51 protein-coding genes and 4 tRNA genes (1 of these 55 only partly in view) are annotated in these 54,309 nt (G+C 40.3%); 20 read left to right on the top strand and 35 right to left on the bottom strand.

Going from position 1 to position 54,309, the window contains the following annotated elements; translation table 11 throughout:
* Nucleotides 1-290: 290 nt before the first annotated feature.
* The 3 genes from ACOB82_RS03140 to yaaA all read right to left on the bottom strand — a co-directional run bounded on the left by ACOB82_RS03140 (nucleotide 291) and on the right by yaaA (nucleotide 3,511).
* Complete coding sequence (locus ACOB82_RS03140) at nucleotides 291-2,078, bottom strand: TIGR03545 family protein (RefSeq protein ID WP_448211482.1); 1,788 nt, start codon at nucleotides 2,076-2,078, stop codon at nucleotides 291-293.
* 1 nt (nucleotide 2,079) lies between these two features.
* Nucleotides 2,080-2,598, bottom strand: coding sequence for a TIGR03546 family protein (locus ACOB82_RS03135; protein ID WP_448211481.1), 519 nt, complete (start codon nucleotides 2,596-2,598; stop codon nucleotides 2,080-2,082).
* A gap of 136 nt (nucleotides 2,599-2,734) precedes the next feature.
* Nucleotides 2,735-3,511: a peroxide stress protein YaaA gene (gene yaaA / locus ACOB82_RS03130; protein ID WP_448211480.1), complete on the bottom strand. Its 777-nt coding sequence runs from the start codon at nucleotides 3,509-3,511 to the stop codon at nucleotides 2,735-2,737.
* Between the two features lie 286 nt (nucleotides 3,512-3,797).
* Here yaaA and tal point away from each other — a divergent pair, with 286 nt between their 5' ends.
* The 3 genes from tal (at nucleotide 3,798) to ACOB82_RS03115 (ending at nucleotide 6,167) form a co-directional block, all read left to right on the top strand.
* The gene (gene tal, locus ACOB82_RS03125) at nucleotides 3,798-4,748 is read left to right on the top strand and encodes a transaldolase (RefSeq protein WP_448211479.1); all 951 of its coding nucleotides are present in this window, start codon (nucleotides 3,798-3,800) and stop codon (nucleotides 4,746-4,748) included.
* Between the two features lie 518 nt (nucleotides 4,749-5,266).
* Entirely contained in the window at nucleotides 5,267-5,440 is a 174-nt protein-coding gene (locus tag ACOB82_RS03120) for a DUF3545 family protein (RefSeq protein ID WP_448211478.1), read from the top strand.
* A 148-nt stretch (nucleotides 5,441-5,588) separates the two neighbouring features.
* Nucleotides 5,589-6,167 (top strand): DUF6942 family protein, encoded by a 579-nt coding sequence (locus ACOB82_RS03115; RefSeq protein WP_448211477.1) that lies wholly within the window; start codon nucleotides 5,589-5,591, stop codon nucleotides 6,165-6,167.
* A gap of 30 nt (nucleotides 6,168-6,197) precedes the next feature.
* On the opposite strand, the gene ACOB82_RS03110 is transcribed toward ACOB82_RS03115, so the two are convergent.
* On the bottom strand, nucleotides 6,198-7,205 hold the full coding sequence (locus tag ACOB82_RS03110) for an ABC transporter permease (RefSeq protein ID WP_448211476.1): 1,008 nt from the start codon (nucleotides 7,203-7,205) through the stop codon (nucleotides 6,198-6,200).
* A gap of 2 nt (nucleotides 7,206-7,207) precedes the next feature.
* On the bottom strand, nucleotides 7,208-8,101 hold the full coding sequence (locus ACOB82_RS03105; RefSeq protein WP_448211475.1) for an ABC transporter ATP-binding protein: 894 nt from the start codon (nucleotides 8,099-8,101) through the stop codon (nucleotides 7,208-7,210).
* Between the two features lie 243 nt (nucleotides 8,102-8,344).
* On the opposite strand from ACOB82_RS03105, the gene ACOB82_RS03100 reads away from it, so the two are divergent.
* Complete coding sequence (locus ACOB82_RS03100) at nucleotides 8,345-8,527, top strand: hypothetical protein (protein ID WP_448211474.1); 183 nt, start codon at nucleotides 8,345-8,347, stop codon at nucleotides 8,525-8,527.
* A gap of 74 nt (nucleotides 8,528-8,601) precedes the next feature.
* Here ACOB82_RS03100 and ACOB82_RS03095 read toward each other — a convergent pair whose 3' ends face one another.
* Nucleotides 8,602-10,785, bottom strand: a complete 2,184-nt coding sequence (locus ACOB82_RS03095; RefSeq protein ID WP_448211473.1) for a GNAT family N-acetyltransferase — start codon at nucleotides 10,783-10,785, stop codon at nucleotides 8,602-8,604.
* 150 nt (nucleotides 10,786-10,935) lie between these two features.
* Between ACOB82_RS03095 and napE the strand changes: the two genes are divergently transcribed.
* From napE to pdxH, 9 genes are all read left to right on the top strand, one after another.
* Nucleotides 10,936-11,103 carry a periplasmic nitrate reductase, NapE protein gene (gene napE / locus ACOB82_RS03090; protein ID WP_448211472.1) on the top strand — a complete coding sequence of 56 codons (168 nt, stop codon included), beginning with the start codon at nucleotides 10,936-10,938 and terminating at the stop codon, nucleotides 11,101-11,103.
* A gap of 8 nt (nucleotides 11,104-11,111) precedes the next feature.
* A complete protein-coding gene (gene napF, locus ACOB82_RS03085) occupies nucleotides 11,112-11,639 on the top strand; it encodes a ferredoxin-type protein NapF (protein ID WP_448211471.1) in 528 nt (175 codons plus the stop codon).
* Complete coding sequence (locus ACOB82_RS03080; protein ID WP_448211470.1) at nucleotides 11,632-11,946, top strand: chaperone NapD; 315 nt, start codon at nucleotides 11,632-11,634, stop codon at nucleotides 11,944-11,946. Before napF ends, ACOB82_RS03080 begins: the two co-directional genes overlap by 8 nt.
* Entirely contained in the window at nucleotides 11,936-14,437 is a 2,502-nt protein-coding gene (gene napA, locus ACOB82_RS03075; protein ID WP_448211469.1) for a nitrate reductase catalytic subunit NapA, read from the top strand. The genes ACOB82_RS03080 and napA overlap by 11 nt, the downstream gene beginning before the upstream one ends.
* 10 nt (nucleotides 14,438-14,447) lie before the next feature.
* Nucleotides 14,448-14,909 (top strand): nitrate reductase cytochrome c-type subunit, encoded by a 462-nt coding sequence (locus tag ACOB82_RS03070; protein WP_448211468.1) that lies wholly within the window; start codon nucleotides 14,448-14,450, stop codon nucleotides 14,907-14,909.
* A 9-nt stretch (nucleotides 14,910-14,918) separates the two neighbouring features.
* Nucleotides 14,919-15,509 (top strand): cytochrome c3 family protein, encoded by a 591-nt coding sequence (locus ACOB82_RS03065; RefSeq protein ID WP_448211467.1) that lies wholly within the window; start codon nucleotides 14,919-14,921, stop codon nucleotides 15,507-15,509.
* 113 nt (nucleotides 15,510-15,622) lie between these two features.
* Nucleotides 15,623-15,802, top strand: a complete 180-nt coding sequence (locus tag ACOB82_RS03060; protein ID WP_448211466.1) for a PA3496 family putative envelope integrity protein — start codon at nucleotides 15,623-15,625, stop codon at nucleotides 15,800-15,802.
* 204 nt (nucleotides 15,803-16,006) lie between these two features.
* Nucleotides 16,007-17,221 carry an amidohydrolase gene (locus ACOB82_RS03055; protein WP_448211488.1) on the top strand — a complete coding sequence of 405 codons (1,215 nt, stop codon included), beginning with the start codon at nucleotides 16,007-16,009 and terminating at the stop codon, nucleotides 17,219-17,221.
* Between the two features lie 101 nt (nucleotides 17,222-17,322).
* Nucleotides 17,323-17,976, top strand: a complete 654-nt coding sequence (gene pdxH / locus ACOB82_RS03050; RefSeq protein WP_448211465.1) for a pyridoxamine 5'-phosphate oxidase — start codon at nucleotides 17,323-17,325, stop codon at nucleotides 17,974-17,976.
* 107 nt (nucleotides 17,977-18,083) lie between these two features.
* Here the strand turns inward: pdxH and ACOB82_RS03045 are convergent, their stop codons facing one another.
* From ACOB82_RS03045 to ACOB82_RS02965, 17 genes are all read right to left on the bottom strand, one after another.
* Nucleotides 18,084-19,217 carry a sodium ion-translocating decarboxylase subunit beta gene (locus tag ACOB82_RS03045; RefSeq protein WP_448211464.1) on the bottom strand — a complete coding sequence of 378 codons (1,134 nt, stop codon included), beginning with the start codon at nucleotides 19,215-19,217 and terminating at the stop codon, nucleotides 18,084-18,086.
* A gap of 8 nt (nucleotides 19,218-19,225) precedes the next feature.
* Nucleotides 19,226-20,995, bottom strand: coding sequence for a sodium-extruding oxaloacetate decarboxylase subunit alpha (gene oadA, locus ACOB82_RS03040; protein WP_448211463.1), 1,770 nt, complete (start codon nucleotides 20,993-20,995; stop codon nucleotides 19,226-19,228).
* A 17-nt stretch (nucleotides 20,996-21,012) separates the two neighbouring features.
* Nucleotides 21,013-21,276 carry an OadG family transporter subunit gene (locus tag ACOB82_RS03035; RefSeq protein ID WP_448211462.1) on the bottom strand — a complete coding sequence of 88 codons (264 nt, stop codon included), beginning with the start codon at nucleotides 21,274-21,276 and terminating at the stop codon, nucleotides 21,013-21,015.
* 852 nt (nucleotides 21,277-22,128) lie between these two features.
* Nucleotides 22,129-22,205 (bottom strand) — tRNA-Arg (locus ACOB82_RS03030).
* Between the two features lie 124 nt (nucleotides 22,206-22,329).
* Nucleotides 22,330-22,406, bottom strand: a tRNA-Arg gene (locus ACOB82_RS03025).
* 264 nt (nucleotides 22,407-22,670) lie between these two features.
* A tRNA-Arg gene (locus ACOB82_RS03020) sits at nucleotides 22,671-22,747 on the bottom strand.
* A gap of 50 nt (nucleotides 22,748-22,797) precedes the next feature.
* Nucleotides 22,798-22,890 (bottom strand) — tRNA-Ser (locus tag ACOB82_RS03015).
* A gap of 233 nt (nucleotides 22,891-23,123) precedes the next feature.
* Nucleotides 23,124-25,856, bottom strand: coding sequence for a M16 family metallopeptidase (locus ACOB82_RS03010; protein WP_448211461.1), 2,733 nt, complete (start codon nucleotides 25,854-25,856; stop codon nucleotides 23,124-23,126).
* Nucleotides 25,857-26,023: 167 nt separating this feature from the next.
* Nucleotides 26,024-26,221: a carbon storage regulator CsrA gene (gene csrA, locus ACOB82_RS03005; RefSeq protein WP_115999145.1), complete on the bottom strand. Its 198-nt coding sequence runs from the start codon at nucleotides 26,219-26,221 to the stop codon at nucleotides 26,024-26,026.
* A gap of 135 nt (nucleotides 26,222-26,356) precedes the next feature.
* Nucleotides 26,357-27,583: an aspartate kinase gene (locus ACOB82_RS03000; RefSeq protein ID WP_448211460.1), complete on the bottom strand. Its 1,227-nt coding sequence runs from the start codon at nucleotides 27,581-27,583 to the stop codon at nucleotides 26,357-26,359.
* A gap of 7 nt (nucleotides 27,584-27,590) precedes the next feature.
* Nucleotides 27,591-30,215, bottom strand: coding sequence for an alanine--tRNA ligase (gene alaS / locus ACOB82_RS02995; protein WP_448211459.1), 2,625 nt, complete (start codon nucleotides 30,213-30,215; stop codon nucleotides 27,591-27,593).
* A gap of 21 nt (nucleotides 30,216-30,236) precedes the next feature.
* A complete protein-coding gene (locus ACOB82_RS02990; RefSeq protein WP_448211458.1) occupies nucleotides 30,237-30,674 on the bottom strand; it encodes a regulatory protein RecX in 438 nt (145 codons plus the stop codon).
* A 165-nt stretch (nucleotides 30,675-30,839) separates the two neighbouring features.
* Complete coding sequence (locus ACOB82_RS02985) at nucleotides 30,840-31,688, bottom strand: MBL fold metallo-hydrolase (RefSeq protein ID WP_448211457.1); 849 nt, start codon at nucleotides 31,686-31,688, stop codon at nucleotides 30,840-30,842.
* A 98-nt stretch (nucleotides 31,689-31,786) separates the two neighbouring features.
* Entirely contained in the window at nucleotides 31,787-32,842 is a 1,056-nt protein-coding gene (gene dinB, locus ACOB82_RS02980) for a DNA polymerase IV (protein ID WP_448211456.1), read from the bottom strand.
* Nucleotides 32,843-32,960: 118 nt separating this feature from the next.
* Nucleotides 32,961-33,650 (bottom strand): 1-acyl-sn-glycerol-3-phosphate acyltransferase, encoded by a 690-nt coding sequence (locus ACOB82_RS02975; protein ID WP_448211455.1) that lies wholly within the window; start codon nucleotides 33,648-33,650, stop codon nucleotides 32,961-32,963.
* A gap of 107 nt (nucleotides 33,651-33,757) precedes the next feature.
* On the bottom strand, nucleotides 33,758-33,979 hold the full coding sequence (gene nqrM, locus ACOB82_RS02970; RefSeq protein ID WP_448211454.1) for a (Na+)-NQR maturation NqrM: 222 nt from the start codon (nucleotides 33,977-33,979) through the stop codon (nucleotides 33,758-33,760).
* A gap of 66 nt (nucleotides 33,980-34,045) precedes the next feature.
* Complete coding sequence (locus tag ACOB82_RS02965; RefSeq protein WP_448211453.1) at nucleotides 34,046-35,062, bottom strand: FAD:protein FMN transferase; 1,017 nt, start codon at nucleotides 35,060-35,062, stop codon at nucleotides 34,046-34,048.
* A gap of 189 nt (nucleotides 35,063-35,251) precedes the next feature.
* Between ACOB82_RS02965 and ACOB82_RS02960 the strand changes: the two genes are divergently transcribed.
* Both ACOB82_RS02960 and ACOB82_RS02955 read left to right on the top strand, forming a co-directional pair.
* A complete protein-coding gene (locus ACOB82_RS02960; protein WP_448211452.1) occupies nucleotides 35,252-36,763 on the top strand; it encodes a leucyl aminopeptidase in 1,512 nt (503 codons plus the stop codon).
* 496 nt (nucleotides 36,764-37,259) lie between these two features.
* On the top strand, nucleotides 37,260-37,805 hold the full coding sequence (locus ACOB82_RS02955) for a hypothetical protein (protein WP_448211451.1): 546 nt from the start codon (nucleotides 37,260-37,262) through the stop codon (nucleotides 37,803-37,805).
* Between the two features lie 358 nt (nucleotides 37,806-38,163).
* On the opposite strand, the gene nqrF is transcribed toward ACOB82_RS02955, so the two are convergent.
* The 12 genes from nqrF to ACOB82_RS02895 form a co-directional block, all read right to left on the bottom strand.
* Complete coding sequence (gene nqrF, locus ACOB82_RS02950; protein WP_448211450.1) at nucleotides 38,164-39,387, bottom strand: NADH:ubiquinone reductase (Na(+)-transporting) subunit F; 1,224 nt, start codon at nucleotides 39,385-39,387, stop codon at nucleotides 38,164-38,166.
* Between the two features lie 61 nt (nucleotides 39,388-39,448).
* Entirely contained in the window at nucleotides 39,449-40,072 is a 624-nt protein-coding gene (gene nqrE / locus ACOB82_RS02945; protein ID WP_448211449.1) for an NADH:ubiquinone reductase (Na(+)-transporting) subunit E, read from the bottom strand.
* Between the two features lie 4 nt (nucleotides 40,073-40,076).
* The gene (locus ACOB82_RS02940; RefSeq protein WP_448211448.1) at nucleotides 40,077-40,700 is read right to left on the bottom strand and encodes an NADH:ubiquinone reductase (Na(+)-transporting) subunit D; all 624 of its coding nucleotides are present in this window, start codon (nucleotides 40,698-40,700) and stop codon (nucleotides 40,077-40,079) included.
* Nucleotides 40,700-41,476, bottom strand: a complete 777-nt coding sequence (locus ACOB82_RS02935) for a Na(+)-translocating NADH-quinone reductase subunit C (RefSeq protein ID WP_448211447.1) — start codon at nucleotides 41,474-41,476, stop codon at nucleotides 40,700-40,702. Before ACOB82_RS02935 ends, ACOB82_RS02940 begins: the two co-directional genes overlap by 1 nt.
* Nucleotides 41,466-42,677 carry an NADH:ubiquinone reductase (Na(+)-transporting) subunit B gene (locus ACOB82_RS02930; RefSeq protein ID WP_448211446.1) on the bottom strand — a complete coding sequence of 404 codons (1,212 nt, stop codon included), beginning with the start codon at nucleotides 42,675-42,677 and terminating at the stop codon, nucleotides 41,466-41,468. Before ACOB82_RS02930 ends, ACOB82_RS02935 begins: the two co-directional genes overlap by 11 nt.
* 2 nt (nucleotides 42,678-42,679) lie before the next feature.
* Nucleotides 42,680-44,017, bottom strand: coding sequence for a Na(+)-translocating NADH-quinone reductase subunit A (locus tag ACOB82_RS02925; protein ID WP_448211445.1), 1,338 nt, complete (start codon nucleotides 44,015-44,017; stop codon nucleotides 42,680-42,682).
* 324 nt (nucleotides 44,018-44,341) lie between these two features.
* Nucleotides 44,342-45,532 carry an enoyl-ACP reductase FabV gene (fabV, locus tag ACOB82_RS02920; RefSeq protein WP_448211487.1) on the bottom strand — a complete coding sequence of 397 codons (1,191 nt, stop codon included), beginning with the start codon at nucleotides 45,530-45,532 and terminating at the stop codon, nucleotides 44,342-44,344.
* Between the two features lie 148 nt (nucleotides 45,533-45,680).
* Nucleotides 45,681-46,793, bottom strand: coding sequence for a TRAP transporter substrate-binding protein (locus ACOB82_RS02915; RefSeq protein ID WP_448211444.1), 1,113 nt, complete (start codon nucleotides 46,791-46,793; stop codon nucleotides 45,681-45,683).
* 4 nt (nucleotides 46,794-46,797) lie between these two features.
* Nucleotides 46,798-48,183, bottom strand: coding sequence for a TRAP transporter large permease (locus tag ACOB82_RS02910; protein WP_448211443.1), 1,386 nt, complete (start codon nucleotides 48,181-48,183; stop codon nucleotides 46,798-46,800).
* Entirely contained in the window at nucleotides 48,183-48,740 is a 558-nt protein-coding gene (locus tag ACOB82_RS02905; RefSeq protein WP_448211442.1) for a TRAP transporter small permease subunit, read from the bottom strand. Before ACOB82_RS02905 ends, ACOB82_RS02910 begins: the two co-directional genes overlap by 1 nt.
* 136 nt (nucleotides 48,741-48,876) lie before the next feature.
* Nucleotides 48,877-49,194 (bottom strand): BolA family protein, encoded by a 318-nt coding sequence (locus tag ACOB82_RS02900; RefSeq protein ID WP_448211441.1) that lies wholly within the window; start codon nucleotides 49,192-49,194, stop codon nucleotides 48,877-48,879.
* Nucleotides 49,195-49,384: 190 nt separating this feature from the next.
* Nucleotides 49,385-49,954: an alpha-ketoglutarate-dependent dioxygenase AlkB family protein gene (locus ACOB82_RS02895; RefSeq protein ID WP_448211486.1), complete on the bottom strand. Its 570-nt coding sequence runs from the start codon at nucleotides 49,952-49,954 to the stop codon at nucleotides 49,385-49,387.
* Nucleotides 49,955-50,095: 141 nt separating this feature from the next.
* Between ACOB82_RS02895 and ACOB82_RS02890 the strand changes: the two genes are divergently transcribed.
* From ACOB82_RS02890 to ACOB82_RS02870, 5 genes are all read left to right on the top strand, one after another.
* Nucleotides 50,096-51,247 carry a methyltransferase gene (locus tag ACOB82_RS02890; protein ID WP_448211440.1) on the top strand — a complete coding sequence of 384 codons (1,152 nt, stop codon included), beginning with the start codon at nucleotides 50,096-50,098 and terminating at the stop codon, nucleotides 51,245-51,247.
* An 11-nt stretch (nucleotides 51,248-51,258) separates the two neighbouring features.
* Nucleotides 51,259-51,828 (top strand): YajG family lipoprotein, encoded by a 570-nt coding sequence (locus ACOB82_RS02885; RefSeq protein WP_448211439.1) that lies wholly within the window; start codon nucleotides 51,259-51,261, stop codon nucleotides 51,826-51,828.
* 2 nt (nucleotides 51,829-51,830) lie between these two features.
* Nucleotides 51,831-52,418 (top strand): peptidylprolyl isomerase, encoded by a 588-nt coding sequence (locus ACOB82_RS02880; RefSeq protein WP_448211438.1) that lies wholly within the window; start codon nucleotides 51,831-51,833, stop codon nucleotides 52,416-52,418.
* A 234-nt stretch (nucleotides 52,419-52,652) separates the two neighbouring features.
* A complete protein-coding gene (locus ACOB82_RS02875; RefSeq protein WP_448211437.1) occupies nucleotides 52,653-52,982 on the top strand; it encodes a hypothetical protein in 330 nt (109 codons plus the stop codon).
* An 88-nt stretch (nucleotides 52,983-53,070) separates the two neighbouring features.
* Nucleotides 53,071-54,309 carry the 5' portion of an AmpG family muropeptide MFS transporter gene (locus ACOB82_RS02870; protein ID WP_448211436.1) on the top strand. 354 nt of this gene lie beyond the right edge of the window, so the window shows 1,239 of its 1,593 coding nt (coding positions 1-1,239); its start codon is at nucleotides 53,071-53,073; the stop codon falls past the right edge of the window.

Genomic DNA, 54,309 nt, shown 5'->3' with positions numbered 1-54,309 from the left:
TCCAATGATTAATGACATCTAGGGCTTGAGAAACGAGCATAAAAAATCCGATAAACAATGTTTATCGGATTTTTACATACTCAGAAGATCGTTCAATTGATCTGTAAATAAATGCCTAACTGATCGGTATTACCACGTTATGTGGGCTTTTTTTTACGATTAATTCAATTTAGTGGTTTAAACTGCAGTGCTGAACGAGCCTACTAACCTAAGCTACTAACTTAAGCTACTAACTTAAGCTACTAACTTAACGACTACTTAACCAGCTAGCTGAGCGACTGATAAAGCCATTAGTTACCAAATAATTTGCCTAGCTTATCTTTAAGTTTATCTTTGGCTTTCTCTTCCAATCTTTTCTTTTGCTGCTTAACCACATCACTGTTAGCAAGGTTTTCAAGCGCTTTGTCAGAGTCTGAAATTAAGGTTTCTAAATCCAGCAACTGGGCATATTCACCTTCGGCAAGTGATAAACTGTCACCTAGTTTGGCATTTAAGCCAACCTGTAACTTTTGTTTAAACTCAGTTAATTTAGCTGATGCCTGCTGTTTAAATGCGCCAGCTAATAAACCATTTAAATCAGACGATAACTGCCAACTTGGTGACAGCCAATTACCTGTTGCCGATAAATCCATTGATAACGATGGCGTGTTTTTCAAGGTATCTATTAGCACGTTAGCCAGTTTAGATTCAGCACCGCCGGTAAACTGATTTTTCATCAAAGCAAAATCACTGTTAAAGCTTAGTTGTCCTTGGTCAATGGACATGTTGCCCGCCACTTTTAATAACGCAGATACTAGGTTTAAGTTAAACTTGGACGACTGTTGAATTTCAATATTATTTAGCGGAAATTCCGCGACATTCCAATCACTATTAGCGCTAAGTAATTGGTTACTATCAAAAGCAAAGTCTGAATTAAGCTTAACCGCACCAATGTTTGCTTTATTATCAGCGGCAACCTTAACTGTTGAGCGCTGGCCAATCAGCCAATGCTGATGCGTAATATTAGTCAAATTAGCGATATAAGTTGCTTCGCCCTGCGCCATTGAGATATCAGCTTTTTTCAACCAGAAACTTGGCGTAGGATTTTCTTCATCAAAATAGACGAAACGACCTTTACTACCGGAATCAACTGGCGCACTCGTTGGTTCTTCACCTGATTTATTATTGATAAGCGGCTTAACATGCTCGAAAATAATATCTGCCCACTGATAATATTCTCGCGCTTTTTCACCAAATAAAAGGTGAGCAAAGTCTTCAGATTCTATGGTATCAAGCTGATATTTTGACGAGATATCTTGCCAATCTTCTGATGGCGCATTTTTTAACGCGGTAAGTTCTTCCGTAATTTGATGCTTAGCTGCAACTACCTGTTCTTGCACCGATTTTACTTGCGCTTTATCTTTTTTAAACTCTTGCTTAAGTTGATCAAACTCGGTTTTGATCTTTTCTAAATCTTCCAGCGTTTTTACTTTTACATCAGCTAACGCTTCAACTCGCTTCTCATAACTTTTTAGCTTTTCAGCGTCAGGTAATTGCTGCTTAATATTCTTAAAGTCAGTTCGTTGCTGCTGGTAAGTTTGCTCAAAGGCTTGAGCTCGTTTAACTGTTTTTAAATTTGCATTAGCTAATAGCTCTTTTGGCGACGGTAGGTTTTGTTGAATATCGTCAAGCCAATTAAACGATTGTCCAGCGTCATCCGTTTCTTCTGGTTGCCGGTACACCTCGCCAATGGATGCCCGAGTTTGACCGAAAGCCAATGATTCAACGGTTAACTGATCAATAATGGTTTTGCCAAAAATTAATGGCCAAAACTCGACACTAGCCAATGCTTGGTTAAAGCTGACCATATTATTGCTTGGCTTTTTCGGATCGGTTGCCTGTAAGCCATCAATAGTTAAGGTTAATGGCATTAATGCCACTGACACTTTTTCAACATTAACTTCTGCACCGGTATATTCTGCGCCATATTTTTCAATCAGCATTTTAGCAACCGGCCCTGATGCCAACAATAAAATACCGAGAATTAGTGCACTAATAACAATAAAAGCTATAGCACCTTGCCATCTGATATAACGCATATTATCTGTCCCCTGCTGATGGAAGCTGTTGATAGAGCTGGAAAATACGAGTGGCTTTTAACGCTTTAACTACAGCCAATTGCTCGAAATATGCTTTGATATTCACGCGATATTTTTCAACCAAGGTCTTAGTTAACCAGTAAATAGGCAAGGCCAATACTAAGCCAAGTAATAACGCCCCTGAGTTATAAGTATGATGCCACTGTGCCAGTTTAAACCAATCAAACTGGTATAAGCTTGCCATTAAGCCGCTCGTTGCATTTGAGGTAAGTAGCCATTCGCCAACATTAACCGTGATCGGTGAAATAATAATGGCAAGGCCTTTAAATAAAGTTGCAGCAACGATGAAAGCGCTCAAGTTAACCCTGACTAAAAGTACAATAAATAACAATACGATAGCTTGCAGTGAAACAAGCGGAGATAAAGCAAAAATAAACGCTAACGCAACAGCAGCGGCAATTTGCCTTGTCGAGCTTTCAGAATTTAACGCTTTAAGCAATTTAGCTAAGATTGATAACATGGTGTCTCCTTTCAACCAATAACTTAACTGGATATGTTTTTAATTGGATATATAAAAAGTGTAGCAAGCATGCAAAAAAACGAAGTTCAATTTTATTGCACGCCACTCTATTGATTAAAAACTATGTTGGCAGCAATTAATCTTCTTGCTTTCGGGTAAACACTAGATCATTACCTTTACTTAATGATTCATTAAACTCATAACCTGCCACATCAAAGCCTTTTAACTGTTCAACACTGGTTAATTGGTTTTCGATAATATATCTCGCCATTAAGCCGCGAGCTTTTTTCGCGAAAAAACTGATCATTTTATATTGACCGTTTTTCCAATCTTTAAATGATGGCGTGATCACCGTTGCTTTTAATTGTTTTTTCTTTACAGATTTAAAATATTCGGTAGATGCTAGGTTAATCAGCACATCATCACCTTGCGCAGCTAATGCCTCATTAACTTTGTCGGTGATAATATCGCCCCAAAACTGGTAAAGATTATCGCCACGCGGATTGGCTAATTTTGTGCCCATTTCTAGGCGATAAGCCTGCATTAAATCTAACGGCTTTAATAAACCGTATAAGCCAGACAGAATACGTAGATGCTGCTGAGCAAAGATAAAGTCTTTATCTGTAAAACTTGCTGCATCAAGTCCTGTATAAACATCACCATTAAAGGCTAAAACCGCCTGACGAGCATTATCGGAATTAAACGGGGTTTGCCACTGACCAAATCGAGCCGCATTAAGACCAGCAATTTTATCACTAACTCCCATTAACGAGCTGATATCTGCTGGTGTTAACGTTTTACAAACGTCAATTAACGCCTGACTATGGTCTAACAACTCTGGTTGTGAAAATTCATTTGTCGCCAGCGGCGATTCGTAATCTAAGTTTTTGGCAGGAGAAACAACAATTAACATAAAGCGACCTGTACTAATAAAAAATTAAGCCACTATACCACATCAGTTTTTTGCTAAAAATGACAATAACAGGACAATTTAACTGAAAAAGATCAATTATTCTTAACAATTCCGATTTAATCTTAAGCAACTGGTATGCAGTACCAATAAAATTTGATAAATATACTACAAGTTTAAAAAGGGAAGTCATTGTCGATTACACAACAAGCTCGCTGGTTGTTGTCGCTATTTAATTCAATTGGAATAACGTCAATGTTCCCACTAATTTCCCAATTAAGGTAAAACCATGAACCAACTAGAACAGTTAAAACAAATGACTACTGTTGTTGCCGATACTGGTGATATAGAAGCAATTGCCAAATTTCAACCACAAGATGCAACAACAAACCCATCACTATTATTAAAAGCGGCTAGCTTACCTGCTTATCAAGCGTTATTAACTCAAGCTTGTGAATGGGCGAAAACGCAATCTAACGATGCCAAACAGCAAGTGCTAGATGCCGCAGATAAGTTATCGGTACTGATCGGTTTAGAAATTTTAAAAGTCGTGCCGGGTCGCATTTCAACAGAAGTTGATGCTCGCCTTTCGTTTGATACTGCGGCTAGTGTCGCTAAAGCCGAAAAGTTAATTGCGCTTTATAACGAAGCAGGTATTAGCAATGATCGTATTTTGATCAAACTTGCATCAACTTGGGAAGGCATAAAAGCGGCTGAAATATTAGAGAAAAAAGGCATAAACTGTAACCTAACCTTATTGTTTAGTTTTGCTCAAGCTCAAGCTTGTGCTGAAGCTGGCGTTTACTTAATTTCACCGTTTGTCGGCCGCATTTTAGATTGGTACAAAGCCAATACTGATAAAAAAGAATATGCACCGCTAGAAGATCCTGGCGTAGTGTCAGTAACCGAAATTTATAACTTCTACAAAGCACAGGGTTACAACACTGTGGTCATGGGCGCAAGCTTCAGAAACACTGGCGAAGTGCTCGCACTAGCTGGCTGTGATCGCTTAACCATTTCACCACAATTAATGGATGAATTAGCAGCAAGTAACGAAACGGTTGTTAAGCAATTAAATGCAGAACAACCAAAAACTGCACCAAGTGCAGCGCTTACTGAATCAGCATTCAGATGGGCAATGAACCAAGATCCTATGGCCACAGAAAAGCTAGCCGAAGGTATTCGCAACTTTGCAGTTGATCAAGAAAAACTGGAAACCCAGTTAGCTGAATTAGTTTAAGAATTCTAGTTTAAATTCTTCAGTTAATAGCCCGCAAATTTATACTAAATTTGCGGGCTTTTTATTGTTCAAATGCGACAATTCCAGCTAGGGCCTGTTAACCTTTCAGTTTATAACGCTGTTGTTTTTGAAAAAGCGGTCAATCGCGGCGCTTAATATAAAGTTTGGTTGTTCCAAATGCATATTAAGCAACAAAGAGTGACACTTTTTCAAAACAACCCGAAGGGCTATGGCTAATTTTCAACCTAACTGCGTTGAAAATAGTTAATGTAGAATAACTACATTACACTCCGTTCGCCTTGTCATCTTAAAAATTAGCCTATAGCAGAGACTAAAATGAAAGATCAACAGACCCTAACTTCTTGACAAATATCAACAACATTTAACGACGTTTTATCACCGGTAATTTTAAGTTAAAAAATTTCATCTTTTTGTAAAAGAAATATCACAAAAACTATTTTATTATCAGCGCAGTTATGATATTAAAAAGATGCAGTTGTAGATAAAAGGAGCATTCCATGGATAAACTTCAAGCAGTATTGGATTCGTTCGAACAGCAACCGAAATCCAAAGCAAGTACTAATAAAAAACGTAAGTGGCGTGAGATTGAACAACTGAAAGAAAAGTTCCAACTTGAAAAAGAATTGAGGATATACGAAGATTCGTTGGAATATATGTTAGATGAATTTTAAGCGCTAGAAATTCAGCTAATATGTTAAAACCCGGTAATGACCGGGTTTTTTATTGCCTAACTTTTAAAACCAATAAACTTTAACAATAACCGTTAACAATCAATATTACTACTAAATATTTCCATTACCGAGTACAGACCAACACTTCATGCATTACTATGGCCTAGGCGATTTATCCGCCCCAATATATATCTACATTGAAAATGTTCCACCACTGCCGCTTTATCAGCAGTTAGATGACATGCATGCAATGAGTGACGGTGAGGTTTTTCTAATTGCCGAGCAAACAGGCAATCATTGGCGAAAAATATTTAATGTATTGGCAAAGTTAGCATTTGAGCGTATCGCTTCAAACGCTCCTGCAAAGAATCCTAGCAATGATCAAAAAATTAATGATCTAAAGAGCGAAAATGTAAAAAGCAATTTTCAGCGCTATGCAAGTTGGCAAGCATTGCGCGACAACAGCTTACTACAAGCAGGAAGCGAGCAATGCTTACTGTTTAACAAGCCTGAATTTGATCGCTTAACCAGTGATAAAACTCATATCATTATGGGTAAGCAATATGCTGATAAAACAGGCATCGCTCAACACTGTTTTTGGCTAAATGAGTTTTTTGCTTACCATCAGCAAAAAAAGATCATAATTTGCCCTTACTTTGATTATCGTCAGCTCAGTAATATCAAAATTACGCAACTGGTTAAGTTAATTGAGCATGTCAGCCAGTAAGAGGTTTAGGTTAATTTAATAACTTATTAACTAACGTTCAGTATTCCAACTAAACAAATAAGCACCAAGACTTAAGAAAATAGCTGACATCAGCACCAACACACTAATATGGTAACTAACGTCAACTAAGCTCGCTCCTTCCACCATAATTTTTCTTGCTGCCGCCACTAAGTGAGTTAATGGTAAAAAATCTGCAGCAACCTTCACGGCATTAGGCGCACCTTCTAAACTAAACCAAACACCCGATAACAACATCATTGGCCAAGAGGTTAAATTTAATAAACCGCCAATGAGCTCTTCACTTTTACTTCTAGCCGCCACTAATAAGCCCAAAGTAATTAGACTAAAGGCACCAAGCACGGCCACTAATAGCAAATCTAAATAGCTGCCGAGCATAAAGAAATCGAAGATAAAATTACAGCCAATAAACACCAGCGATGACATGCAAGTTACAATAAATAACCGTGAGCAAAGCTGCGCAGAAACAAACTCTAACGCAGATAATGGCGTGGCTTTAAGCCGCTTTAATACATGATTTTTTCGATAGCGAACAATAACGTAGCCCACGCCAAATAAGCAGCTGAACATCATGTTCATCCCAAGTATGCCTGGCAATACCCAATCAACATAACGAATGGCCTTGCCTGTTACTTTCTCGGTTGTGAAATTTGGAGCACTGGCTAACAATAATTGCCGAGTAAAATACGAATTAGCCGAAAGCTCGTTATACCACAAGGTTTGTTTTGAAAAATCAACCAGCAAATCAACACTGTGGCGAGTCAACAATGCTTTGGCGTTGTCTGCATCATCATAGTAAATAAAGTCGATATATTTCGTGGTTAAAAAGCTATGTGTTACCGGCGCTTGATCTAACACCCCTACTTTATAAATGGCTTTATCGTCATTAGAAAACACGATAGAAAAGCCAACAAGCAACAGCACTGGGAAAATAATATTCCAGCCAAGCGATGATTTATCTCGAAAAAACTCCAAGTTTCGCGCTTTAAATACCGCAAAAAAACGCCCAAGATTAAACATAATTATTCCCTCAACGAATGACCGGTTAGCTTCAAAAACAAGTCTTCTAAATTCGCCGACTTTACATGTAATTGTTCAAGTGAAACTTGCTGCTGAATTAATTCACTGATGGTGGCCTCTACATGATTAGTGGCAATTTCCACTTGCTCGCCACGCACATGCCAGCCTTTAGCATTAAGTAAAGCCTCTGGCACTTGTTGGCGTGGTAAGTAAATAAAAACCTGACCAAAGTGCTTGTTCAGTAGTGATTGTGGTTCACCCTGTTCAATAATTTTGCCATTGTCCATCACCACAATTTGATCACATAACTGCTCGGCTTCATCCATATAATGAGTCGTTAACACTACGGTTTTATTTTGCTGCTTAATATTATTAATTAGTTGCCAAAAATTACGGCGTGCTTGTGGATCTAAGCCGGTGGTAGGTTCATCTAAAAAGATAATTTCCGGATCGTTAATCAGCGCTAAAGCCAGCAATAATCGTTGGCGTTGACCGCCAGACAGCAAGCGATTATCACGGTTGAGAAAGTCTTTTAAATCACACAGTTCAATTAACAACTCTTGCGATAAAGTATGTTGGTAAAACGAGCCAAATAACGATAGCGTTTCTTTAACCGTTAAAAAATCTTGCAGCGCGGTATGTTGAAATTGTATGCCAATTTCATTGGCAAAGTCAGCCGTAACCGCCTGCCCTTTGTACAACACTTTGCCAGAAGTAGCGGGAATAATACCTTCAATAATTTCGATAGTGGTGGTTTTACCTGCGCCATTTGGACCTAGTAAACCAAAACATCCCCCTGACGTTATAGAAAAACTAATATCGTCTACGGCATTAATATCTTTATAGCGCTTAACCAAGTGCTGTACTTCAATAATTGGCTGCGTTGACTGTGCCATCATATTCCTATTTTTAAAATATCTTCAAAACCAGTGTTCAAAACAATACTGTTCAAACCTAAGTTCAAAACCAAGTTGTTCAATACCATGCTGTTCAACACTATGCTTAGATTTACCCAAAAATGCCTTGAGTTATTCACGGCACTAGTTAATCTAGTTACAAAATGATAATAATTGTCATTTGCAAATGAAAAAGTTTGTCGTTAAGTTATTAACCACGATTATTGTTGAGGGATCAAGACTATGCCATCTATTTCTCCGTCATTACCAGTAAAAGTAAAAATTGAGCTAGCCAGTGATTTGCTGATCAAACTTATTTGCCAAGGTGAACTCAAAGGGTGTGATTGTCGCTGCTTAGATAAAAATGCCAAACAAGTGCTTTGGCAATCATTGCTTGATACCAGCACAAAAAACCTTGGAGGTTAGCAGTGATTTCAGCTAATTCAAATACTGAGCGGCTTGAAACTTGGCTGGTAACATTGATTAATGCCTATCAAAACTCAGCTGATCAACAACTGCTGAAAATACTGATATAACGCTTTTTTTCCAGTAAAGCCAAATTGCTGACAAATTTCACTATCTGATTTTAATAATAAGCACTTAGCAATAAGCGGGCTTAGCTTATCACCACTTGGCTTATCCAGATTTTTATTAGCATGCGTAGTAACAACGGTATAACTTTGATCGGTACATTGGCGTAACAACCAAGTGCTGATAGCTTCACGAGCAACACTAAATAAATGAACATTATGCTTAAACGCTGCAAGCTTAGCTAAATCGCGAGCCGTTAGCTCAGGAATATCCTTAACATCAGCAAGTGACAGCAAAAGCCGAATTAAATTTAATGGTAAGTGCTTAAATTCATCAGTTAGCCATAAGCGAAAGTTATGGTGAAACTCAGCAGATAAAGAATGGCTTAGATCGCTAGCCTGCCTTGTTAACGGCTTAAGCATTATTAATGAATGTTCACCACTAGAAGCATCACGGTTAAACCCTAGCTTAACGGGTACATGGCCACTTTTATGCCAAAACTTCACCACTTGTTCATTAGCCGCAAAGCTAGTGCCAATAAAGTCAATATGCTGAGCTTCTCCATACTGTTCGACAGCGCTTAATAACATACTACCAAGCCCTTGACCTTGAAGCTCTGGGTGTACCGCAATCCGCATAACTCTCAAATAATTGAAGTTAAAAGCATTATCAACCAATAGCTGTTGCGTTAATGCCTGAGGAATAAGTTGCCCTTTGATTCGGCGCTTACCTGCTACTATTTGGCTAGCTAATTCGGTATCAACGTTTCCTTCAGCAATTATCAACGCCACCGCTAGTGGTATTTGCGCTTTATTTTGCGTTGTATTGTCCCTAACATTTTGGCTAAGCACCATCACAGAAATGAGCGGATCGTCTAGCATCATCTTTAAATCGCTAGGTTTGGTTTGATAATGGGCTGTAACTAATATCGCAAATATTTGCCTGAGCAAGACTTCATTTTCTAGTAACTCTTTCCCTTGAAAATATTGATAAGTGAGTTGATTAACGTCAGGAGTATCTCCCTCTTGAATAGGGCTTTCTGGCAGTTCAGCGTTTAATAAGCAGGTTTCAAAAATAAGTGTTTCTAGTGGATCGCCGTTTGCCCAACGTACAGGTTCAGTTAATTGCCAAGTATTGACCGTATGAGCATATAGCTTAAGCAGAGGTAAAAACTTGCCGGTAAATCCTCGCCCAGCACCTTCGTAACCATGAATAGTGGACGAAAATACCATGCGATGATGGTGCTTCATAAGCTCTGTTAATAAATACACTGGCACGCCAGCAGCTTCATCAATGAGCAATAAATCAAGCGTTGGCCGCAGGTTAATCAGTTCATCTATCGGTAAAAACTGCAATTGATGTTCGCGAAAATGCACAGATAAATGAGTAAAACTTGCTTCAGGCAATTGATGTCTTAAATGCTGATAAAACACCGATAATGCCATTTGATGAGGGGCCGTAATCACAATTTTAAGCGCCCGAGTACTTTCACGAAAAAGCTCGGCAACGGCTAGTGCCAACGCGGTTGATTTTCCTCGACCACGATCGGCGGTTAACACGAAAGGCTTGTTGCGTTTACCGGTTACGACATTAACTATATGCTTAATCGCCGACAACTGTCCTTTTGTTATTGAAGGCTGTGTAATTAAAGGCTTTGGTATTGAAAGTTTAGCTACAGTGGGTAAAACATTAGTACTTAACCCGTTATCATTAGCAAAATCCAGATCGATCTTTGGCAAAGATTTGTCTTGCTCAAGCCAATAAATGTCAGGTTTTTCACTGGCAATAGTAAGTAAACGCTTAAGATAAGGAGAGTTTTGTTCACTTATGTTCGTTGGTAACCAGATATAAAAGCGACCACCGGCAACAAGTGTGCCCGACAACGCCGCAAACGCATCGACATTAAAGTTGCCATCTGCAAAAAATATTGCCTGATTTTCTGTACCCAAATGGTGACGATAGGTTTTGCTAGACACGGTATTTTCTGCACTTTCATCATCAGAAAACATCATTACAGGCTTAATATCAGCACTTTCCACGAAAACTTGCGCCCAAGCAAAATCACCTTGTAGAAATATGGCAGTTCTATGCTGCTTATAAGCTAATTTTGTCGACAACATTTGTCGCCAGAGGCTTGGCGAAACATTTTTCATTTTTTTGCGCTGATTTCGTGAAAAAATGCTATTGTAATCTAAACTTAGCTAAAAGTACGAATTAACACCCTGTTTACAACCTTGGTGAAATTCATTGATTATTCTAACCAAATCAAATGATTACAATATTTTAATCAGCAGGAATAGCTTATGAATATGGAAAATAGTCAAGAAGATATTCAGCAAAAACAATATGAACGCAATACCTTTGTTTTTCTGGCAATTTTTTTAGCACCAATTCTTGCGGTGGCTATCGTCGGCGGTTACGGGTTCATAGTTTGGATCAGCCAGTTACTGATTGGCCCACCAACCTCCTAGGGTTCGAGATGTCTAAATCAATAGAAACTGTCAGCAATCCATCCCGTCGCAGGCTCTTTAAAGGTCAACTAGCAGCAAGCCACTCTCCCACAAGATTACGTCTTCCGTGGGTGATCAGTGAGGAAGCATTTATCAATGGCTGTACTCAGTGCCAAGCCTGTATCGAAAGCTGTGAAACTCAAGTAATTAAAAAAGATGAGCAAGGTTTTCCTTATGTCGATCTAACTTCCGAAGAATGTACTTTTTGTGGCAATTGTCACAATGCCTGTCAAGAAACGCTATTTTTACCTAAAGCACAACAGGCTATGGAAAAACCGTGGCCTATATCTATCGAAATAAATAATAACTGTTTGGCTAAACATCAAATTTATTGTCAAAGCTGTCGAGATGTTTGTGAGCCGGAAGCTATCGTTTTTCAATACAAACAATCAATACCAACACCCGAAATAAATCAAATTGATTGTACGCTTTGTGGAGCCTGCTTAAGTAGCTGTCCGCAATCAGCAATCGAACTTGCCGGAGAAATGTATGAATAACACTTGCCCGCAACAAGAATATCATATTGCCAGTTTTATCGCGCATAGCCCGCCAGCGAAAATTGACCACAGTGTCAGCTTAATAGAGCGGTTTGACGGTGCTCAAGTGCATGGCAAAAATGAAATTGGCAAAATTGTTTTTACTATTGAAGGTAACAGCCAACAAGCTATCGCTCAAATTATCGATCAAATTCGATTAACCGATCAGTTCTACACTATTTCGCCAGTTTACCACCAATTCCTAAACGAAAATAACGCCCCCTACATTAACAAAGACACTGTTGAGGTGAATAAATATGACTATTAATCGCCGAGAATTTATTAAAGCAAACGCTGTAGCCGCAGCCGCAGCGGTTGCTGGAATTTCTGTTCCGAGCAAGGCATCCAATATCATAACAACATCAGATGCTACTAAAATAAAATGGGACAAAGCACCTTGTCGATTTTGCGGTACCGGTTGTAGCGTTAACGTGGGTGTAATGAATGGTAAAGTAGTTGCTACTCATGGTGATATAAAATCGCCAGTTAACAAAGGCTTAAACTGCGTTAAAGGCTATTTTTTATCCAAGATAATGTACGGTAAAGACCGCTTAACCACGCCATTGCTGCGCATGAAAAATGGTGAATACCACAAAGAAGGTGATTTCACCCCCATTAGTTGGGATGCAGCATTCGACATTATGGCTGAAAAAGCTAAAGCCACTTTAAAAGAAAGTGGCCCAACCGCTATTGGCATGTTTGGTTCAGGTCAATGGACAGTGCAGGAAGGTTATGCCGCGGCAAAATTAATGAAAGCTGGTTTTAGAACCAATAATATTGATCCTAACGCTCGCCACTGTATGGCTTCAGCGGTGGTTGGCTTTATGCGCACTTTTGGTATCGACGAACCAATGGGCTGTTATGACGATATAGAAGCAACCGATGCTATGGTGTTGTGGGGCTCGAATATGGCAGAGATGCATCCTATTTTATGGACACGCATTACTGATCGCCGACTTAGCGCCCCTCATGTCAAAGTTGCTGTGCTATCAACCTATAAACATCGCAGTTTTGATCTAGCCGATAATGGCATGATTTTTACTCCGCAAACAGATTTAGCGATATTAAACTTTATTGCCAATTACATTATTCAAACCAACCGAGTTAACAAGCGCTTTGTTGATAAACATACTAATTTTGCCTTAGGTAATACTGACATTGGCTATGGTTTGCGCCCTGAACACCCGCTTGAGCAACAAGCTAAAAATAGTGCGGCTAATAAATCTGGTGGTTCAACACCAATAAAGTTTGAAGAATATGCAAAATTTGTCAGCACGTACACAGCCGAATACGTTTCAGAATTATCGGGAGTTTCAGTAAATCAGCTCAATGAACTAGCCGAACTTTATGCCGACCCTAAACGTAAAGTCTGTTCATTCTGGACGATGGGCTTTAACCAACATACCCGCGGTGTATGGGCAAATAACTTGGTGTACAATATTCATTTACTAACCGGAAAAATTTCAACCCCAGGTAACAGTCCGTTTTCTTTAACTGGCCAGCCATCAGCTTGTGGTACCGCACGAGAAGTTGGTACCTTTGCTCACCGCTTACCTGCAGACATGGTAGTAAACAACCCGAAACATCGCGCTATGGCCGAAAAAATATGGAAGCTGCCCTCTGGCACTATTCCACCTAAACCGGGGTATCACGCCGTACTGCAAAACCGCATGTTAAAAGACGGCAAACTGAATTTTTATTGGGTGCAATGTAATAACAATATGCAAGCCGCTGCCAATATAAATGAAGAAGGCTTCCCAGGATATCGCAACCCCAAAAACTTTATTGTAGTGTCAGATCCGTATCCAACGGTGACAGCACAAGCAGCAGATTTAATTTTACCCACCGCTATGTGGGTAGAAAAAGAAGGGGTTTACGGTAATGCCGAGCGCCGCACTCAAGCGTGGTATCAAATGGTTGAAGCGCCTAAAGGCGCAAAATCAGATTTATGGCAATTAGTCGAATTTTCCAAACGCTTTAAAACTAATGAAGTTTGGGATGACGAACTACTTAACAAAAACCCTAGCTATAAAGGCAAAACTTTATACCAAGTGTTATTCGCCAATGGTCAAGTAGATAGATTCTCACTAAACGAAGTAGGCACCGAAGCCCTTAATGATGATGCCCGCCATTTTGGTTTTTATCTGCAAAAAGGTTTATTCGAAGAATACGCGACATTTGGTCGAGGTAAAGCACATGATTTAGCGCCTTATGATCGCTACCATCAAGAGCGTGGCTTACGCTGGCCGGTAGTTGATGGTAAAGAAACCTTGTGGCGATTTAAAGAAGGTTATGATCCTTATGTCACGGAAGGCAGCGACTTTGAATTTTACGGCAAACCTGATGGCAAGGCAGTGATATTCGCCCTACCTTATGAACCAGCGGCTGAGTCTCCGGACGAAGAATACGACTTATGGTTATCGACTGGTCGAGTACTTGAACATTGGCATTCTGGTTCAATGACACAACGAGTGCCTGAGCTGTATCAATCAATGCCTGATGCCCTGCTTTATATGCACCCAGACGATGCGAAAGACAGAGGAATGAGACGAGGCGACTTAGTTACCATTCAGTCACGTCGAGGTGAAGTACAGTCTCGGGTTGAAACCCGAGGACGAAATAAGCCACCGAAAGGATTAGTATTTATGCCTTGGTTTGATGCTAGCCGATTAGTTAATAAAGTCACCCTTGATGCAACCGATCCGTTGTCTAAAGAAACCGACTTTAAAAAGTGCGCAGTCCGCGTGGTCAAAGCTTAGGAGCAAGAAGATGAACATATTCACTAAACTATTAACTATCGTTGTGATCATGTTATTGCTTCCTGCAAGCTTGGCACAACAAAATATCGCAACATTAAGAGACAATACCGCGATTGATACGCAAGCTCAGCCTTCCGCAATCGCCAATGTCAAAAATAATGATATTAAACAAAAACGTACTTACCCAATGCAGCCACCGGTTATTCCGCATACCACACGTAATTACGAGGTGAATTTAAATACCAACAAATGTATGTCTTGCCACAGCCGGCAGCGCACCCAAGATTCACAGGCGCCAATGGTCAGTGTTACTCATTATATGGATCGGGATGGCAATTTTCTCGCTGAAATTTCGCCACGACGTTATTTCTGCAACCAATGCCATGTCAACCAATATCAATCAAAACCTTTGGTTGAAAACACCTTTGTTGATATGCACACCTTGCTAAAACAAAACTCGGCTAAAAAGTAGGGGTTGCTAATGAAACAAATTATTCAAATTGCTTGGCAAACCATTAAAAAGCCGAGTATCCATTACAGCTTAGGCTTTTTGGTGATGGGTGGCTTTTTAGCGGGGATCATTTTTTGGGGCGGATTTAACACCGCACTAGAAGTAACCAATACCGAAACCTTTTGTATCTCTTGCCACGAGATGGAAAATAACGTTTACGAGGAGCTAAAACCTACCATTCACTTTACCAATCGCTCTGGGGTTCGAGCCACTTGCCCAGACTGCCATGTTCCTCATAAATGGACCGATAAGATAGCACGTAAAATGCAGGCTTCTAAAGAAGTGTGGGGCAAAATATTCGGCACCATTAATACTCGGGAAAAGTTTCTGGCTCAGCGCCGACGCTTAGCAGAAAACGAGTGGCGACGTTTAAAAGCCAATGACTCCTTAGAGTGCCGGAATTGTCATAACTTTGATTATATGGACTTTACGGTACAAAGTAAGCGCGCCTCTGAAATGCACTCAACATCGTTAGCGAGCGGCGAAAAAACCTGTATTGATTGTCACAAAGGTATTGCCCATAAATTGCCAGATATGAGTCATGTTGCTGGCTGGGAGTAATGGCAAAATAAAAATTTGAAAAATATAAAATTGTTGCCTATGTTCAAATTAATGCCGCCTAGTTGCTCATCAGCTGGGCGCATTAATTTGGCTGTAAATATAGGAATAAAACAATGTCTTATAACTTTAGCAACAACATAGTCAACAGCAAAGATTCTGCTGATTTTGAACAGGATTTTCCGCTAAATGAAGAGTCAATCAAACATACAAAAGTTAGAAAGCGTATTGATGAATTATTAGAGCAAAAACGCTTAAAAGAGCTACTTGATGACTCGAATGACTGGGACGTTTAACCTAGCTTAGCCTAGATTAGTTAACTAAGTGATTTTAATTATCCATTATCACTATTAGATAATTTCTTAACTTTGCAGTAAGGTAAAGTAACTGATAACAACAAGCACTTTACCACCATGAAAAAACTACTATTAGCTTCGACTATTACCTTTTGTTGCCAAGCGTTTGCAGCAATCGATCCACTTAAAGAAAATGTCGCCGAGATGGCATCATCTATTGAACCGCAAGTGATCAAGTGGCGCCGTCATTTCCACCAATATCCTGAATTATCCAATCGCGAATTTGAAACAGCTAAGACTATTGCCAAATACTTAACCGAGCTAGGGCTCGATGTACAGACAGGTATCGCCAAAACTGGTGTAGTTGCAGTATTAGATTCAGGCAAGCCTGGGCCTGTTGTTGCACTACGAGCCGATATTGATGGCTTACCTGTAACGGAAAATACCGGTCTGCCGTTTGAGTCTAAAGTAAAGTCTACCCACAATGGCATGGACGTTGGCGTAATGCATGCTTGTGGTCATGATACGCATATTGCAATGTTAATGGGCGCCGCAAAAATCCTAACCACGATGAAAGACCAACTCTCCGGTAAAGTTAAGTTTATTTTCCAGCCAGCAGAAGAAGGCGCACCTGCAGGAGAAGTTGGAGGCGCAGAAATAATGGTCAAAGAAGGCGTATTAAAAAATCCAGATGTAGACGTTATTTTTGGCTTACATATCAGTTCAGACCTTGACGTTGGTGCGGTTGAGTATAAAGAAGAAGGTATCATGGCTGCAGTGGATCCGTATAAAATCGTTATTAAAGGGAAGCAATCTCATGGTGCTTATCCTTGGTTAAGTGCCGATCCTATTGTATCTGCCGCACAAGTTATCATGGGTTTACAAACCATAGTTAGCCGTGAAGTGAAACTAGTAGACAGTGCAGCAGTAGTTACAGTAGGAATGATCCACGGTGGTAATCGTTCAAACATTATTCCGAGTGAAGTGGAGTTAGTCGGCACCATAAGAACACTGAATCCAGAAATTCGTAAGCATATTCATGAAGCAGTACATCGTAAAGCTTCAAACATTGCAGCCAGCATGAACACCACGGCAGAGGTAACTTTACCATTGGATTACCAATACCCTGTTACCTATAACGATCCATCGCTAATGCAACAAATGCTACCAACATTAGTTGCGACTGCGGGTGAAGATAACACCAGATTAACTAAAGCCGTGACTGGCGCGGAAGATTTTTCATTCTTCCAAGAACAAGTGCCAGGGCTATACCTATTCGTTGGTGGTAAAAGCTTAGATATTCCGGCAAGTGAAGCACCAGGTCATCACACCCCTGAGTTTAAAATTGATGAAAGCGGTATGAAGTTGGGCGTTAAACTGCTTACGAATCTTACGCTTGATTATATGAAGCAACACTAAGCACTTAATTTAAACTAGTCACTCGCTAGCGTACCGAAATGCTAGCGAGTATTCTGTGTTATGAGTTAACATTAGCTATCTTTGTTAGCTCAGTGAACATCATGACTTTTTTGGAAAAAATACGCTGCTTGTTGACCTTTGGTCAAGGTGTAGCTTTACCCTTACCAGCCCTTAACGAAAATACTAACCCAATTACTTTATTCGAAACCTGGTTTGATGAAGCCAATAAGTCAGGTATTCTGTTGCCCGAGGCTATGTCTGTTAGCACTTGTAATCGCGAAGACAAACCTAGTTCACGTATGGTTTTACTAAAATCATTTGATAGTGATGGTTTTGTTTTCTACACCAATTACGGCAGCCGTAAAAGTCAGGAATTATTAGAAAACCAAAATGTAGCGCTACTATTTCACTGGAATGTTCTGCAACGTCAGGTGCGTATTGAAGGGACAGTAGAAAAAGTCTCAGCACAGCAGTCAGCCGATTATTTTCATAGTCGCGATCGCGGAAGCCAAATAGGTGCGTGGGCATCAAAACAAAGCCAACGCTTTCAATATGAACACGAATTAACGGATCGCGTAAGCCATTTCCAAAAAGAATTTTCAGAAGGTGAAGTGCCACTACCCGATTTTTGGGGCGGCTGGCGAGTGAAACCTGAATACATTGAGTTTTGGCAAGGTAGAGCCAGTAGATTGCACGACAGATTATGCTTTGAAAAATCAGCTGATAGCTGGCAGCATTTTAAATTACACCCGTAATTAAATTTTTCACCTTAAATTAAAAAAGCCTTAAGTTTTCACTTAAGGCTTTTTATTTATCCTAACTTAGCTAATTAATTTATTAGTTAATCTCATTGCCAACTAGGTTATGGCCCAACCAATGCCAGTAAAATACCAGCAGCAACCGCTGATCCAAGTACACCAGCAACATTTGGCCCCATGGCATGCATTAATAAGAAATTATGCGGGTTAGCTTCCAAACCAACCTTATTAGCAACACGTGCTGCCATAGGTACCGCAGATACGCCAGCAGCACCAATTAACGGATTAATCGGCTCTTTTGTTAGCTTATTCATAAGTTTCGCCATTAATACGCCTGACGCAGTACCGATAGAGAAAGCCACTGCACCTAACCCCAAAATACCTAAAGTTTCTACGTTTAAGAATTTATCCGCGCTTAATTTAGAACCAACGCCTAAACCTAAAAAGATAGTAACGATATTAATTAACTCATTTTGAGCAGTAGAACTTAACCGATCAACCACGCCGCTTTCCCGCATCAAGTTACCTAAACAGAACATACCCACTAGTGGCGTAGCTGCTGGCAAAAATAGAATGGTCATTAACAACACTGCCAGTGGGAAGATGATTTTCTCAATCTTAGTTACATGGCGCAGCTGTGCCATTTCTATTTTACGTTCTTCTTCAGTGGTAAATAGCTTCATAATTGGTGGCTGAATAATCGGCACCAAGGCCATATATGAATAAGCTGCCACCGCAATAGCTCCCAGCAACTCAGGCGCTAATTTTGATGCTAAGAAGATTGCAGTTGGGCCATCAGCGCCACCAATGATAGCAATAGCCGAGGCATCTTGTAGGGTAAATTCAAAGCCAGGGATCGCATTTAGCGCGATTGCGCCAAATAATGTTGCAAAGATACCAAACTGAGCAGCAGCTCCTAAGAATAAGGTTTTAGGGTTAGCGATTAACGCACCAAAGTCAGTCATCGCCCCTACTCCCATAAAGATAAGTAGCGGGAAGATACCTGTATCTATGCCAACATCATAGATATAGTGCAGTAAACCGCCAGCTTCAGAGAAACCGGCTACTGGAATATTAGTTAATATAGCGCCAAAACCAATTGGCACTAATAACAAGGGTTCAAAGTTTTTAGCAATAGCTAAATAAAGTAAGCCACAGCCCACTAACATCATGATAACTTGGCTTAGCTCGAAGTTGGCAAGGCCAGTCGACATCCATAACGTATGCAATTGTTCCATGTTTACCTCTACGCTAAGCTCAACAACACGTCGCCAACGGCAACTGAGTCACCTTCACGTACATTCAAGCTAACCACCTTGCCGCCCGCTACCGCGCGAACTTCGGTTTCCATTTTCATCGCTTCCATGATCAACACAACTTGGCCTTCGGCCACTTCATCACCTTCATGAACCAATACTTTGAAAATGTTTCCAGCCAATGGTGCGTTTAACGTTTCTTCAGCGCTTACAGAAGCCGTTTGCTTAATTGCAGCATCAGCAGCTTGCGCCACCGATGTAACACTACCGCTTGGACCAACAACAACATCATAGACTTTACCATCAACGCTGACTGCGTAGCTCTCAGCCGCGGCTGGAGAGCCTTTGGGCGCTTGAGTAACAACATCTTCTTTTGATGGTTTTGGTTCGAAAGCATCTGGATTATTGCGATTTTCTAAGAATTTAAGCCCTATTTGTGGGAATAAGGCATAGGTTAAAACATCATCAATACTGTCATCAGCAAGCATGATATTTTTCTCTTTTGCTAATTGTTCAAGCTCTGCTGTTAGGTTATCCATTTCTGGCGATAATAGATCAGCTGGGCGACAAGTAATTGCCTCACCACCATCTAACACACGCGCTTGAAGTTCTGCATCGACTGGTGCCGCGGTTGAACCATATTCACCTTTTAGCACCCCAGCAGTTTCTTTAGTAATGGTTTTATAACGTTCGCCAGTTAATACATTTAATACTGATTGAGTACCAACAATTTGCGAAGTTGGTGTAACTAATGGAATATAGCCTAAGTCTTTACGAACTTTTGGAATTTCAGTGAGCACTTCATCTAAGCGATCAGCTGCGCCTTGTTCTTTTAACTGACTTTCCATATTAGTTAACATACCGCCAGGAACCTGAGCTAATAAAATTCGAGCATCGACCCCTTTTAAGCTACCTTCAAATTTGGCGTATTTTTCCCGAACATCACGGAAGTAAGCGGCTACTTCTGCAAGTTTTTGCATATCTAGCCCTGTATCTCGTGGGCTACCTTCAACAGCCGAAACAATGGTTTCTGTTGGTGAATGACCGTAGGTCATACTCATTGATGAAATAGAGGTATCAATAACATCGACATCAGCATCAATTGCTTTCATATGAGTAGCAACACTTAAACCTGTAGTCGCGTGACAGTGCAAAGCAATAGGTAGCGACACAGTTTCTTTAAGTTTGCTGATCAGCTCTTGCGCATAGTAAGGCTTCAATAAGCCCGCCATATCTTTAATACACAACGAGTGCGCCCCCATATCTTCTAATTGCTTAGCCATGGTTAACCAGCCATCTAGCGTATGCACAGGGCTTTCTGTAAAGCTCAAGGTGCCTTGAGCATGTGCGCCAACTTTAACTGCCGCTTTAATGGCAGTTTGTAAATTACGTACATCATTCATTGCATCAAAAATACGGAAAACATCGACACCGTTAATGTGTGCACGCTCAACAAATTTTTCTACAACATCATCAGCATAGTGGCGATAACCTAAAATATTTTGCCCACGAAATAGCATTTGTTGCTTAGTGTTTGGCATCGCTTTTTTTAACTCACGAATGCGATGCCATGGATCTTCGCCTAAATAACGAATACACGAATCAAATGTGGCACCGCCCCATGATTCAATTGACCAAAAACCAATTTCATCTAATTTTGAAGCAATTGGCAGCATATCTTCCAAACGTAATCGGGTGGCAAGTAAAGACTGGTGCCCATCTCTTAATACAACTTCAGTGATACCTAATGGCTTTGTCATAACCTAACTCCTATTTATTATTTTTTATTCTTTTGGCGGTATTGCGAAACAGCTGCCGAGATTGCGGCCACAACAGACGGCGATACACCATTAGTTTCAACAGGTTTATTAACTCTAGAACGAGTCACAGATTGTGCAACTGGATCGGGAAATTTATTAGCCAGTGGCGCTAACACCGTATTAATCACAACGACTAATATCCCTAAAAATGCAAAGACAAATACCATGCCTGCTAACATTAAGGTGCCAGCTTCGATAAACAGCTCTCCTAATGACTCCATTTGTTACTCTCTTTTATTTATTTAATTAACATTAGAATAATCACTCCAATAATCAAAAATCAAATAAAAATTGAACGATTATTAAAAAAACTCTAAGTCAAGCACACCACTAACGTTTATTGATAAAAATTCATAATATTTTGATATTTATTCAATGAAAATTTCGGAAAAACAGAATTTGTATACAATATTTTATATTTAAAAACCATTTATAAGCTGGAAAAACCACAAAACAGCATATTGTATCCAATTTATTTTGTATTCAGCGTTATTGAATACGTCACTTTTATGTCATTACTTTAATCATTAAAATTTTTTGAAACTTCAATTAACCATAGCAATTAATCACTGATTTGTAATGACCTCTGTTAATCGTTAAACAGCTAAACATTGGAATAGTAAATTAACAGAAATTCAGAAATAGCACCCGGTACTATTTCCGCTAAAACTAGATACTAAGGCTAGGAGCTAAAACTAAGCTCTAAAGTTAAGCTCTAAAACTAAGCGCTAAAACTAAGTGCTAAAGCGAGACAAAATTGGAAACAAGTTGCACTAAAGACTTTTAAATAATCTCAAATAGATAAGAGGTAAGAGAGAAGAGAGAAGATAAAAATTAAAGAAAGAAAACGACTACAAAGTCGGCTTTCTTAAATGTGGCGATTGCTGTAGGAGTCGAACCTGCGACCGAATAGAATTGCTCGTAGCCAGCTTTTCTTCTCGTAAATAACAAACAAAAAGCTATCCAGCTGAGCTACCCCTTAAGCCAAGCTGAACATCGCCCTAGTAATAGAGTTTGAACAACCTAAAAATTAGGCATAAAAAAACCGACTATAAAGTCGGTTTTCTTAAATGTGGCGGACGCGGCAGGAGTCGAACCTGCGACCGCCTGGTTCGTAGCCAGGTACTCTATCCAGCTGAGCTACGCGTCCGCGGTCAATCAATATTTTATATCCCGAGTTAGGGATAGCGATTAATATCGCGTTCACTTTAGTTTTATATCTGAAGTGGCAGATAGGCATAAAAAAACCGACCAATAGTCGGCTTCCTTAAATATGGCGGACGCGGCAGGAGTCGAACCTGCGACCGCCTGGTTCGTAGCCAGGTACTCTATCCAGCTGAGCTACGCGTCCGCGGTCAATCAATATTTTATATCCCGAGATAAGGATAGCGAACCTGTTCGTAACCATCTTAGTCAAGCATACTGCCTATCCAGCTGAGCTACGCGTCCGCGGTCAATCAATATTTTATATCCCGAGTTAGGGATAGCGAACCTGTTCGTAGCCATCTTAGTCAAATAAACTTTCTAACTTAACTACATATTCGCGGTATATTAACTTCTTTAACCAGCCTTAATATTAGCTGCTATTTTGCGAAAAACCACTTTAGTAAAAAAGTGGCGGACGCGGCAGGAGTCGAACCTGCGACCGCCTGGTTCGTAGCCAGGTACTCTATCCAGCTGAGCTACGCGTCCGTCGCATTCTTTTATTTCACATTCCGTAGGAATGAAGATTAAAAGAAAAATGGCGGTGAGAGAGGGATTTGAACCCTCGATACGGCTACAAACCGTATACTCCCTTAGCAGGGGAGCGCCTTCGGCCACTCGGCCATCTCACCAGTGGGTGCGAATATTAATGGATATAAAAAATATGTCAAACAGTTTTTTAGCTTTTTTGTTTGTTTGAACATAATTCAGGCAACACGCTTATATTTAGCCCAGTTACTCAATGAATATATGAAAAAATCATTCAGTTAAGTTTGAAATTAGCTGGCTAAAGCATTTCATTTTCCGGCATAAAAAAAGGCTATCAATACGATAGCCTTTACGATTAACACAAGTTTAAGCAAGTTTATTCAACTTTACTCATGTCACCACCTTTAATAATACTGAAGTCATCAACTTTAAAGTATTTTTTTACCACCTGATGAACGTCGTCAGCAGTTAATGCCGCCAAGTCCCGCTCATAATGTTTGCTAAATTGCATGGTTTTATCAAAGAACAAATTGCTATTGAGTTTACCTACTAACTCTTTGTCTTGTGAACGACTCACGCGCTTACCTTGCAATAAGCCAGATTTAGCCGAAGCAATTTCTGCCTCAGTAAAGCCATCTTTAATCAGCCTAGCTAACTCTTCTTTAAATCCTACTTCAACCTTGGCTAAATTTTGCGGCGCACATATCGCATACGCCCCCATTGACGCTCGTTCATCATTGCCACTCATATTAACAAACGAGCCTGCCCCATAACTTAAGCCATCTTGTTGGCGTAAACGTGTCGCTAAACGGCTATTGAGGAAGCCACCGCCAAAAATATAATTGGCCAACTCTAAAGCCGGTGCATCTTTGCTATTTATTCCTACCGGCAAACTAGTGGCAGCAACAAACACAGCATTTTCTTTGTCTGGTGTATCAAACACTTTATTTTCAGGCGTCATTTTTTGATAAGGCTGGGTAATACGCTGATAGCGACTATCTGACTGCCAGTGGCCAAATAATTTATTAAGCGCTTCTACTACCTGTTGCTCGTCAAAATCACCAATCACACTAATTTGCATATGGTTAGCTCCATAAAACTGGCGGTGAAATGCTTTTAACTGTTCGAGTTTTATTTGCTTTAATGCTGCCAACTCTTCTACCATGGTCGCCACATAGCGCGGATGCGATGGTTCAAATGGGCTTTGCTTACGAGAATACTCTCTAAACACTATTGCTTGAGGATCTTGTAATTGTTGCTCAATATCCACTTCGGTGGTCGAAATCAGCTGGTCAAACTCTTTTTGATCAAACGCTGGAGATTTTAACACTTGCGCAATCAATTCAATGGCCGCCAACAAGTTAGTTTTGTCAGTTTGAACGCTAGCAAAAATGCCTTCAGCCGAGCCGCCAGCGCTAGCACTGGTTTTAATGCGATCAAACTCATCTTTTAACTGCTCACGTGTTAACTTTTGCGTGCCTCGCATTAACATAGCGCCAGTTAATTCACCTACTAAGCCTTTATTCTTTAAGGTCTCTAACGTGCCCATCTGCGACGCAATTGATACAACAACAGACTCACCTCTCGTTTTCTTAGTCAACATTGCCAGTTTAATGCCGTTATTTAACGAAACTATTTGTGTTCTTTGATCAATGTTGTCATGGCTAGGCTCAAACGCCTCGCCTTGCGCGACCGCTTCTTTTCCTTTATACCCTTCGAGCATAGCTGCAACACTTTCAACCTGAGGGATTTCAACACGCTCAGGTTTCTCAGTTGGTATATAGCGGCCAGTTGTTCGGTTATTTTGTACTAAATAAGTGGTCGCAACTCGCTGTACATCGGCTAATGTTACTTGCTCAATGCGATCACGATTTAAAAACAATAATCGCCAATCGCCCATACCAACCCACTCACTTAACCCTAATGCAACTTGTTCAGAAGAATTAAAGGTTAAACCGATATTTTTGGCGATCGTTCGTTTAGCCCGCTCGACTTCATCTTCGGTAAACGGTTTCGCCGCTAGACCTTCAACTGTTTCATTTAACGCGGCTTCGGTTTTTGATAAATCGGCATCTTTGTCCACTTCGGCAAAATATAGTGCGACACCCGGCTCTTGCCATTGAAAATTAAAGCCAAATGTACGGCTAGCCAATTGGTTTTCCACCAGCGCTTTATGCAAGCGACCGGTAGAGCTAGCGCCTAAAATTTCTGTCGCTACTTCTAACGCTGCAAAATCAGGGTGCGAGCCCGCAGGCACATGATACATAGTACCTACAAGTTGCACATCACCCACTCGACGTACGGTCGCAATTCGCTCACCATCTTGTGCTGGTTCTTGAGTGTATAACGGCTGAATCACTCGTTCAGGTTTTGGAATAACGCCAAAATATTGCTCAATAAGTGCCAGCATCGCTTTATTTTCAAACTTACCAGCAACAATTAATGTGGCATTATCTGGCTGATAATAATTTTTATAAAATGCCTGTAGGCGCTCAATATTGACATTTTCTAAGTCTGAACGCGCACCTATGGTTGATTTGCCATAGTTGTGCCATTCGAAGGCCGTTGCCATCATTCGCTGTAAAGTTACGTTCGACGGGCTATTTTCACCGCGCTCAAATTCGTTGCGCACCACTGTCATTTCACTATCGAGATCTTTCTTGGCGATAAAAGAATTGACCATGCGATCAGCTTCCATATCTAGCGCCCAATTTATATTTTCTTCGGTAGCAGAAAATGTTTCAAAATAGTTGGTTCTATCGGTCCAAGTTGTGCCATTTGGGCGTGCGCCATGCGAACTTAATTCAGCTGGAATATCTTTATGACGCGGCGTGCCTTTGAACACAAGATGCTCAAGTAAATGCGCCATTCCAGTTTCACCATAGTTTTCATGTTTAGAGCCAACATGATAAGTAACGTTTACCGTTACGGTTTCTTTAGTGGGATCGGGAAATAATAATACTTGTAAACCATTAGCAAGGCGGTACTCGCTAATTCCTTCGACTTCGGTAACTAGCTCTGCTGCCATATTAGGTAATGACACTAAGCCTAAACAGGTAATGACCAATGAATTGAGCAGTATGTGCTTACGTTGGCGCAAAAGAAACATTTGCTTCTCCTTGTGGTAAATGTAAAGCCAATAAAAGCTTTTTGCGTTACTAAAGCTGGCTATTACCCAGCTTGATACTGCTAACTTAATTGAAGAAAAAACAATTGTATAGGGAGGATAAACAAAAAAGGCCGGCAATTGCCGACCTAATATGTAAGAAAATAAGGCTAAAATTGATTGCCTGACGGCTCAGAGTCACCTTTTTCAGCTTGTATGCGCATATAAATTTCTTCACGGTGTACTGAAACTTCTTTAGGTGCATTTACGCCAATGCGCACTTGATTACCTTTAACACCTAACACAGTTACAGTGACATCATCACCGATCATTAACGTTTCACCGACGCGACGAGTTAATATTAACATTCTACGGTTCCTTTATGTATGAATTGAGATCCACTAAATATCTTTAAGCTAGTTTTGGTCTAAGACCTTATCTAAATTAGACTACTTTTGATAAAAGTTCATGTTTAACAGCATAAACAATTAAAAAATAATAACTTAGACGGGTAAATCTAATCCAAAGTCCTGATGCAACATTTGTACAGCAGCAACTAAGTTAGATTCATCAATCACGACAGAGCATGCTATCTCTGACGTTGAAATTAATTTGATGTCAATGTCTTCAGTGGCAAAGCGCGATAAGATCTTACTTACAGCGTTTGCATAAGAATTAACGCCAATGCCGACTACAGAAAGTTTAGCAACAGAATCAGCAATGTGTATAGTACCAAACTTGTTACATGATGTAATCAATTCCAGCGCAGATTTTAGGGAATTCAACTTGTTACGAGCTAAGGTAAATTTCAGCTGTTTTTTATCCACATCAATATCACTAAGCGTGACTAAATCCGTTTCGATATTAGCTTCACTTAATAACTGAAACACTTCTGCCACTTGCGCTGGTGTTAAGTCACTCATTGCCACTAACGCTTCTTGTTGATGATGGACAATACTGGAAATATGCGCCGGCGTTATAGACTCGGCTAACAATTGCTTTTCACTCATCACTAAGGTTCCTTCACCTTGCTCAAAACTGCTTAATACCCGAATAGGCATATTGTGTTGATAGGCATATTCCACCGATCGATTCTGCAACACTTTAGCGCCAAGGCTTGCCATAACCAACATTTCATCAAATGATAAAAATGGTAGCCTTCTCGCCGCAGGTACTATACGAGGATCGGCCGAGTAAACACCGTCAACATCGGTAAATATTTGAGTTTCAGACGCGCCAACAGCAACCGCTAGCGCCACCGCACTAGTATCTGAACCACCACGGCCTAAGGTGGTAATATTGCCATCACGATCTTGTCCCTGGAAACCTGCAACTACCACTACTTGCTCTTGTGCGAGTGCTTGATTAAGGCGCTCAGTATCAATATGTTCAATACGAGCGGCACCAAACTGGTTATTGGTTTGAATACCTACCTGGTGCGCAAGCAATGATATTGCCGAAATACCGCGCTGTACTAGCGCTATCGCCAGCAAAGATATACTGACCTGTTCTCCGCTAGACAGCAACATGTCTAATTCACGGCTTGCAGGTTGTACATCTAATTGCTGAGCCATGGCAAGCAGACGATTGGTTTCACCCGCCATTGCTGACAATACCACCACCACTTGGTGGCCTTGTCGTACCGTATTGATTACGTTTTCTGCAACGGCTTCAATACGAGAAAGGGAACCTACCGAGGTTCCCCCATATTTTTGAACAATAATTGCCACAAATAACTTAACTCAACTGCTGAGATAACCAAGGTTGAACTGAAGCTAACGCTGACTCAACGTTTTCTGGTTGGCTACCACCGGCTTGCGCCATATCTGGGCGACCACCACCTTTACCACCGACTTGCTGAGCAACAAAGTTCACGAGTTCACCCGCTTTTACTTGACCCACTAGGTCTTTAGTGACACCAGCAATTAGGCTTACTTTGCCGTCGCTTGCCGTTGCCAACATAATAATACCTGAGCCCATTTTCACTTTCAGCTCATCAACCATTCCGCGAAGCGCTTTGCCTTCAACGCCATCTAGGTTAGCAATCAATGCTTTAACGCCGTTAATGTCAATAGCTTGGCTAACAAGGTCTGCGCCAGCTGCTGATGCTAATTGTTGTTTAAGCTGAGTAATTTCTTTTTCTAATTGCTTATTACGGGCAATCATTTGCTCTACTTTGCTAGTAGTACTAGCAACATCTGATTTCACTAACTGTGCAATTAAATCTAAGGTATCAGCTTGTGCATCAACAAACTTGAGCGCAGCTTCAGCGGTTACGGCTTCAATACGGCGTACACCAGCTGCAATACCTGATTCTGATACAATCTTAAATAAGCCAATTTCACCAGTGCGATCAACGTGAACACCACCACAAAGCTCGGTAGAAAAATCACCTAAGGTTACTACGCGTACTTCGTCATCATACTTTTCACCAAATAATGCCATTGCACCTTTCGCTTTAGCTTCGTCAATTTGCATTAATGCAGTTTCACGAGCGAGGTTACGGCGAATCTCAGCATTTACCATTTGTTCAATAGTTTGTAATTCATCATGAGTAACGGCTTCAAAGTGTGAAAAGTCAAAGCGCAACTTATCTTCATCAACTAATGAACCTTTTTGGGTAACATGATCGCCCAACACTTTGCGAAGAGCTGCATGCAAGATATGCGTAGCGGTATGGTTTTTAACAATCGCCGCACGGCGCTCAGCGTTAATTACAGCTTTTACTCGTGAATTAACACCAAAATCAGCTTGCGCTATACCATGGTGAGCAAAAGCATTGCCCACTTTTACGGTATCCGTTACTTCAAAAGTACCGTTATCTAACTCTAAAACACCTGAGTCACCAACCTGACCACCAGATTCGGCATAAAACGGCGTGTTATCTAAAATTACCACACCTTTGTCACCAGCACTTAACGCAGAGACTCGCTCGCCTTCTTTAAATAGTTCAACAACCGTACTTGAGTATTCGTGTTGCGTATAACCTTTAAATTGAGTTTGCTTATCTGACTTTAATTGCTCGTTGTAATCGGTGCCAAACTGGCTCGCTTGCTGAGCTCGCTCACGTTGTAAGCCCATTGCTACATCAAAACCGTTTTGGTCAATACGTAGTTGACGTTCACGGGCAATATCTGCAGTTAAATCGGCTGGAAAACCGTAAGTGTCATAAAGTTTAAAGACATCGTCACCAGCAATGGTATCGCCGTCTAAATCACTAATAATATCTTCTAACAACGCTAAACCGCGATCTAATGTACGACCAAATTGTTCTTCTTCAATGCGTAGCATTTTTTCAACAATTGCTTGTTGTGCAACAAGTTCAGGATAAGCTTCACCCATTTGTTCAATTAATGCTGCCACTAGCTTGTGGAAGAAGAAGTCTTTAGCGCCAAGCTTATTACCATGGCGAATAGCTCGGCGGATAATACGGCGAAGTACATAGCCACGACCTTCATTTGATGGCATAACGCCATCAACAATCATAAAGCTACAAGAACGAATATGATCGGCAATTACACGTAGTGATTTATTTTCTAAGTCGTCAGTACCAACAACACTAGCCGCGGCTTTAATTAAGCCTTGGAAAATATCAATTTCGTAGTTGCTGTGAACGTTTTGCATAATTGCAGAAATACGCTCTAAGCCCATGCCGGTATCTACAGACGGCTTCGGTAAATTTTCCATCGTGCCATCGGCATGACGGTTAAACTGCATAAATACTAAGTTCCAGATTTCAATAAAACGATCGCCATCTTCTTCTGGAGAACCCGGAGGACCACCCCAAATATGCTCACCGTGATCATAAAAAATTTCAGAACAAGGACCACAAGGACCGGTATCACCCATTGACCAGAAGTTATCTGAATCGTATTTTTTGCCGCCTTTCTTATCGCCAATGCGAATAATTTTTTCAGCCGGTACGCCTACTTGCTTATTCCAAATATCAAACGCTTCATCATCGGTTTCATAAATAGTAACCAGTAATTTTTCTTCAGGCAGTTTTAATACTGTTGTTAGAAACTCCCAAGCAAATTTCACCGCATCTTCTTTAAAGTAATCACCAAAACTAAAATTACCTAGCATTTCAAAGAAGGTGTGGTGACGAGCGGTATAACCGACATTTTCCAAATCGTTATGCTTACCACCTGCACGCACACAACGCTGAGATGACGTAGCTCGGGTATAACTACGCGACTCTGCACCTAAGAACACATCTTTAAATGGCACCATACCAGCATTGGTAAATAATAAGGTGGCATCGTTACCTGGCACTAATGAAGCGCTCTGCACGATCTGATGTTGTTTTGAGGCGAAGAAATTTAAAAACGATTTTCTTATCTCGGCACTGCTTAAAGTCATGGTAATTCCAACGTTATTCTATTAAACGGCATTCAATACGGCTAAACATTCGTCGATTGAAAACCCTCGGTATTGTAAAAATCTCAGTCGTTTGGCTTTATCTTTTTGATCTTGAATTTCACTGTCACCGAAGCGTTTTTGGTAGGCAAGTTCAGCTTGTAAATGCCAGTCAACATTAAGCTCGTTTAGCGCGATAGTATAAATATCGCTATCAACACCTTTTTGCTTAAGCTCTTGGCGAATAGCTTGCCAGCCGTAACCGCGTGACACTTTATTACGAATAACACTTTCGGCAAATCGACTGTTTGATAGATAGTCATTATCTATCAAAAACTCGATTACCGGTTCGATATCGCTTTGGTCAAACAGCTTTGATTGAAGCTTCTGACTTAGCTCTTTTATCGAATGTTCGCGCCGAGACAACAGGTCAATAGCACGGTGTAATACGTCTTTATTCAAGTAAAATTTAACCAGACAAATAATAGTCGGTATTCTAACTATAAACCGTGGTTAATGTGTAGTGATTTGTCGGAATTTTCTGGAGGAAAATAAGGAAAGTTAACGCTATCAGAGCTATTTAATCATTGAGATAGCGTTAACCTAATATTTATAGGGTACTAGGAGTTATTTTAAATCTTTAATTAAGGTTTTTAGCCATTTTTCTTCATTGATAAAACTCCATGAAAGGTGTTTGTATTTTTCATGAATACCTTGCGCTAAAATCTCTTGCTCAGACTTACCCGCTTTTAGCTGCTGCTCGACCAGGGCAATACTTTCCTCAATCATGGTGGCAAATGCCTGATAGCCTTTTTTATCTGAAAGCTTACCGTGACCTGGAATAATAACAACGTCATCAGGATAACGATTAATTAATTGTTTAACGTTTGCTAGGTATGCTCTAACGTTACCACCACCATTTAAATCGACATAAGGAAAACCGATTTCAAAAAATAAGTCGCCAGTGTGTAATACATTTGCGTTTTTGAAATAGACCACTGTATCACTATCCGTGTGACCAGAAGGTAAATGGGTTAACTGCACTTCTTCATTTTCAAGGTAAATCGTCACGCCTTGCTCGTAGGTTACTACGGGTAAAGCCGCTACGTCTGCATCTGATTTTTCCGCTAAACGTTTACGAACATTACTATGAGCAAAGATTGGTGCCTGATGGGAAAAGTAGCTATTACTGCCGGTATGATCGCCATGATAATGGGTGTTAATCACGTATTTTAACTCTTGATCAACAAGCGACTTCATCGCCTGTTCGATCTGCTCAGCAAGCGGAGCAAACTTATTATCAATTAGCATCAGGCCTTTTTCTGTTGCTAGTACGCCAATATTGCCACCATCGCCAGATAACATATAAACTTGTTTAGCTACTGGTGTTACCGTTATCGCTGATTTTTCAGTGCTGGTTGCCAGAGCAAACTTGCTGATGATCAACGAAGTTATTATTAATATTATTTTTTTCATCGTTATATTTTCCCTAATTGATGCACAACTACAAACATTACGACTGTAGGGAAGAAAAGATCATTTGTACAGCCAAACGCCCTATCTTGCCTAGCTTTTTAAAACTGCCAGCCAAGTTGCAGGTCATTTACAGCATCACTTTCCAACCCGATATGAACGCCTAGCAAGCGAACCGCTTTACCATTACCGCGCCCTACTGCTTCAATAAGCAATTGCTCCACCAAAGCTTGGTTAATATCACTGCAGGCACATTCTTTGGCAGTTTGCTGAAAGTCTAAAAATTTTACTTTTACTCCCAGTTTATTCATTGTTCGAGCGTCTAGATATTTAGCTGCCCGACGTTTCAATTCAGGTAGTAGCTTTTCGGTAATGATTTGATTCATTTCTTCCAGGTTGCTGATATCTTCGGCAAAAGTTCTTTCAACACCAAAAGATTTTCGCGTACGTGAAACCTGCACTTCACGCTGATCAATACCGTGACTTCGCTGCCAAAGCACCACGCCATATTTACCAAAGCGATTAATTAATTCGCTTTGCTCGGCACCTCGAATATCACCGCAGGTATTAAAACCTAGGTTTGCCAGTTTTTCAGAGGTAACTTTACCAACACCTGGAATTTTTTTAAGTGGTAAAGTACGGACAAATTCATCAACTTCATTAGGCGCAATAGTACATTGACCATTAGGTTTATTAAGATCTGATGCCACCTTGGCAATAAATTTAACCGGGGCAATACCGGCCGATGCAGTAAGCTGTAATTCGCGGTAAATAGTATCGCGAATATCTTGAGCAATTAAGGTGGCACTGCCATTAAACAAGGTGCAATCAGTAACATCTAGGTAGGCTTCATCTAGTGATAGTGGTTCGATAAGATTGGTGTAACGCAAAAATATTTCACGAATTTGCTCAGAAATTTGTTTATAGACATCCATTCGGCCGTTGATAATTAACAGATCAGGACATAACTGTTTGGCTTTAACTGCAGGCATAGCTGAGCGCACACCAAATGCTCGAGCAGCATAGTTACAGGTACATAACACGCTACGAGGACCATCCCAGCCAACGGCAATCGGTTTATCTTTTAGTGTTGGATTATCGCGCATTTCAACTGCAGCATAATAACAATCCATATCAATATGGATAATTTTTTTCATCTAGCTAAGCACAAAAGCTGTATATAAACACAGTATCATTATTTTATTGATAAAATGCAAGTTAATGAGAAGCTAGCCGATAAACTGCGATTAAATAGGTAAACTTATCAGCTAGTTTTTAAAATGAAGCTAGCTGATCACATTTGGCTAAACGTTGCTGTAAATCACTCACCACATATTCCTGAAAATTGGCAAAGTGCTTGTTATCAAAACCAGCCTTATATTGCGCTATATCAATCAGCTCTAATCCAACATCAATAGTTTTAAAAACCTTGGGCAATTTATCGCCTGGCGCTTGAATATGATGCAAACCACCACTGTATACTACCAGCATTTGGCCACTGTTAATCCTTTGTAGAATTTCAGCCACACCAGGCTTAATAGTCATTGGCTTGCCATGCTTATCTAGGCCATTACGCCTTTTCATGCGCCCTTCGGGCAAAATAGCGGTGAGATTATCGTGGTCAATTTGATCAAGAAAATACTGCCAAGACGCATCTTTTTTGCGGGTTATTGGTACACAGCCAGGAATAAGAGTTTTTAATAATTTACCCGCAAATGGCCGTTTTAATGTGCTCTCTGCCGCAGGAATAATTAATTTATTGGCGATAGTTTTTACCAAAGAATTTGGCGCTACGCCCAATAAAATAGGTTCAAACAAACTGGTGTGATTAAGTAATACAATCAACTTTACCTGCTGCCAATCATTTACGGATAAATCTACCGAGGTATGAACATTAAACCGGTAGAAACTTTTTGCGACATACTTAATCTTTAATAAAAATAAGTATTGGATAAAGCGTTTCATTAATTATTATTCTCACTTAAACCAATTGAAATAAGTATTTAATTCAACTGGTATTACAACTTTCCCCCATCATAACACCAGTAAAAAAAAAGAGCCTAGCGGCTCTTTTAAATATTTTTCACATCAATTTTTTGCTGTTCAAGTGCTTGTTTACGCTCGCGTTCTTGGCGTTTTTCACACGGTTTCTCACAGTTACAGGCTTTTTCTATTCCTAAACTACCTAAACCACCACAGCTACCAGCAAGCGATTTCTGCTGAAAAATATAACCCACTGCCATACCTAATACGATCAGCAGAAAAAAGCCTAATGTTACTAAAAATAATGCCATTGAAGTTCCCAGCAAAAATAACTCAAACAGAAAATAACTAAGGTGGCCAATACACAGCCAACAATGTTATTTTAAATATTGCATGAATTTTACCGTATTAATCTCCTCAAAACCATGATCAGTTTTCACTACCATAAAAACAGCTAAGTCATGGTTATTGGCAAATTCAAGCCCTTGCTCTGGTCCCATCACCATAATCGAAGTTGATAAACCATCTGCGGTCATTGACGATGGGTGAATAACAGTGACCGACACTAATCGATGATCAATAGGCAAGCCAGTTTTAGGATTGATGATATGCGAGTAACGCTTTCCATCAACTTCTATATAATTACGATAATCGCCCGATGTCGCTACAGCGTTATCTTTCGGCACAACAATATGCTGTACCGAGCGCTCATTTGAAACGGGCTTTTCAATGGCAATATGCCAAAGTGTACCGTCAGCTTTAAACCCTTTTAATCGCATTTCGCCGCCTATTTCCACCAAATAGTTATTGATCCCTTTGGCTTCTAGTAAATCGGCGACAACATCAACGCCCCAACCCTTAGCTATAGTAGATAAATCTAAATAAACATCTGCTTGAGTTTTACTTAAGCCTTGGTCAGTTAGGACAATTTTATTTAAACCAATACGCGCTCTAGCCGCACTTTGTTCTTCGGTTGATGGAATACGTTCAGGCTGTAAGTCTGGGCCAAAGCCCCATAAATTAACTAGTGGGCCAACAGTTACATCTAGCAAGCCATTGGTGATTTTTCCTAAGCGAATCGCTTCAGTAAGCACCGTTCTAAAGCCTTCAGAAATTACTTGAACATTTGTGCCTTCGCTTTGGTTAAACACGGTAATTTCTGAGTCTTTTTGATAGGTCGACATTTCATTATTAACTTGCACTAATGCCGCATCAATATCGGTTTGAAGCACCTTTAAATTATAGTCACCCTCTTTTGCTACCACTTTTATATTATAAGTGGTACCCATAGTACGGCCCTGTAAATGGTACTCCTGTTTGCCGTTTGGCTCTGGTGCAGGAAAACAGCCCGATATCACTACAACAAATAAACAATATGAAACGAATCTCAACATAAGATTATTACTCAGAATTTTTACGTAATAGCCGCCAAACAATAGTGCCCAGCAACAGCGATAAATATTGCGCGGCATATTAACAAATTAGATCATTTTCTCACAGTTGAAAGTGCCGATTGATCTTACCTTTAATAGTAAGAGTAGGTATATTTAGCCCAAATCCATTGTTTTAGGAATTTAAGATTAATGAAAACTAAACTTTCGGCGCTTGCAATATTATGCACAGGCGTTGTACTTTCTCAGTCAGCATTTGCAGACACATTTAACTTTCAAACGGAATTCAACAACCAAGCCAATGCGTTAGTGTTATTTCAATCAAACGATAATCGCTCTGCTACTTTTAACAGCCTAGACCAGCAAAGTCAGGGTCAGTTGTCTAAAGCGCTAAAAGTAAATGGTTTTGAAGGTGCGTATAATAGTTTTACTGAAATTCTGGCACCGCATGGCATTGATTATGATCGTATTATAATTGTTGGCTTAGGTGATAAAGCGCTCAACCAAGCTAGCCTGACTAAAGTTGGTGGTAACCTTGCCGCCCAGTTAAATAATGACCAAATAGTTGCGATAAATGTCGATGCACAAAGCCTGACAGCGGAACAAGCCGCACTCTTAGCACATGGCATAAATTTACGCGCTTATACTTACGACAAATATCAGCAAAACAAATATCAAGAAAAAACCTATAACTTTGATGTTACAGATGTAAAGGCTACAGATACTCAATACCAACAACTTAACCATATTCAATCGGGCATATTTCTCGCTAGAGATTTAACTAACGAAGTACCAACAGAGCTAACGACAGTTGATTTTGCCAATGAAGCGAAAAAACTGAAAAAGCTTGGTGTTAAAGTGAAGGTACTTACCCCTAAAGAGCTTAAAAAACTAAATATGAACGCCCTTGAAGGAGTAGGCCGAGGAAGCCGCGAAGGGTCGCGTTTAGTCGTTGCTCATTATCAAGGTAGTGATGCTGCACCAATCGCTATTGCAGGCAAAGGCATTACTTTTGATTCTGGCGGATACAATATTAAAACTGGCGAATCAATTGTTCGTATGAAATCTGATATGGCAGGCGCAGCTGCAGCCCTTGGCACAGTTAAAGCGCTGGCTGAAATGAAAGCTAAAGTTAACGTAGTTGCTGTTATGGGCATGGCCGCCAATATGGTGTCAGAAAGCTCAATAGCCCCGGGTGATGTCATCAGAACAGCGGAAGGCTTATCAGTAGAAATTACCAATACCGATGCCGAAGGCCGATTAGTGCTTGCCGATGCTATGTGGTATGCCCGTGAAAACTACCAACCTAGCGTATTAATTGATATTGCAACGCTCACTGGCGGTAAAGTTAGAGCATTAGGTAATGAGCTAGGCGGTTTGTTTAGTGCTGACGAACAGCTAGTGAGTGAATTAACCTATGCAGGTAAAGCAGTAAATGAACCACTTTGGCAATTACCTTTAGGTTATAAAGATAAGCTGAAAAGCCCTATTGCTGATTTACGCAATACCGGTAGCGGCGGACCAAGTGCAACAACCGCTGCGACCTTCTTACAACAATTTACTGGCGAAACACGCTGGGCGCATATTGATATGGCCGGCAATGCATTAATGGCATCAGCAAAAGATGAATACCCAGTAGGCGGTACAGGGTATGGCGTACGCTTACTCACCGAATGGATTTTAAATCATCACCAAGCTAAATAGTGTATTCAACTTGTTAGCACGGCAACGTTAACAAAGTTAAAAGCCCTGAAATAGATCAGGGCTTTTTTAGCAAGGCTTTACCAAGCTCGTCGAAACAGTTCATCTCTATTGAAAATAAACCTAATACCTACAAGCTATAAAGTAAGGTATCCACACAATCAAACGTTACTATTCGACATTTACAGATGACATATCTACGACAAAGAGATAGCAAACATCAGAGCGTTCCATACGATCAAACGCTTGGTTAATTTCATCGATTAGAATCATTTCACTAGTTACAGAGAAGCGTCAATTACCCCATTAATTTATTGCCATTCATGAATACAAAATTGATCCAACTGTGCAAAATAAATATTGATAAAACTAAAGGCTGTTAAAGGCTTTTTATGAACCTTTGTTTAAACCCATCCGAGATTTACTCAGAAGTGCTTATTGCGAAAATAACTAAAGCTAACTAGATTTAAATAAGTTTAACTTTACAAAGGTGTGCATTGTGGAGTTTTTCAATTCAATTGTTGCAAGCTTTGATATTTTTGATGGTAAATACGACTTCCTGATAGATTTACATCGTTCAAATAATGCCAGTGAAGATCATCTTATCGATGCTAACAATCAACTACTTACCAACCTTATTAACTCACACGCGAAAAGCGATCTCATCAGTCAATACGTGAGTATGAACAGTCAATTATTTGAACAAAATATGTCCCGTCTTTTTGGCGATTTAGAGCTTATCAAAGAGGTGATAAAGGTTGGGTCAAACTTATCTGATTATTTTGGCTATTGTGGTTTTTCTTCAGATTCGACAAAAATTTCAGATGGTTTTTCATTAGTGATTGATAAAAACTGCTTGGCGTTTTCCCACAACGATGTGCATTCTTTATCTGACTTAATTTCTAAGAACATTCGCTTTAGAAAAGCGATAAATAAAGCGACAAATTTCGACCCTTCTTATCAATTACCCACTTATTCAGTGTATGGAGTAAATTTTCACATCGTGCCAGTCGAGGAAATTAAATACCCGTATATTGAGATTTAATGCCTTAAAAAATACCCTTGAAAAATACTTTGAAAATTTGCCTTAGCTTTACATAGCGCTCAGTTTAAATAGATAGCTAGAATAAGTAGCTGCAACCACCAATAATTCGAAATCCAGAGCCTCATTACAATTCCAATCAAGTAAATATATTAAAAGCTATAAACACAAAAAGAGCGACCTAAGTCGCTCTTTATTTCTCTTTTGAGATTCCAGCTTTCGCTGGAATGACAATCGATAGAATTTTTAAATCTAGGCGGCGATATTTACTTCAGTTTCTAGGAGGCTGCGCGGAGCATACAAATGTATGTGAGCACAGCCGACAACGAAAATGGAGAAAATAGCCAGTCTAAATCAAAAATTAGCCACCGAAGTCATCTAGAAGAATATTCTCATCTTCCACACCTAAGTCTTTCAGCATGCCAATTACAGCCGCGTTCATCATAGGAGGACCACACATGTAGTATTCACAATCTTCTGGTGCTTCATGATCACGTAAGTAGTTTTCGTACAATACGTTATGAATAAAGCCGGTCATGCCGTCCCAGTTATCTTCTGGTTGAGGATCTGATAACGCTACATGCCAATCGAAGTTGTCATTTTCAGCCGCTAAGCCGTTAAAGTCATCTTCATAGAACATTTCGCGCAATGAACGAGCACCATACCAGAATGAGATCTTGCGCTTAGATTTTAAACGCTTAAGCTGATCGAAGATATGAGAACGCATTGGCGCCATACCAGCACCACCACCGATAAATACCATTTCTGCATCGGTATCTTTCGCGAAGAATTCACCGAATGGACCAGAAATAGTTACTTTATCGCCTGCTTTTAAGCTCCAAATAAATGAAGACATTTTACCTGCAGGAAGCGATAAGTTGTTTGGCGGCGGCGTAGCAATACGCACGTTAAGCATAATAATGCCTTCTTCTTCCGGGTAGTTAGCCATTGAGTACGCACGTAATGTGTCAGTATCAACTTTCGATTCAATATCGAAGAAGCCAAAGCGTTCCCAGTCACCACGATATTCTTCTGGAATATCGAAGTCTGCATATTTAATGTGATGCGCAGGTGCTTCAATTTGAATATAACCACCAGCACGGAATGGTACAGACTCGCCATCAGGAATTGCTAATTTCAATTCTTTGATGAAAGTTGCTTTGTTATCGTTAGAGATAACAGTACATTCCCACTGTTGAACGCCGAAGATTTCGTCTTCAACTTCAATTTCCATGTCTTGCTTAACCGCAACTTGACATGATAAACGACAGCCTTCTTTTGCTTCACGCTTAGTAATATGGCCTTGTTCAGTTGGCAGAATATCACCGCCACCAGAATGCACGTGTACACGACACTGACCACAAGTACCACCACCACCACACGCTGATGGGATGAAGATACCTTTGCTTGCTAGTGCACCTAACAGCTTACCACCGGCTTCGGTAGTCACTGACTTTTCAGGGTCACCATTAATCGTGATGGTTACATCGCCTGTTGAAACTAACTTAGATTTGGCAAATAAAATTACCAAAACAAGTGCAACAACAATTGCTGTAAACATCGATACGCCGAGAATTATTTCCATCGACTTTTCCTTAGCACTTATCTTGAGAAAGCAGCATTAACTGCTTTCTACGTTAATCTTATTACAACGAAATACCACCGAAAGATAGAAAGCCAAATGCCATCAATCCTGCAGTAATAAACGTAATACCCAAACCTTTAAGGCCATCTGGTACATCTGAGTACTTCATTTTCTCGCGTAGACCCGCAAGTAAAACAATCGCTAGTGCCCAACCAATACCTGAACCAATACCGTAAACCACTGATTCGCCGAAGCCTAAGTTCTTCGCTACCATGAAAGACACAGCACCGAAAATCGCACAGTTAACAGTAATTAATGGTAAGAAAATACCAAGCGCTTGGTATAACGCCGGGAAGTATTTATCTAATACCATTTCTAAGATTTGAACTAACGCTGCAATTACACCGATAAAAGTGATGAACGATAAGAAACTCAAATCAATTGTTTCTTTCGGGTCAGTAATACCTAGTAAACCGTCTAGCGCACCTGGCGCTAATACTGCTTGATAGATAACTTGGTTAGCTGGTACCGCAATACCTAGTACCACGATTACCGCCACACCTAGGCCCATTGCTGTGCTAACTTTCTTAGATACCGCCAAAAAGGTACACATACCTAAGAAGAACATTAGTGCGATATTTTCGATGAAAATACCTTTAATTAAAATTGCAATATAATGTTCCATCGAATTAATCCTTCTCTACTTGCTCAGGTTTCCACTGGCGAATTGCCCAGATGATTAACCCGATGACGAAGAATGACGAGAACGGTAACACTAATAAACCATTCGCTTGATACCAGCCACCGTTTTGAATCAGTGGTAAAATTTCAATACCGAATAAGGTACCGAAACCAAGTAATTCACGAAAGAAAGCAACCGTCATTAAAATGAAGCCGTAACCTAAACCGTTACCGATACCATCTAAAAAGCTTACGCCTGGCTTTTCTTTCATTGCGAACGCTTCAGCACGTCCCATAACGATACAGTTAGTAATAATAAGGCCAACGAAAACCGCAAGTTCTTTCGATAATTGATAAGAAAACGCTTTTAATACTTGGTCAACCACGATTACTAACGACGCGATAATCGCCATTTGCACAATAATACGAACGCTAGATGGTATTTGGTTACGAATAATCGAAATAAATAAGTTCGAGAAAGCCGTAACGAAAACAACCGCTAAAGTCATTACTAAGGCGTTAGCCATTGAACTGGTTACCGCTAATGCCGAACAAATACCTAAAACTTGTAAAGCAATTGGGTTATTGTCAAAAATCGGTTTAGTTAAAACCTTATTTGCTTCTGAAGCCATTAGTTAACCCCCTGTGCACGGAATTTAGCGATAAATGGCGCGTAGCCTTCTTCGCCAAACCAGAATTGTAAAGTGTGAGTTACGCCGTTACTGGTTAACGTAGCACCTGATAACGCATCAACACCATGGACGTCGCCAGCTTTAGCGCCGCCTTTAACTAATTGAATTTTTGCTTCACCAGCATCGTTGTAAATCTTTTTACCTGGCCATAAGGCTTTCCACTTAGGGTTCATTACTTCAGCACCTAAGCCCGGAGTTTCCTTATGATCTGAGTAAATTACGTTTTTAACGGTGTTTAAGTCAGCTTCTAAGCCAACATAACCAAACATTAAATCCCAAAGACCTGAGCCAACAATCGGTAAAACAACTGTTTCAATTTGACCTGCGTCATTACGTACTAAGTAAACCACCATTTCATTTGAACGGCGGTTAATACCAGCGATATCATTTGCCGGCTTTTCTGATTTAGTCACATCACGCGCGTTACGTCGCTCGTCGAATAAATCAGGATTACCTTCAATAAACTCACCAGAGTTAACATCAATCATTTTCGCTTCAACATACTTTTCGTAAGTTGCCACGATTTCTTTTGAGTTCATCTTTGGTGTTAACAACGAAGACGCTTCTAAAATTTTCGTTTGCTGATCTAATTTCTTATTTGCGATCTGCTTGTCTTTTAAGCCACTGGCTGCAAGTGATACTAATGCTGCACACACTAAACAAACGATAAATACAAAACCAACGGTTCTGCCAAAGGTTTCTTTATTAGCTGACACGAGCAATCCTCCGTTTAACGTTCGATTGAACAACAAAGTAGTCAAACAATGGTGCGAATAAGTTAGCGAATAAAATAGCTAACATCATGCCTTCAGGGAATGCAGGGTTTACAACACGAACTAATACCACCATCACGCCAACTAAAGCGCCGAACCAGTATTTACCAGTATTGGTAAATGACATAGTTACAGGGTCAGTAGCCATAAACATCATACCGAAAGCAAAGCCACCAACGACTAAGTGCCAGTACCATGGCATTGCGAACATTGCATTTGTGTCAGAGCCAATTACATTAAATAAGGTCGCTGTTGCTACCATACCTAAGAACACAGACAACACGATGCGCCAAGATGCAATGCCTTTATAAAGAATATAAGCACCACCTAGGAAAATAGCCGCAGTTGACACTTCACCCATAGAACCTGGAATAAAGCCCCAGAATGCATCCCACCAAGCTGCGTTCATCGAATAGTCAATTGCGCCAACTTGTGCCGCTGCACCAGCAGCTAAGTGTGTTGCGCCTGAGAAACCATCAACAGCAACCCAAACTGAATCACCTGAAATTTCTGCAGGATAAGCAAAGAATAAGAATGCACGACCCGCTAATGCTGGGTTTAAGAAGTTCTTACCAGTACCACCAAAAATCTCTTTAGCAATGACTACACCGAAGGTAATACCAATAGCAACTTGCCATAATGGAATACTTGCCGGAAGAATTAATGCGAAAAGAATTGAGGTAACAAAGAAACCTTCATTAACTTCATGCTTACGAACGGCTGCAAAAAGCACTTCCCAGAAACCACCCACAATAAAGGTAGTTGCATAAATTGGTAGGAAGAAACACGCGCCGTAAAGCATCATGGCAAACCAACCGGCATCAGCAGTTAGTTCACCACCTAATGCGTGGAATAAGCCAACTTGCCAAGAGTCACCTAAGGCAAAGCCATTGGCTAATGCTTCAGTTGCTTGGAAACCAATGTTGTACATACCGAAGAACATCGCAGGGAAAACCGCTAACCACACAGTGATCATAATGCGTTTTAAGTCGATGCTATCGCGAATATGTGTTTTACCCTTAGTTACATAACCTGGAGTAAATAAACCAGTGGCAATTGCTTCATATAGAGCAAACCACTTTTCATGCTTACCGCCTTTTTCAAAATGCGGCTCGATATCTTCAATAAACTTTTTCAAGCCCATGTCTAACCTTCCTTCTCAATTGTGGTTAGGCAGTCACGAAGCAACACGCCGTAATCTGTTTTGCCTGGGCAAACAAATGTACATAACGCTAAATCTTCTTCATCAAGCTCTAATGCACCTAGTTGTTGCGCACTGTCGGTATCACCGGCACATAAGTCACGTAACAATAAGGTAGGTAAAATATCTAACGGCATAACGCGCTCATAGTTACCAATTGGCACCATAGCTCGAGCAGAACCGTTAGTTGTTGTTGTCATATTGAACAACTTACTTGGCGAGAAATGAGACAAGTAGGCACGAGTTACTGAGAACTTGTTAGCACCTGGCATCATATAGCCGATAAATTCTTTTTCACGACCTTCAAGTAAAGCTGCAGCTTGTACATGATAGCGGCCTAAGTAGCCAACGACAGAGTTTGCTGTTTGACCTTGTAATAAAGAACCAGAAACCAAACGAACTTCACCGTCAGCTAATTGACCAGCGGCTAATTCATTTAAGTTAGCACCTAAGGTAGTACGCACTAAACGAGGCTCTTTTACCGCAGGACCTGCAAGTGAAATAACACGTTGGTTATTTAATTGGCCAGTAGTAAATAGTTGACCAAATGCTATTACGTCTTGATAGTTAAGATGCCAGACAAACCTTTCAGCACTAACAGGCTTTAGGAAGTGAATATGCGTACCTACTAGACCTGCAGGGTGTTTACCGGCAAATTCAGTAACAGTTACACCTGATTCTGTAGGAATATTAGCACCAGGCGCTTTTGATAAGAACACTTCACCTTCAGTTAAGCGTGATAACACAACTAAACCTTGTTTGAACGATTCAGCTTGTTCGTTAATCACAACTTCAGGATTAGCAGCTAATGGATTAGTATCCATTGCACTAACAAAAATAGCTTGTGGCGCTGTATCAATCGCAGGAATCTTGCTGTATGGACGAGTGCGTAACGCAGTCCATAAACCAGAATCAACTAAGTTAGATACAACGTCTTCACGTGAAAGTGAAGCTAATTCGTTGGCTGAGTAGCTGTTGAAGGTTTCTTGCTCGTCGCCATCGATTTCGATAACAACTGATTGCAATACACGCTTCTCACCACGGTTAATTTCAGTAACAACACCTGCAGCATAAGCTGTGAATTTAACGCCTGGGTTCTTTTTGTCTTCAAAAATCACCTGACCTTTTTTAACTCGGTCACCTACTTTGACATGCATCGTAGGGCGCATTCCCACAAACTCTTGGCCTAATGTTGCAACAGTTTTGATGGGCGAACCATCATGGATTACTTGCTGGGGAGCACCCTGTATAGGAACATCCAGACCTTTTTTTATTGTAATCATAAACACTTGCACTACTTTGACGGGAGTATAAAAACCAATTACCAGTTTAAACGCTACGCGTATCCACTGCTAAATGGTTTCAGTGTATTTCAGCGGTTCGATAATTTTTTCAAATTATTTCCCACACTGGCTTAAGTTATAAATTTCAGCGGCGAATTTTAGCATAAAAAAAGACTATGATGCTATCCGACCACGAGAAAATTAATTACAAATTTTACTAATTCTCAACCCTTTTCGGTTAAATTTTAGTCAAGATATCAAAAACTGCCGAAAATAAAAAAGCCAACATCAAAAATGTTGGCTTTTTCAGTAAGTAAATTATGGTTAGACCAAATGATTAATTTCAGCTAATGGGCTAACATCGGCATCATAATCGACACCTTCTACGCCAAAACCAAACAGCTTTAAAAATTCTTGGTGATAACTATTATAATCGGTTAATTCATCGATCGTGTCAGTTTCTACTGTGTCCCAAATCGCTTGTACGCGATCTTGCACGCTATCTTCTAACTCTTTGTAATTCTGACTTAAACGACCTGCTTCATCTAAACGAGGCGACTCACCGTAAAGGTTTTCCTTGAATAAATCCTGAATTTGTTCAATACAACCTTGGTAAGTGCCATCAGCTTTCATGACTTTGAACATCGCAGAAATATAAAGTGGCATAATTGGAATTGCCGAACTTGCTTGAGTAACCACTGCATTAAGAGAGGTAACATAGGCCTTACCGTGGATGTCAGCTGTTTTTTCATTTATTGCTTTAGCTGCACGATCTAAGTCTTCTTTCGCTTTACCTATGGTTGCGTGACCATAAATTGGCCAAGTTAATTTTTTACCAATATAGGTATAAGCCGTAGTTTTAAAGCCATCGGCTAACACGCCCGCTTCAGATAACGCTTTGATCCAAAGCTCCCAGTCAGCGCCGCCCATTACATCGATCGTCCCCTGAATTTCAGCGTCATTAGCCGCTTCAACCGACACTGAATCAATCTCACGCTTTGAAGTATTTAAGTTCTTAGTCGTTACCGACTGACCAATTGGCTTTAATGTTGAAGAGTAAACTTCGCCAGTATCAGGATCGGTGCGGCGCGGTGATGCTAACGAATAAATCACTAAATCAACTTGACCGAGTTCTTGTTTGATTACATCAATGGCTTTAGCTTTGATTTCATGCGAAAACGCATCACCGTTAATATTTTTTGCCCACAAGCCTTCCGCATCTGCTGCCTTTTGGAATGCTGCAGTGTTATACCAACCAGCACTGGCGGTTTTCTTTTCCGTTGGTTCTTTTTCGAAAAACACGCCTAGGGTTTTAGCGCCGTTACCAAATGCAGCAGTAATGCGAGAGGCTAAACCATAGCCAGTAGATGCGCCTATCACTAACACATTTTTTGGTTTTTGATCAGCCTGAGTTTGACTTTTCACATAAGCAATTTGTTGATTAACATGTGCTTCACAGCCTGTTGGGTGAGCATTTGTGCAAATAAAACCGCGAATTTTCGGTTGAATTACCATCAGAAAACCTTTTCTTAATATTAAATGAGGAAATTGCTGCATAGTTTACCTGTCTTTACGTCGAAAGAGGTACGAGCAGCAGTAAAAAAGCTAAGCCCTTTATTTTTATGCTTAAAGAAGATTAAAGAATAAAGGACTTAGGCCATAATTAACGATTATTTAGATATGTTTTTAAGGTAGTATCGTGATATTGACGAATTGATGCCATAAATTCGCTGTAAGATGCCCATACCTTAGCAAAACCAGGGTCTGCCGCGACTTGCTCTTTAATCACTTCATCAGTAATCGATTTTAAGCCGGCCAATACACTATCTGGTAATTGGCGCATTTTAACCTGATGTTTGTTGATTAATGTTTGCATAGCAGCGTTATTACGAGCGTTATACTCATCAAGTGTATCTTCATTAACCGCGCGTGCAGCTACTTCAACAATTTTCTGTAAATCTTGAGGCAGTGAGTTATACGCCTTTTCATTAATTAAAAACTCTAAGCCTGTACCCGGCTCATGCCAAATAGAAGAGTAGTAATAATCGGCAGCTTGATAAAAGCCAAACGCTAAATCGTTATAGGGGCCAACCCATTCGGTCGCATCAATAGCGCCACTTTGCAGCGATGAAAATATTTCACCACCCGTTAAGGTAATAGGAATAGCACCTGCGCGTTTTAATACTTCACCACCTAAGCCAGGAATCCGCATTTTCAATCCTTTTAGATCGTCCATGCTATTGATTTCTTTTTTAAACCAACCGGTAAACTGCGCACCAGAATTTCCGCCCGCCATTGGAATAATGCCAAATGGTTTATAAACTTCTCGCCATAGCTCAAGGCCGCCACCGTAATGTAACCAAGCATTAAGTTCAGTTGCTGTCATACCAAACGGTATGGCGCCAAAAATAGGTGAAGCCGGGATTTTTCCTTTCCAATAATAAGAGCCGGAATGCCCCATTTGTACAGTGCCTTGTGATACGGCATCAAATACTTCAAAGCCAGGAACTAATTCCCCGGCACCATAAACTTGCACGGTTAAACGCCCTGCACTCATTGCATTAACCATAGTGGCAAATTTTTCAGGTGCAACACCTAAACCGGGAAAGTTCTTCGGCCAAGAAGTGACCATTTTCCATTGAAATTTTTGCTGTGAATCATCTGTTTTTGTTGCATTAGTTGCTGTGGTTTCTACTTGACCGCAGCCTGCTAACAAAAGAACGGACATAAATACTGACGTCAATGCCAACATACGTGATTTTATTATTTTTAACATTTTGTTATCCATACATTTTTTCTGGCAACCAAGTTACCAATTCAGGCCAAATAGCTAACACTACCAATACCAGTAACTGCATAATAATAAACGGTATCACCCCTTTATAGATATCAGCCGTTTTAATTACCTTATCAGCAACACCCCGTAAGTAAAATAGTGCAAAACCAAATGGCGGTGTTAAAAACGAGGTTTGAAGGTTAATTGCTACCATAATTCCCAACCAGATCGGATCTAAGCCCATCATTAATAGCACCGGGGCTACAATTGGAATAACCACAAAGGTAATTTCGATAAAGTCTAAAATAAAGCCGAGTAAGAAAATGACTAGCATAACGATTAGGGTAGCACCGAACACGCCACCTGGCATTTGACTAAAAAAGCCATGAACTAGCTCTTCACCGCCATAGCCTCTAAACACTAGTGAAAACAAGCTGGCACCGATCAGTATCAAAAATACCATAGAGGTGATTTTTAACGTGCTATCCATTACCGCTTTAAGATTAGCTAAGCTAAGTTGTCCTTGACTAAAGGCTAAAACCAAGGCGCCCATTGCGCCGACGCCAGCTGCTTCTGTTGGCGTCGCAAAGCCCGCTAAAATAGAGCCCAATACCACAATAATAAGCAATAATGCCGGTACTAAAGCGGTTAACATTAAACGAGCAATCGAGGTGCTATCATCAATACTATCAATATCTTTGCGTGATATTTTCGGCACTGATCCTGGCTTAACTAATGCTACAGCCAAACAATAACCTATATATAGTGCCACCAGAAGTAACCCTGGCACTACAGCACCAGCAAATAGCTCACCTACCGATACGGTTTCAGGGCTAAAGATACCTTGATTTAATTGCGCCTGCTGATAAGCACTTGATAGCACATCACCAAGTAACACCAAAGCAATAGATGGCGGAATAATTTGCCCTAATGTACCGGTAGCGCAAATAATACCCGTTGAAAATTGGGTGCTGTAGCCACGTTTGATCATCGTTGGCAACGACATTAGCCCCATTGTCACCACAGTCGCTCCAACAATGCCGGTACTTGCCGCCAGCAACATGCCAACAATAGTTACCGCAATACCTAAACCACCGTAAAAGCGCCCCATTAATACCGACATTGCATTAAGCAAGTTTTCAGCAATTTTCGAACGCTCTAGCATAGCCCCCATAAAAACAAATAAAGGTACTGCCAATAAGGTTTGATTATTGATAATGCCAAAGATTCGACTGGGTAGCGCACTTAAAAATAATGGATCAAATGCACCGAAAACAGAGCCAAAACCAGCAAAAATTAAAGCAACTCCAGCTAAGGTTAACGCAACGGGATAGCCCAATAACAAAATGGCGCAGACCACAATAAACATCAACAGTGGAATATATGTCATTAACCATTTCCCCCACGCATTTTAACGCCGATAGGTTCATGATCAGATAACTGGCTATTGAGCAATATGATAAGGTTACGGATAATTTCTGCCAGCCCTTGTAAGCCAAGGGTTAAGGCAAATAACCACAGGTAGGTTTTACTGAAATAGACAAAAGGTAAGCCACCTGCTTCTGATGATTTTTCCTGAATTTGCCAAGCTGTGGTTACGTAATCGTAACTCATGACGAAAACAAAAATAACCACAGGCAGCAGTAAAAACAAGGTGCCTAATAAATTAACTAATGCTTGTTTTTTTACCGAAAAACGCTGATAGAAGATATCTACCCTAACATGCTCATCAGCTTTTAAGGTGTAGGCCGCTCCTAACATAAACACTAAGCCATGCATATAAAGCACTGACTCTTGCATGGCTATCCAGCCAATATTAAATCCATACCTAAGTACAACTATGGTAAATGTAACTAACACCATGAACAGTGTTAGCCACGAAATCAATTTCCCCATTTTAGTAACAGTGTTATCTATTACCTGAACAAGGTGCATTAGCCCGTTCATTCATCTCCCCGACACTTAAAAAGCGTTATTTATTTTTATTATTTTATGGCGAGTAGTAATAACAGATATTGAAGAGAAAACAAATATCTAGCTAAGCCAGCGTAGTAAATGTAGAGTCAATAAGGTTTTGTTGAAGTTAGCGTTTACTTCCACCCAAACATTTAGGTGATAATGGTGTATTGTCAGCGTAATAATCTTGCCATTCTTTTTCGGTATAAGTGTGTAAGGCTAAAGCATGAATATGCTCAGACAATTCTGTGGCTAAAATTTGATTAATTGCTCGATGTCGTTTAATTAATCGCTCACCCTCAAAGTTTTTAGAAACAATAATCACTTTAAAGTGGGACTCACTGCCTGGTGGCACATTATGCTGATCGCTCTCGTTGATCACATCTAAATGAAGAGGAGAAAATGCGGAAAGTAATTTGTTTTCTATGGTTGAGGCTATATTCATACAGGTTTCCCTAATGCGTGTTTTTCAATGCTACATCAACATTTCGCCATTGTTCTTTTGGCAATGTTTTTTATTAGAGCTTCTTTTTATTTTAGGATCTCAGGGTTAGAGTGCCAGTAAAAAACTAACGATTTTCACCCGTTTTTAGCTAAGCTATTACCAACTAAGGCAATTTAATTTTTGCCAAAACTCACCCTTGAATTTGGCGAAAAGTTAAATTAACGCGCGGCGATTTTACCCGCTTTGTTCGAGGTAAACAATGCTGCCAGTAATGCTGGGTATCGCCCGACATTAACAATAAACTGCCATTATCTAACGTTATGGTGAGTTTTTTATCCAGCGTTTTATGCTTCATTTTAAAGTCGCGACTATCACCTAATGATAACGAAGCAATTATCGGCTGTTGACCTAATTCAGGTTCATCATCACTGTGCCAGCCGACGGTATCATTTCCATCACGATAAAGGTTGACCAAACAGCTATTAAATTGCACTTGGCTAAATTGCTCAATGCGATGTTTGATGGTCAATAAACTTTCTGTCCATGGCTGTGCCACCATAGTTAACCCAGAATATTGATAAGCCTGCTGACTATCACCATACCAAGCTTGTAATCGTGGAATATTATGCCACTTACCATAAACTTTGATGCGATCTTGCTGCCAAGCCAATGATTGATAAAGCGCTGAAAACAAGTCATTGGCCTGCACTGCAGGAATAAAATTAGGATAAAAAGCCAGTGAGGCATTCGGGGCTTTAATATTGATAACACTACCTTTTTGGATAAAACAAACACTCAGCTTCGATAATTAAAAAGCGATTACAAAAAGCTCAATAATTGAATTGGCTGATTAGCCGCTAATTTGCGACAATATTGCCAACTTAGTTTACCGATTTACAATATGCTTAGTCCATTTACGATTAACGACACCCCGCTTGAATTAGATCGCTTTCCGCAATCTCAAGTCAATCGCAGTTTGCAGGCATGGGATGCAACCGATGAATACCTGATTGATTACTGCCAAAGCCAGCAGCTATTAACGACACCCAAACGTATTTTAGTGTTTAATGACAACTTTGGTGCCCTTGCGTGTCAGCTTAATGAGCATCAAGTTTATTGTGTCAGCGACTCGTATTTAAGCCATCAAGGCACGTTGCATAATCTTGAAAAAAACGAATTAACCCATGAGCACACCGTTTTACTGGATTCTTTAGCTGAACTACCAAGCGATATCGATTTAGTGTTATATCGCATCCCAAAAAGTAATGCGCTATTAAGTTTTCAACTGGCAAAAATTGCTGAACACTACAATAGTAATGCTGTGTTTATTGCTGGTGCCAAAGCCAAAGATATTCACAGTTCAACATTAAAACTATTTGAAAAATATTTAGGTGAAACCACCACCTCATTAGCCAAAAAGAAATCACGTTTAGTGTTTTCAGCACTTGAGTCATCGACATCAGGCAAAGCTATAGATAAAGCATTAAACCCAATCACATGGCAACTAGAGGGCAGTAGCTACACCATCGCAAACCATGCTGGTGTATTTTCTCCGGAAAGTCTTGATATTGGTGCTCGCTTCTTTTTAGAACATTTACCTAAACTCAAGCCTGAGCAAACTGTGGTAGATCTTGGTTGTGGTAACGGCGTTATCGGGCTAATGGCACTTACTGAACAGCCGCAGGCAAAGCTGATTTTTCGAGATGAATCATACATGGCTGTTGCCTCAGCAAAAGCGAATATTGAGCAAAACTTACCGGATTCAATTAGCCAATGTGACTTTGCCACTGACGATTGTTTAACTGAGCTAGATAGCGATGTTGCTGATATTATTTTGTGCAATCCGCCTTTTCACCAGCAACATGCCACTACTGATCATATCGCCTGGCAAATGTTTAATGATGCCAAACGCGTATTGAAATTTAATGGCGAATTAAGGATTATTGGCAACCGCCAGTTGGGGTACCACATTAAATTAAAACGCATTTTTGGTAACTGCAAAACCATCGCCAGTAATAAAAAATTTGTCGTGCTATCAAGCACCAAACGTTAGAGGATATAAGTTTGAAAACTATTGTCACCGCGATCACCGCATCCGCTTTACTATTGATTGCTAGCTGCTCATCACCTGTGCACAACGTTATTTTATCACCGCAAATAATGACAAATCCCGCGCCTATTTATGACCAAGTAGCAGCAAGCCTTACCGTAACCGACTTACGTACCAGTAACCATGTCATTCAAATCCTTAAAGCTGGCAAAGCAGCTGATTTATATTCACCATCTGCGCCAGTAAGCCAAGTATTTGAACATGCATTAACCCAAGTATTTAATCAACAGGGTATGTCAACGAATGGTGGTGCAATTAATATTGAAGTATTGATTGATAAAGCGATAGTGAGTGTTCAACAACAAACGCTTAAATATCAAGCTAATAGCGATATTCAATTGCGCGTAGTTGTTTCTAACGGCGAACAAACGCTTACCAATACCGTAAAATCGAAAGGTAATAGTAACGGGCCGTTATCCGCAGACATCGCAGTATTAGAGCGCGACCTGAATCAGCAACTAGCTAAAGTGGTTAACGACATCACTCAAAACCCTAAAATGATTGCATTAATAAACGGGAACTAAAGATGAGATTTGCTTCACTTATTTTATTAGCGGTAATTAGCCTAAATGGCTACGCTAAAAACCTTGCTATTGATCCAGATAACTTATTTCCTAAAGTGAAACTTGAAACCTCACTTGGTGTAATCATCGTCGAATTAGATCGCATTAAAGCGCCTGTTACCGTTGATAATTTTTTGACCTATGTCGTTGAAGGCGAATTTAACAATACCATATTCCACCGCGCTATTGAGGACTTCATTATTCAAGGTGGCGGCTATGACAAAGACTTTACAGTGTTAAAAACTCACCCTGATATTGTAAACGAATCAGGCAATGGCTTAAAAAATGAATTAGGCACCATTGCCATGGCCAAAGAAAGCCGACCGCATACGGCCAACAGGCAGTTCTTCTTTAATTTAGCGGATAATACCAATTTAGATCCTGGTCGTGATTGGGGCTATGCCGTGTTTGGTGCTGTGGTTGAAGGCTTTGAAGTGCTTGATGCAATGAATAAAGTTAAAACCGAATATAACGAATTAATGGCTTGGGATGATGTCCCTATTGAACCTGTGATGCTAATTAAAGCAACCTTACTTCCAGCAGGCTCATAATACCCCTAACTTGGCAATCAATAACCTTGGGTTATTGATACGTAACTTTTGACGCTCAAATTTGGTACCAAATAGTGGTACCAAAATTTTGTACCTATCGAGGCAGCTAAAGTGTGCTTTTTTGTAACCGCGCTTTGACATATTGCTATTCATAGTCGATAACTAAAGATATCGTAGTTGTAAAAAATTCCAACACTTTTCCGATCCATTAACTCAAGGCAGGTAGTAAATGTCATGATAATTGAGCAGTTTATCAATGAAAAAATTACGCAAATAAGGGCGTATATTACCGCTGTAATCGAGCGTACGCTTCACTACACTGAACTTGACACTTTTATCTTAGATACCATGGAAGAATGGACCTTACTTGCTGTGCGTGACGAAACGCCAGGTAGTGCCAAAGAGCGAGTATTTTGGCATGTAATTCATGAAATCAGCCTCCATGGTGCTAGCGCATTACATCATAATCTATTCTTTAAAAGTGAAATTACCGCTTGTTTAGACTTTTTCGCAGGTAAAGGCAGTTATCCTATTGACTGTATTGGCTGGCGACCACTGCCGTAACTATTTGATCACAAGTTAATTAAATTAACCTTTTGTCTATCATCGCTCTTTGATAGGCTAACGGCTGTTTCACTTTGTTGTCAGATTTATGTCCGCACCACACTCATTAAAACAATCCATTTTATATTTTAAAGATCGCCGCCTGCTCACTGTGTTTTGTTTTGGTATTGCCAGTGGTTTTCCTTGGGTATTAATCGGCTCAGCCATGACTGGCTGGTTAAAAGATGAAGGCTTATCTAGAAGCAGCATTGGTTTATTTGGACTCATTTTCGTCGCCTATAGCATTAACTTTTTATGGTCACCTTTAGCTGATCGGCTAAAAGTTCCATTGTTAACCGCTAAAATGGGCTTAAGGCGCAGTTGGATCATTTGCACTCAAATAGTTATTTGCCTATGCGCATTTAAACTTAGCACCCTGGACGCTAGTACCCAACTTAATCTAATGGCCTTATTTGGCTTATTAATTGCCATCAGTGGCGCCACTCAAGACATTGCCATAGACGCCTACCGCATAGATATTTTAAGTGATGGCGATAGTGAGTTGATGGCAGCAGGCTCTGCGATGGCAACTGCTGGCTGGTGGACGGGTTACGCAGGTCTAGGCAGCATACCATTTCTTATTGTTAGCTCTGAAGCTTGGCAATGGTCAGAGGTATTTAGCGTATTAGCACTGATCATGGCGTTATTAATGATTACTGCGATTGTCGTTAAAGAACCAATAAGTGATCGCGAGCAAACCCTCGCGCAAATTGAATCTAACTATTTATCGGTACTTCCTTTATATAGCCATCGATGCATTGGTATTTTACTAACCTTACCATTGATTATTGCCAGTATTGTTTATGCCAACATTGGTTATCCAGGTTGGCCGACAGTGCTCCCGTCAAGCTATCAATTCTGGTTTATCAGTGCTTTTATTCTGTTATTGCTAACCTTATTTGGCATGCAGCTGTCACAACTTAATCGTGTTATTGCCAGCAAGAACTTAATGGCCTATCAAGGTCAACCAAGCGCCACGGTCAAGCTAACAGCATGGCTTATCACGACACTAGTTTCACCTATCCAAGAGTTTTTTGATCGCAACGGCACCAAGTTGGCAATTTCCATTTTAATGTTCATTTTCCTTTTTAAATTAGGCGAAGCTTATTTAGGGCGAATGTCGATTGTCTTTTATCGAGAAGTGGGTTTTTCGAACGAAGATATTGCTTATTATTCAAAATTAATTAATTGGGCAACCACCATAGTGTTTTCATTAATCGGCAGTGTCTTTACCATACGCTATGGGATATTAAAAGGCTTGTTTATCGGTGGCATCGCCATGTCTGCC

The organism is Colwellia sp. MEBiC06753 (genome assembly GCF_053470325.1).
The sequence above is the reverse complement of the archived record's forward strand: the minus strand, read 5'-3'. Positions and strand labels throughout refer to the sequence as shown.

Bases quoted from the DNA above. Each gene is read 5' to 3' on its own strand.
- ACOB82_RS02915 (WP_448211444.1), bottom strand. From the start codon at position 46,793: ATGTTAAAAATAATAAAATCACGTATGTTGGCATTGACGTCAGTATTT.
- ACOB82_RS02985 (WP_448211457.1), bottom strand. From the start codon at position 31,688: ATGAAAAAAATAATATTAATAATAACTTCGTTGATCATCAGCAAGTTT.
- ACOB82_RS03095 (WP_448211473.1), bottom strand. From the start codon at position 10,785: ATGAAAAATGTTTCGCCAAGCCTCTGGCGACAAATGTTGTCGACAAAA.
- yaaA (WP_448211480.1), bottom strand. From the start codon at position 3,511: ATGTTAATTGTTGTTTCTCCTGCCAAAAACTTAGATTACGAATCGCCG.
- nqrM (WP_448211454.1), bottom strand. From the start codon at position 33,979: ATGGCATTATTTTTAGTAACATTAGGCTTTTTTCTGCTGATCGTATTA.
- napF (WP_448211471.1), top strand. From the start codon at position 11,112: ATGTCTAAATCAATAGAAACTGTCAGCAATCCATCCCGTCGCAGGCTC.
- nqrE (WP_448211449.1), bottom strand. From the start codon at position 40,072: ATGGAACATTATATTGCAATTTTAATTAAAGGTATTTTCATCGAAAAT.
- oadA (WP_448211463.1), bottom strand. From the start codon at position 20,995: ATGACAAAGCCATTAGGTATCACTGAAGTTGTATTAAGAGATGGGCAC.
- ACOB82_RS03060 (WP_448211466.1), top strand. From the start codon at position 15,623: ATGTCTTATAACTTTAGCAACAACATAGTCAACAGCAAAGATTCTGCT.
- ACOB82_RS02965 (WP_448211453.1), bottom strand. From the start codon at position 35,062: ATGTTGAGATTCGTTTCATATTGTTTATTTGTTGTAGTGATATCGGGC.
- ACOB82_RS02900 (WP_448211441.1), bottom strand. From the start codon at position 49,194: ATGAATATAGCCTCAACCATAGAAAACAAATTACTTTCCGCATTTTCT.
- dinB (WP_448211456.1), bottom strand. From the start codon at position 32,842: ATGAAAAAAATTATCCATATTGATATGGATTGTTATTATGCTGCAGTT.
- ACOB82_RS03080 (WP_448211470.1), top strand. From the start codon at position 11,632: ATGAATAACACTTGCCCGCAACAAGAATATCATATTGCCAGTTTTATC.
- ACOB82_RS02910 (WP_448211443.1), bottom strand. From the start codon at position 48,183: ATGACATATATTCCACTGTTGATGTTTATTGTGGTCTGCGCCATTTTG.
- ACOB82_RS03135 (WP_448211481.1), bottom strand. From the start codon at position 2,598: ATGTTATCAATCTTAGCTAAATTGCTTAAAGCGTTAAATTCTGAAAGC.
- napE (WP_448211472.1), top strand. From the start codon at position 10,936: ATGAATATGGAAAATAGTCAAGAAGATATTCAGCAAAAACAATATGAA.
- ACOB82_RS03100 (WP_448211474.1), top strand. From the start codon at position 8,345: ATGCCATCTATTTCTCCGTCATTACCAGTAAAAGTAAAAATTGAGCTA.
- alaS (WP_448211459.1), bottom strand. From the start codon at position 30,215: ATGACTTTAAGCAGTGCCGAGATAAGAAAATCGTTTTTAAATTTCTTC.
- ACOB82_RS02960 (WP_448211452.1), top strand. From the start codon at position 35,252: ATGAAAACTAAACTTTCGGCGCTTGCAATATTATGCACAGGCGTTGTA.
- ACOB82_RS03120 (WP_448211478.1), top strand. From the start codon at position 5,267: ATGGATAAACTTCAAGCAGTATTGGATTCGTTCGAACAGCAACCGAAA.
- tal (WP_448211479.1), top strand. From the start codon at position 3,798: ATGAACCAACTAGAACAGTTAAAACAAATGACTACTGTTGTTGCCGAT.
- nqrF (WP_448211450.1), bottom strand. From the start codon at position 39,387: ATGGAAATAATTCTCGGCGTATCGATGTTTACAGCAATTGTTGTTGCA.
- ACOB82_RS03035 (WP_448211462.1), bottom strand. From the start codon at position 21,276: ATGGAGTCATTAGGAGAGCTGTTTATCGAAGCTGGCACCTTAATGTTA.
- ACOB82_RS03070 (WP_448211468.1), top strand. From the start codon at position 14,448: ATGAACATATTCACTAAACTATTAACTATCGTTGTGATCATGTTATTG.
- ACOB82_RS02880 (WP_448211438.1), top strand. From the start codon at position 51,831: ATGAGATTTGCTTCACTTATTTTATTAGCGGTAATTAGCCTAAATGGC.
- ACOB82_RS03115 (WP_448211477.1), top strand. From the start codon at position 5,589: ATGCATTACTATGGCCTAGGCGATTTATCCGCCCCAATATATATCTAC.
- ACOB82_RS03055 (WP_448211488.1), top strand. From the start codon at position 16,007: ATGGCATCATCTATTGAACCGCAAGTGATCAAGTGGCGCCGTCATTTC.
- ACOB82_RS02940 (WP_448211448.1), bottom strand. From the start codon at position 40,700: ATGGCTTCAGAAGCAAATAAGGTTTTAACTAAACCGATTTTTGACAAT.
- ACOB82_RS02905 (WP_448211442.1), bottom strand. From the start codon at position 48,740: ATGAACGGGCTAATGCACCTTGTTCAGGTAATAGATAACACTGTTACT.
- pdxH (WP_448211465.1), top strand. From the start codon at position 17,323: ATGACTTTTTTGGAAAAAATACGCTGCTTGTTGACCTTTGGTCAAGGT.
- ACOB82_RS02925 (WP_448211445.1), bottom strand. From the start codon at position 44,017: ATGATTACAATAAAAAAAGGTCTGGATGTTCCTATACAGGGTGCTCCC.
- napA (WP_448211469.1), top strand. From the start codon at position 11,936: ATGACTATTAATCGCCGAGAATTTATTAAAGCAAACGCTGTAGCCGCA.
- ACOB82_RS03045 (WP_448211464.1), bottom strand. From the start codon at position 19,217: ATGGAACAATTGCATACGTTATGGATGTCGACTGGCCTTGCCAACTTC.
- ACOB82_RS02975 (WP_448211455.1), bottom strand. From the start codon at position 33,650: ATGAAACGCTTTATCCAATACTTATTTTTATTAAAGATTAAGTATGTC.
- ACOB82_RS03065 (WP_448211467.1), top strand. From the start codon at position 14,919: ATGAAACAAATTATTCAAATTGCTTGGCAAACCATTAAAAAGCCGAGT.
- ACOB82_RS02890 (WP_448211440.1), top strand. From the start codon at position 50,096: ATGCTTAGTCCATTTACGATTAACGACACCCCGCTTGAATTAGATCGC.
- ACOB82_RS02875 (WP_448211437.1), top strand. From the start codon at position 52,653: ATGATAATTGAGCAGTTTATCAATGAAAAAATTACGCAAATAAGGGCG.
- fabV (WP_448211487.1), bottom strand. From the start codon at position 45,532: ATGGTAATTCAACCGAAAATTCGCGGTTTTATTTGCACAAATGCTCAC.
- ACOB82_RS03105 (WP_448211475.1), bottom strand. From the start codon at position 8,101: ATGGCACAGTCAACGCAGCCAATTATTGAAGTACAGCACTTGGTTAAG.
- ACOB82_RS02930 (WP_448211446.1), bottom strand. From the start codon at position 42,677: ATGGGCTTGAAAAAGTTTATTGAAGATATCGAGCCGCATTTTGAAAAA.
- csrA (WP_115999145.1), bottom strand. From the start codon at position 26,221: ATGTTAATATTAACTCGTCGCGTCGGTGAAACGTTAATGATCGGTGAT.
- ACOB82_RS03010 (WP_448211461.1), bottom strand. From the start codon at position 25,856: ATGTTTCTTTTGCGCCAACGTAAGCACATACTGCTCAATTCATTGGTC.
- ACOB82_RS03110 (WP_448211476.1), bottom strand. From the start codon at position 7,205: ATGTTTAATCTTGGGCGTTTTTTTGCGGTATTTAAAGCGCGAAACTTG.
- ACOB82_RS03140 (WP_448211482.1), bottom strand. From the start codon at position 2,078: ATGCGTTATATCAGATGGCAAGGTGCTATAGCTTTTATTGTTATTAGT.